This is a genomic window from Streptomyces sp. NBC_00353 (assembly GCF_036108815.1).
In the GTDB taxonomy this organism is placed as follows: Bacteria; Actinomycetota; Actinomycetes; order Streptomycetales; family Streptomycetaceae; genus Streptomyces.
The window spans coordinates 574,805-631,602 of the sequence record NZ_CP107985.1; the positions used below are offsets into that span (position 1 = coordinate 574,805).

A 56,798-nucleotide genomic window follows, 5' to 3' on the forward strand; every position below is an offset into this window, starting at 1 on the left:
TACCAAGGGCCGGATGTACTTCATGGTCTTCACCGAAAGCTTCACGGCCGAGGTTATGTGCCGCTTCCTGGACCGGCTCGCCGGCCACTTCGACCGCAAGGCTTGTCTCGGGGTCGACGGGCACTCCGCCCACCGCTCCAAGAAGGTCCGCGACTGGCTCGCCGCCCACCCCGACGACGTCGAGCTGCATTTCCTGCCGTCGTACTCGCCCGAGCTCAACCCCGACGAACTGGTCAACGCCGACCTCAAACACAGCCTGGCCAAGCAGCACCGGGCCCCGGCACCAGGCCGAACTCGCCGCCGAGACACGCAGGTTCTTCCGTAAACGCCAACGGCAACCGCACCTCGTCCGTGGCTACTTCGGCGGCCCACACGTCCGCTACGTCCTGGGCGAGGACCTCATGAGTTTCTGATCAATAGGACAGTCGACACCTACACGGTGATCCGGAAAGCGCGCCATCCATGCCGCACCGGAGGTCCCGAAACTGACGGCGAGGTTTTGTGGTGTGAAGAGGGTTTGTGGACGGAGGTCAAGCCCGCGCGCGGGCGGGTACCTCTCGGGCGAGGGCGATCGCGACGACGCCGAGAAGGCTCCCAGTGGTCCAGCGTTGCCACTTGGCCCATGCCGGGCGGCTCTTGAGCAGGCTGGCGATTGATCCAGCCGCGAGCACGATCAGCGCGTTCACGGTGAGGCCTACCGCGATCTGCACAGCGCCGAGAGTGAACCCTTGGGCCGTGGTATGGCCGCGTGCGGGATCGATGAACTGCGGGATGAGCGCGAGGTACAGGATGGCGACCTTCGGGTTGAGCAGGTTGGTGATCAGCCCCATCCGCAGCAGCCTCCAGTGCGAGTCGCGCTGGAGGCTGCGTGGCTCGAACAACCCGCGGCCTCCTTGCCTGAGCGCCTGCCAGGCCAGGAATGCGAGGTAGGCCGCACCGACAGCTTTAAAACCGATGTACAGCCACGGGACGGCAACGAAGACCACCGCCAACCCCACGTTGGCCAAAGTCATGTACACGAGGAAGCCCGCCGCAGTCCCGACCAGCGAGACAAGCCCAGCCACGCGGCCCTGGCTGACGCTCCGAGACACCAGGTACACCATGTTCGGGCCTGGCGTCAGTGCCATTCCTAGTTCGACCAGGGCCATGCCGCCGGCTGCCGCCGATGAGATCATCACACACGCCACCATGTCAGACGTGGCACAACAAGCGGCACCCGGCATCCGGTCGGCGGTGCTCCAGGTGATGGGGGCGCGCACCCACGGCGGCTGAGGTGGCCCGCACGTCCGCTACGTCCTGAACGAGAACCCCATGAGTTTCTGATCAATATGACGTCCAAGCCCCAATCTCGGCGTTCGACAAGGGAAGGACCACACCCATGGAACCACAGAGCTGGCGCGGCATCAGCGTCAAGTGGACGCGTCCCCACGCGTCCGACCTCGTTGTGGCGGCAGCCCTCTACTACCTGCTCTGCCTGCAGCCGGAGGAGCCCAAGCTCGCCGCCGCCGCCGCGATCGTGTCGCTCCGCTTCCGAGTCGGCCGCGCTGTCTGAAACTCACCCGGACGAGACAGGCCCCCTGCCGCACACACGGCAGGGGGCCTGTTTCGTCCGGCGGGGGACCGGTCAGACCTCGAAATACGCGACGATGACGATCGCTATCTCGGGTCCTGATTTGGCATCAGCTATGTGAGTATGAAGATCACCCTGACGCGTGACGGAGTAATATCCGCAGGTCGCGAGGCACGGATCGTAGCGTCCGATCATGATCTTTCATGCAGAACGAGCCGCCTCGCCGACCGGCCAGCGCGCATGGGCAGTGGTGGACTCGCAGTACCGCCTCCACCAGGAGGGCTGCCTCTTCCTGGCGAGCCTTCGAGCACTCGGGCGTTCGGTCAACACCGAGCGCGTCTATGCGACCCGCGTCGCGCTCTACCTGACCTGGTGCGACGCCGAAGGACTCGACTGGCGCCGGACCGGGATGCTGGACCTGGCCCGGTTCCTGCGCTGGCTGGTTGACGTCCCACTGCCTGCGCGAGGCGCTTCTTCGATCACGCCGAGCTTCCGCTCCCAGAAGACCGCGAACGCGGTGATGACCGCGGTCTGCGAGTTCTTCCGCTTCGCCGCCCGGGAGGAGTGGATCGACCCGGTCCTGGTCGAACGGATGTCGACCCCGAAGTACCTGCGCTGGCTCCCGCCCGGCTTCGAGACGGGAGAGAACGGTCAGAACCGACAGGTCAAAGCAAAGATGATCAAGTTTGCGGTTGGCGAGGAGCCGGTGGAGAGCCTGCGACCGCAGGACATCGAGACCCTTGTCAGCCTGGCGTCCCACGCGCGGGACAAGTTCTTGATCGCACTGCTGGGCTGCACGGGCATCCGCATCGGTGAGGCACTGGGCCTGCGCCGGGAGGACATGCACTTCCTGGCCGACTCCCAGGCCCTGGGCTGCAGCCAGCCCGGACCCCACATGCACGTCCGCCGCCGCAGTGACAACGCCAACGGGGCCCTGGCCAAGTCGCGCTACTCACGCGTCGTCCCGGTGGTCCCTAACGTGGTCGCCCACTACACCGAGTACCAGTACGAACGCGATGCCGTCCCCGAGGCGGCAAGCTGCGACATGGTGTTCGTGAACCTCTTCCAAGCCCCGCTGGGACACCCGATGAAGTACTCCTCGGCGAAGGAGCTGTTCGACCGCCTAGGGCGCACGGCCGGCCGCCCGCCCCCACATGGCCCGCCACGGAGCCGCCACCGCCTGGATTCGCGCAGGAGTGCCCGTCGACGTGGTCCGGGAACTACTGGGGCACGTCTCGCCGTCCTCGCTTGCCCCCTACCTCCACCCGATCGGCGAGGACCTGCGGGCGGCCGTCGAACTCGTGGGGGTGAGGGGCTGATGGCAGCTCAGAGGGCCCACCGGGCCGCTTATCCGGTTGTCGAGGACTTCCCCGCCATTCCTGCGGTCGACCTGACCAACTGGCGCCGCTGGCTGGCAGAGCACACGGACCCCGCCTGGCGGGCCGACGAGTGGGACGCGGGGGCCTGGTTCTTTAACGGCGACGCCAGCAACCCGCTTACCGGCTCCACCCAGTTCACCACCCACAGCTGCTGGACCCTGGTCACTGCCGGGACGGTGCTCTGCCGGCACTGCGTCGTCGCCCACGGCGCCAGCGGCCTGCCGCGCGACGAGTTCATCCAGACCTACCAGCGCCCGGTCCGCATCCGCACACTCTGGGGGACGAGCGCGACCCCTGCACAGTGGAACGGGACGGCCAGCACTGCGCTCGCCCGATCTACAGCCAAGCACTCTGCCGCACGCACTACAGCCGATGGCGGCGGACCGCCGGGCCAGAGACGGAGATGACCGAATGGATCGTCACCTCCGGGGCCGAGCCCCTCGAAGCCCGTCCCACCTGCGCTGTTCGCGGATGCACCATGCAGCGGAGCGTCGCCCTGCTCTGCGCCTCGCACCGACAGCTATGGGAACGCGACCGGCGGGCCGGGAACACGGCATTCGGACAGGCCGGGTGAATCGAATCAGCCGCGCCGTTCCAGCGCACGAACCAGTTCTCCCTGCTCAGCCTGGACGAGACGGTCCGCTGGGAGGTCCGCTACGGCCTGCAGAAACGAACCGAGCGCGGCGGCGTGATCGAACCCACCGCGGTCCGACACATGATCCGCGGCCTGGCCGGAAACACCAGCATGCTCACCCTCGACGCCACCGCCACGGCCGCCGAGAAGCACAAGCGCGGCAACAACTGCGTCGCCCACTTCCGCGAGATCCTCCGGGCCGTTCGCGCTGCCACGCTGGAGTTCCGCGGCGTCGCCCCCACCCAAGCGGATATCTGGGACCTGGCCACCGTGGGGCTGCGGTCCCGCACCCGCACCGGCCGGCGCGAGCAGAGCGCGACCGTCGACCTCACCGCGATCCGCCAGACCTGGCTCCGCGAGCTCTTGAAGCGCTGGGTCGAGGTCATGACACCCGAGAACAGCGACTTCGTGCGCATGTTGCGGGCCTGCCTGATCGCCTCCGACGCCTTGCACGCGCGGCCCGGCGGCGGCCAGACCCTGGCCGACCTGCGCTACGTCGACATGCAGGCCGTTTTCACGGCGATGTGCAACCTTCGCCGCGCCGACGGCGAACTGCTGAACCGCCACGGCCGGAGCACCTTCTTCAGCATCTTCAACTCGATCCTGGACTTCGGCCGCACCGCCGACCTGCTGCCCGAGCTGCCCGCCAGCTTCATGCGCCACCCCTCGATGACGGTCCCGCCCGACGAGACCACCGAGGACGCGGCCGGCCAGGCCATCCCCGAACCCGTCATCGCCCAGCTCGACGCCAACTTGGCCGACATCGGTGCGGGCGTCACCTACGGCGACCTCGCCGCCGAGGACATCCACTTGATGCTCACCACCGCCTACACCGTCCTGCGGGACACCGGCCGTCGACCGGTCGAGGTCACCAGCCTGCGACGGGACTGTCTGGAAGTCACCGACGACGGCGACGTGCTCATCTGGGACAACCACAAGAAACGCCGCTACGGCCGCAAACTGCCCGTCACCGGCGAGACAGCGGAGGCGATCCGCCGCTGGCAGGCCCGCCGCGACCTGATCCCGGTGCTGGCCACCAGCAAGGACTACCTGTTCCCCGCGATCACCCACCGCAGCGGCGTCCGGCACATGGAGCCCGGCTACCTGGGCACCTACCTGCGCGAGTGGGTCAAAGCCATCCCCGAACTCGTCAGCGACCAGCTCAACCACTCCGGGAACCGCCTCCCGTTCGACCGCGCACTGATCTTCCCCTACGCGTTCCGCCACTCCTACGCGCAACGGCACGCCAACGCCGGAATCCCCGTCGACGTCCTGAAAGAGCTGATGGACCACCGATCCATCGTCACCACCATGGGCTACTACGACGTCTCGATGAAGCGGAAACGCGAAGCCGTCCAGACCATGCGCCTGCACGCGGTGGACCGCGCCGGCCGCCCGGCGCCCTTCGCCACTGACCTGGCCTACGAAGCCCGCTCGGTCGCGGTCCCGTTCGGCAACTGCACCGAGCCGTCCAACATCAAGGCCGGCGGCAAGAGCTGCCCCCCTGCGGTTCCAGTGCGCCGGCTGCGGTTTCTACCGGCCCGACCCGTCCTACCTGCTCGCGATCGAGGAACACCTCAACGCGCTCCGCGCCGATCGCGAGACCGCCGAGGCCATGGACACGGACGACTTCGTGGTCCGCAACCTCACCGACCAGATCAGCGCCTTCACCGGAATCCTGGACAACATGCGTGAGCAACTCGGCAACATGACCGATGAGGAGCGGTCGGAAGTCGAGGACGCCAGCGCGGTCCTGCGCAAGGTCCGCGCGACCCAGGAGCACAAGCTCCTGCCCCTGACGGTGATCCGCCCCGCGAAGGACGACGATGCCCACTGACAGCCCCTCAACGGCCCCTGCAGACGTTCTGAGGGCTGCCCGGCAACGCGACAGCCTCGTCAAGCGCGGACGCGTCCTGAGCACCGTCGACACGATGCTTCGGGAGGGCGAGCCCGTCACGTTCGCCACCGTCGCCAAACGGGCCGAGGTGTCCACCTGGCTCGCCTACGCACCCGGCGTCCGCGAGCACATCGAACAGGCCCGCAAGCAGCAGGAGAAGGCATCGTCCCGGGACCTGGACTCCGGCCGGACCGTCAGCCCCTCCAGCACCCGCACCGACCTCCTACTGGCCCGCGAGGAGGTCCGCCGGCTCCGCGAAGAAGTCCGCGGCCTTCGCGAGGGCATGCGGCTCCAGCTCGGCCGCGAGCTAGACCACCTCGGCGGCCACGATCTGCGCGAGCGCCTCGACGAGCTCACCCAGGAGAACCACCGCCTGGCCGCCGAGGCTCGCGAAGCTCAGGGCGAGAACAGATCTCTCACCGACCGAGTCCGAGCGCTGGAAGACGATCTCGCCGGAGCCAGGACCAGCCTCAGGCGCATGATGCGCGAGCACAACTGATCACCCGTCCAAGTACCTGCAGCCGGCTCAGCACTGCCACAGGAACTTCGCACATCCGCACGGCTCGCAGGCGAACGCATAGGCGCCGCCGCAGCCACCGAAGTTCATGGCAGTGCTGTGATCCGGACCTTCCTCAAGCTGGACGATCAGAGACATTCGGGAAGCACACGAGGGACAGACAGGGGTCTCGTCGTTCTGGACCCAGGCGGGAGTCCCGCCGAGCTGACCGAGCACCGACGAAGCCGGGCGACCGCTTCTCGTCGCCCACTCCTCTCCGGCTAGGTCGTAGTCAGGCTCGCCCACCTGCACCAGGCTGACCGTTCGAACGGAGCCGAGCTGAAGCAGTGTCTCGTCAGCGTCAGCTGGCTGGGGCAGCGGGACAAGATCTTCAGCGGGGAAGAGGAATGCTCGGTTTCCACCGGAATCTGGCTCCCAGTCACCGCACATCCCCGGATCGTTCTGGCAGGCGAACAAGGCGAGGACTCCACGCCCCTCAACCTCGCCCGCGAGGTCATCCAAGACCACCTGGGCGAGGAACTGCATCGGCCTGCTGCACTCCGCGCAGCACGGCCACGCAGTGCCGGACGGAGCCAGAGGCACCCCGCCACTTCGGGTCACCTGAGCAGCGGGGTCAACTGGCCCTGCATCGATCATGAGAGTCGTCACGGCCAGGACTCTAGGTCACACCAGTGACACCCCCGCCGGAACCCTGGGCCTCGCCGCTCAGGGCCTCTGGAATCATTCGCGCATGGAATTCGAACTCATACCGCCCATCGGTCTCGGTGCCTTGGTCATCGGCATGCCGCGCGAGGCAGCTGACCAGGCACTCGCCTCGTTCCGCGACCCGTCAGCAATCTCGGAATCGGACCAGTCCGGCAGGTTCGTCTTCCGTCCCAGCGGTCTGATGGTCAGCATTCACTGCTCGCGCGGCGAGCTCGAAGCGATCGAGCTGGGCCGACCCGTCGACGGCCAGGACACCGTCCGATTCCGCGGTGTCGACGTCTTCGGCCTGCCCGCTGCCGAGGTGGTCACCCGGATGCGAGGGCTCACGACGATCACCAAGGCCGAGGACGACCCGGCCTCTTTCGTCGCACCTGACCTCCTCCTCAGCTTCTGGCGCCCCTTCGAGGCTGACGATGCACCCGACGAAGAGCAGGGCTACTACTTCAGCTCGGTCCTCCTGGCCCGCCCCGGCTACTACGACACCCCTGCGGAAGCCGCTGCCAGACTCCGCGCAGTTGGACACCAAGAGCCCTAATCTGACCTGTTCGGTTAATGACGGTCCCCCCGATGCCTGGGCAGATCAGAGTGGAATGGCCTCGTCCACCAGGGTTTTCAAGTCTGCTGGCAAATCAAGTGAGTTCCGCCAGTTCTGGGCGATCAACAGGAGTTCAACCCACGCTTCGCGCGCCTCGGCGTCCGACTCCCCGGAATACACCGCGTCCAGCACCCGCCTGCTGAGAACGTTGATGACCGCATACAGGGCACCCGAGACCTTGCTCACGTCGTCCAGGGGCGATCCCGCAGCATGAGGCGGTGCCCCGTCGAGCCGGACAGTGACGGAGGCAGCCGAGTACGTCCTTCCATGGAGGAAGTCACGAAGGCTGCCGAGCTGATGACGGGACGGAAGAAACGACTGGTCAGGACTCTGAGGCACACCGTCACCCTATTTGAAGCAGGACCGTCACTAACGTCCCTCACGCAACAGCAAACCCCTGACCTGCAACGGAGCCACGTGAACCTGAGATAACGAGGGCCCCGAGGACCGTGACGTGGTAGACCACGCGGGTCGTGCCTTCGGTGTACTCCCGCAGCGGCACATGCCCCTCGCGGGTGGGCCGCTCGGGCCCGATCTTCGGGTCCAGTGAGATCGTGACGATGGCCCGGTCCAGGCGCACCAGGTCCGACACCGTCAACTTCGCCAAGCCGGGTTCGCACTCCGGGGTGAACGTGACCTGTGCGCGTCTGCCGGGGGTGTGTTTAGGCGACACGGGCATCGCCGCCGGTCCCGGTCACGTCGATGCCGTGAGCGGCGAACAGCTCGATGCGCTTGGTCCCCCAGTCGCTGGACAGGTCGATGCCGTTCTCGGCGATGCCGCGCAGCGACGCCGCCAGCAGCGTCTTGCCCGCCTCGTCGGCCTCTGCGGCCTGCTCCAGGATGGGCGACTTCTCGTCGTTGTCGAACACCAGCCGCATGCCTATCCCCTTCATTGCCTCTTCTCCCCTCCGTAAGGTACGCCCGCATCGGTGCGGGCGTCTGTGGTTCAGCTCAGGCCCGCCCAGTAGTCGCACCACTCCCCCGCCAGGCGGGTCATGTGTTGCTTCCACGGTTCGGGGTCGTGCTCGGCGATGCTCTTCCACAGCCGCACGTTCGCGGCCGAGAACGACGCCACGTCCTCACGGTCGGCGCTCTGCCAGGCCGGCAGAACCCTGCATTCCGCGTCGGCCTGCGCCGCGGTATGCCCGGCCTCCATCAGCCGAAGAATCAGGACGACCGGGTCGACCCAGGCCGGGCCGGCCGTGGGCCACGCCCAGTCGATCAGCCACTCCCGCGTCTCGCCGAGCAGGACGTTGTGTGACGCGAAGTCGGTGTGCAGCAGGGCCTGTCCGCTGCGCCAGCGTTCGGCTGCGCCGGGGTCGGCGTGCGCCGACCAGCGTTGCTCGACGGTGCGGACCACCTGCGCCGGCGGGGTGTCGACCTGTGCCAGCTCGCCCGCCAGCCGCAGGACGCGCGGCAGGTCGGGCGAGCCGGGAGCGTAGTCGGCGTGACGACCGCTGACGTACTCGAACCCGAGGAGGTCCCACCCGCCGTCCTGGACGCGCCACAGGATCGTGGGCGTCAGGCGGGGGGCCACGTACGGGTTGATCGCAGCCTCGCGCTGCTGCGACGGGTGCTGCGGGTGATCGGACGGCATGCCTTTGACGAACAGGCGCTGCTCGGCCGTGAACACGCACGCGGCGATCTGGGAGTTCTTTCCGCCCGAGACGGTCTCGGCTTTGAGGAACGGCCCGGTATGGGCTTCCACAGCGTGGTGGACCTGCTCGGGTAGGTGCTCCCAGTCGATGCGCGACATGGACATGTGTGGCGCCGTTCCTATCTCGGGCGAATCGGGCGGGGCTGTCCCGGTCGGAAACTACCACCGGGCGACCGCGCGGGACTCCCAGTACGGGTTGTCGTCGCTGGCGCTGCAGTTGCACATCGTGGCCTCCAGGAACCCGTCCAGGTCGCCCACGATGATCACCTCGTCGTCACCGACGGTGCCGGGGAGCTCCGCCCCCAGCGGCGGCAGGCTCTCCGTGTCCGCGTCGGCCGTCGTCTCGGGCGGCCGCTTGCCGATCTCAACCATCGTGATGGTCATGTGTTGTCCCTCTCTGTGTGCTGGCAGTAGCTGACGAGTGGTGCCTTGGCCTCCTGGTAGAGCTTGGCCAAGGGCCTGCAGGTCCGGCAGGTGCCGGACAGGGCGCAGCCGGAGCAGCCTCCGGTGCGCAGCATGAGCGAGTCCGCGATGCCGCCAAGGCGTCGCAGACCCTCCACGCCTTCGGTCATGAGGTCGATCTGCGGATCACGGCCGATCTTGCAGATCGACGCCTGCCCGAATGGGTCGACGTGGAAGAGGGTGTGGCCCGCGTTGCAGCCCTTGAAGACCCGGCGGGCCTTCTCGTACCGGATGGACTGGGTGGCGAGCACCGAGCCGTCGCCGCCGATGGTCGGCGACATGTTGCCGTAGACGTTGTGCGGCCCGTACTTCTCGGCCAGCGCCTCCATCTCGGCGACCTCGTGCTGGTTCTCCTTGGCCACCACCACGTTCATCCGCATCGGCATCCCGGCCTCGCGGGCGGCGTCCAGGCCGCGCATGAACCGCTTGAAGCTGCCGCGGCAGCGGGTGATGGCGTCGTAGGTCGCCTCGGTGGCCCCGTACACGCTGATCGTGAGCCGGTACGGGGGACGTCCCCGGAACAGGTCCTGGATCATCTCGGAGTGCAGGCGGGACCCGTTGGTGGAGACCTGCATCATCATGCCGAGGTCGTAGGCGTAGGCGTACACCTGCGGGAACCGCCGGTCGATCAGCGGCTCTCCGCCGGTGATCTGCAGGTACACCACGCCGGCGTCGGCCATGATGCCGAGGAGCTGCTTCTGCTGCTCCCAGCTCATGCCCTCGAACCGCTTCTCGCCGAGGTAGCAGAACTCGCAGTCGTAGTGGCAGCCGAGGTTGATCTCGTAGGACGCGCGGACGTACCCGTACGGCGACGCCTTGCGGACCAGGATCGCCTGGCCGATTCTGCGGTCTGCCAGGTCCAGGCCCCACGCCTGGCGGACGGCGTCGGCGGTCCACTGCGGGACCGGGGTGTTCGGGTGGGCGTCGGCCAGCTCCTTGAAGCGGGCGGCGCCCAGGCGCAGCCCGTTGTGCTGGCCGGGGCGCAGTAACAGGTGCCCGTCCATGAACGGGCTGGCGATCAGAGCGTGCTGCATGTCCCCTCCTTTGCCGGTGAACCCGTCCGGCCGCGTCGGGGAGGCGACGCGGCCGGACGGGTGCTGGAAGGAAGAGGGGCGGTTCCCCTCTTCCTCAAGCCTTATTTGAGCTGCATTCGGGGTTGGGTATAAGATTTTTCCGGACAAAACTGCAGGTCAGAGCCCTGATGGGCCCACCGTGCGCGGGTCCGCCGGCGCCCCGGCCACCCGGAGGATCGAACCGATCGGCACCGCCGACGTCGGGTCCGACAGCGCGGCCACCGCAGCCTCCAGCCGCTGCGGGTCCGCCCCCAGGAACCGCGTGGTCGCCTCCGCGATCGCGTCCGCCAGGTGCGCCCGCATCCGCGCCTCGTGCCGGTTCAACGCGATCTGGACCGCCGCCGCCTCCGCGCTGGGGATCAGATCGCTGGTGACCCGCTGCCTCGGCTGCACACCGAACGTCATCATCAACACGAGCTGCCCGCGCTCCTGATCGAAGGTCACACGGAACGGCATCTCAGCTTCGGGGTTCACGGCACGGCTCACATTCGACGTCAACGGGTACAGGCCAAAACCGGCCCGGCGGCGCGACGGGGGGCGCACCACCGGACCGGCGCTCATGGGGTGGGCGTCCGGGGAATGGTCGCCCACACGGTCTTGCCGACCGGGTCACGGTGCCGGGCCCCGAAGTCGGAGGCGGCCGCACGGACCAGGAACAGCCCCCGGCCGCTCTCCGCGTGAGTCGGCGGGACCACCGGCCGGGGCGGGTTGCGGCTCGGGTCGGACACCTCCAGCAATAGCTCCGCACCGTCGTCAGTGACCTGCAGGTGCACCAGGTGCTGGTTGTCGCAGTGCCGGATGGCGTTGGTGACCAGCTCGCTGGTGATCAGGACGGCGGTGTCCACCGCCTCCTCGGGCACCTGCCAGCCGGTCAGGGCCGAACGGAGCTGCCGGCGGGCCTCACTCACCGTCTTCGGGAACGGCGTCAGCCACAGATCCCACGTCAGCGTGGTCAACCCGTCGCCCGTGGGCTCGTCATGCATGGTGATTGCGGGCACAGTGCTCCCCCTACGTGGGGGCGTCGCCCCCGTCGAGGTTTCCAAGAGGTCACACCGCCGAAGCGGTGTGTGTCGAGAGCGTCCCGCCGCAGTTGGATCTGCGTGAAGGCCCACGTGATTACCCAACGTGGGTAAGCTTGCGGGGCGTCAGATTCCTCTCACTGTGCGCGACTCGGGCGAGGAGGCGCCGATGCCGGCGGCGGAAGGGCCACGAGAGCTGCCACCCGCGCTTCTCACCGATCCCGAGATGATCCGGGCCTGCCGGACACGGGACTTCGCCACGATCTTCACCCTTGTGCGGCGCCGCGCCGGGATCTACCCGTCGCGCATCGCCGCCTTATGCGGCATGACCCCAAGCCGTGTCGGGGAGATCGCGGCCGGGCGACGCAAACTCGCACACATCGACGTAATCGAACGCGTGGCAGACGGGCTGCGCATCCCCGGCGCTATGCTCGGCCTCGCGCACCGCCCCTGGGAGATCCCGGCGCAAGCCACCCTCACCGAGCCCCAACCGGCGCCCCCACCACCGGCCACCCCGGTCGCCGATCTGGACAGCATCCTGAACCTGGTCGACGCCGCTCAAGTGACCCGCTCGACCCTCGCCGCCATCCAGTCATCGATCCAGGACTACTGGCGCCGCGACGACCAGCACGGCCCCGCCGCTCTGCGCCCCGCAGTCGTCGGCCAGCTGCGCCACACCCAACAGCTGATCGATAACACCCGTGAGAGCCCACTACGGCACGGCCTGCTCACGCTCGCCGCCGAGCTTGCCCGGCTCGCCGGATGGGCGTACTTCGACGCACGCCAGTTCAGCACGGCCCGCACCTACTTCACCCAGGCGCTGACGATGGCCCAAAGCGTCGGCGACCGACAGTTCATCGCCAACGTCCTTTCCTGCATGAGCCTGCAGGCCACCTACGAGGGCGATGCCAATGACGCCGCCGCGCTGGCGTGCGCGGCGCAGGACGCCGCCCGCGGCACCGACAGCCCGGACCTGGTGATGGCCATGCTGCACATGCGGGAGGCGTTCGCCCACGCCACGCTGCACGCCGGCAACGACTGCCACCGATCCATCGACAAAGCACGCGCGCACTTCGAACGGGCCGACCACGCCAGCGCCCCACAGTGGGTGCGGTACTTCGACGAGACCAAGCTGATCGTGGACACCGGCATCGCTCTCGCGCAGCTCGGCGAGCACCGGCAGGCCGAGCCGTTGATCGCCGAGGGCCTGCGCCGCGAACACCGCGACCAGCAGCGCGGGCGCGCCTTTCACGCCTTCTGGCTGGCCTCCACACAGCTGCGCAACGGCGCCTTAGACCAGGCGTGTTCCACTGCCTCGCTGGCCCTGGACCTGGCGACAAACGTGGACTCCCCGCGCATCGTCGGTCACGTGCGGGAGTTCCACACCCACCTGGCCGCGCACGCTCAGGAAGCCCCGGTGATCGCCTTCGAGGCGAAGATGCGTGAGGCGTTCTCCTAGGCCCTGTTCGCCTCGTCCAGCAGGAAGTACAGCAGGCCGATCAGGGAGCCGCTGGAGACGATCTCACGCCGGTCGATCATGCCCCGGATCTCCGTCATCGGGATCCACTCGATCCGGTCGGTCTCATTGACCTCTGTCGGCGGGCCCCCGTAAATGCCTGCCTCGGCGCGGAAGACGTAGTGCTCGGAGTCGGTGATGCCGTTCGCTGGCTGCCCGTAGATCAGTGGCTCCACGGCCTTGACCTGCCAGCCAGTCTCCTCTTCCACCTCGCGGATCGCGGCCTGCTCCGGTGTCTCCCCGGCCCCGTCCTCGATCAGGCCCATGGGAAGTTCCCATGCCCACGTGTCGGTGATGAACCGGTGCCGCCACATCATCAGCACCCGCTTTTGGTCGTCAACTACGACGGCGACGGCCAGGTGCCGAAGCTTGACAACGTGGTGCTCCCAGCGGCGGCCGTCCGGCTGCTGCACATCCGTCAGCCAGAGGCTGACCCACGGGTTCTCGTAGATCGGCCGTTCACCGTAGATCTGCCACTGCATGATGCTGCCCCTCTCGCGCCCTGTGATCGACCCCCAGCATGTCAGCCGAGCTTGACCGCTGCCTCAACTCCAGCATGCAGCAGCAGAGTCAGGTGGCAGAGCGCGAGGCGCCCGGTCGGGGCCGTCGTCATCCCGGGGGCCGATCCCCGACTGTCCACCATTTCACCGCAGTACGACTACGCTTCCGCCACAAGTGAATCCCCCGGGGGGACATCGATGCCACCACGCCGCACCAGACGCGGTTCGTCCTGCTCGTTCGCCGTCTTCGTCGCCATATGGGGCGTGGGCGTCCCGCTCGCCGTGCTCATCCAGGTCGTCGCGCACGTCCCGGCCGTCGGTATCCCGCTGCTCCTGGCCGCGGTCGCCGGCGGCGTGGTCTACGTAGTGCGCCGCACCCGCAAGGCCGAGCAGCGCCGGCTCGAGGCGGCCCGCCTGGCGCAGTTGCGCGAGGTGCAGTCACGTGAGATCGCCCGGTACCACGTCCTCGGGCCCAAGGAGTTCGAGCACGCCATCGCGTACCTGTGCCAGCGGGACGGTTGCACGGACGTTCTGGTGAGCGGCGGCGCCGGAGACCTCGGAGCCGACGTCACAGCGACGGCCCCGGACGGCCGGCGGATCGTCATCCAGTGCAAACGCTACGGGCCCACCAACAAGGTCGGCTCCCCGGATATGCAGCGGTTCGGCGGTACCTGCTACTCCGTGCACCGCGCCCACATCCCGGTCATGGTCACGACGAGCACCTTCACCCGGCAGGCCGTCGGCTACGCGGCCGCGCAGAGGATCCTCCTGTACGGCGAGCAGGAACTTGCCGGCTGGGCGTCGCGGACCGGCCCGGCCCCGTGGCACGACCACCAGCCAGCCGCATAACGCCTGCGCCGACGACGGGGCCCGACCATCACGGCCGGGGCCCGTGGTCGTTCCGGGGGTCAGTTGTCGAGGTCGCGCCACGGCCCGACGTACTGCGCGTCGTCATCCTGCCCGTGTGGCGTCCGGCCTGGGCCCGAACGCCCGCCCGCACCGCGGGTGGGCGATCGGCCACGCCGCGGCGTCCTCCACGGTGCGCAGCGTGCCTGTGGCCTTGTCGGGGCCCTTGTGGCTGGTCCAGCCGCACCCGATGCCGTCGAAGACCTCCATGTTCTGCACGCCGGCCTCCCGCGCCCTGTTCAGGGTCCCTGAGTTGTAGGCCACTGCCGACTTGGCGAGGGTCGCCGACTCCGCCCAGGCCTGCACCGGCACCCGTGCCCCGTTGCGGTAGATCACGTACTGCAGTTGGTGCTCGGCGGCCAGCCGGTCGGCCAGCGACCTGGCGGCCTGCAGCGCCGTGGTGTTCCCTGCCGCGAGCAGCGGCACCTCACGGCGCGCGGCCTCGCGTACGGCCCGGTAGAACGCGGCCGCCATGCGCTGCTCCTCCTGTGAGCGGCGCAGGAAGTCGGCGTACGAGTCGGACGCCAGCGACTGCACGCCTCGGCGTGGATCAGGGTCCACGTGAACCGGCCACCCAGGGCTTCGGCGGCCTGCTGCGCCCCCTGCTCTCCCTCCCGACCTGCTTCGCCTCCGCACCCTGCGGACCTGGCACGCCATGTGGGTGGTGCGCATCAACGAAGCCATCGCGGCAGCCGAGCAGCGGGAACGGGAGAAGCGGCAGGGCGAGGAGCGACGGCCGCCGACCCCGGACTGGATCATGGAGTTCGGCATCGGCGTCGGCCAGCGCCCCATCGAGGTGCACGTCGGCGGGTGCTACGCAGCCAGAAAGCGGCAGCGACCGATCACCCGCGAGCAGGCTGTAGCCGCCCTCAATGAAGGGATCCGAGCCTGCATCCACTGTCGGCCCGACACCGAACTGGGCGTGCTGTGAGCGGAGAGCTGTCACAGGCTGGACGTGTGGAGTTTCCGATCAAGGTGGCGCTGGCGCAGGCTGTCCCGACCCTGCCTGACGGGCTGGGTTGGTGGTTCGAGCCGAAGTTCGACGGGCACCGCGCGGCGCTGCGCCGCACCGACGACACGGTGATCTTGTATGCCCGGTCTGGGCGGGTCGTCACCCCGCAGTGGATGGACCTTGCCGTGGCTGGCATGGAGCTGCGCCCGGGCACCGTCCTGGACGGGGTTATGTGACCTGTGGGGGTGTCTCAGCCCCAAGGTATCTCAGGCGGCGCAGCTCCCATAGACGAGACGTGACGGGCGTCGCGGCCACGTGCCGCAGCGGCCGCTCAGAGGTGGCCGTCCAGGAACTTCCGTACCTCGGCGATGGTCATAGGCCCCGTGCCGTGCGCCACAGCCTCTCCCTCCTTCAGCAGGACGTAGGACGGGGCTCCGGTGATCCCGTATCGCTCGGTTGCGGCCGGACAACGCGTGATGTCGGCGCGGACGGCCGTCAGGCGGCCCGTGTATTCGTCGGCGATGCCACCCACGACGAGGTCCATCACCCGGCAGGGCTCGATTGCCTTGGGCCATGTCCCGGTGAAGTATGCGAGGACCGGAACTCCGCTCATCCCGAGGATGAAATTGAACTCCGCGTCCTCACGGGGTCGGTGAACCCGCTTCGTCATGGAAGCTCCTGACCTCACAATCCGTCATTCCACCCCCATTATCCCTCGCGCGGTGTGCCAGGCCGGCCCAATCGGTCGTCCGGTTGACTGTCGGAAGGGAGCCACGGGGCCGTCGCAGAACCACGGTGGTCCCCGGCGCGAGCGGCCCGGCCCCCGCCCCTGGTGACCCGGCCTGGCCGCCCCGCCTGTCACCCAGCTGCAGCCCGCCGCGCGCCTGTGGGTCAGCTCGTGCCAGGACAGCGCCCTCCACGACGACATGAAAGCCGTTTTCCAGGGCGTAGCGGCCCAGCTCATCGACCAGATGCTCGATGAGCGCGTCGACGAGCGGGCCGGTGCGCATCGTCCACCGGATCCAGTCGAGCCGTATCCGTCACCGCGCTTCTCAGAGACAGCGCCCCCGACGGGCTTCCCGAGGCCTTGTCTGATCTTCACATCAACCCCCGGTCTCAGCTGGCTAATACCTCTCTTCCCCGGGCCGCATGAGCCAGCTGATGGCACCGAGAACGAGGCACGATTCCTGGACTGCTCGCAGACGCGGGCGTGGACGGTCGAAGGGCGCGTCAGCTGACCCGAAGACCGACCGCCAGCGTCAGTTCAAGGACCCGCTGTGGCGATGCGAGATCCGGAAATAGCTCCCGCAGCTGCGACATCCGGTACCGGACTGTCTGGGGATGGACGAACAACGCCGCCGCCACCTCGTCCCGCCTGCCCTGGTGCAGCAGCCACGCCCGCAACGTCTCCTCCAGCCGCCGTGCGGTCGCGACAGGCAAGGTCCGCAACGGTGCGAGGGCTCGGGCACGCAGGTCTGCGAACGCGTCCGCGTCAGCGCTCAGCACCAGCTCGGGCAGGTGGTCCTCGGTGTCGCGAATATCAGAGGAGAGGGAGCGCGCGCGTACGGCTCGTGCGTACGAGGCGGACGCACGAGTCCATGGCCGGGCCGGGCCGACCACGGCGGTGCGGTCGGTCAGCTGCCGCAAGAGATGTGATCGGTCGGCATCGGGGACGAGCAGCACACCGGTGGCGTCCGGCAGATCGTCGAGGACGAGGGTGCTCGGGTCGAGCGCGCGGTAGGCAGGCCGGGCCTGGGCGGCGGGCAGCAGGACCGAGGTCAGTGAAACCGGAGGCTGCCACCCGGCCTGCTGAGCAGAGGCCAGCAGCACGTCCGGGCTCGCGCCGGCGAGGAGGTCGCGGGCCAGGTGTTCCAGGTGGCGCTCGTGGGCCCGGCCCCGGGCGGCCAGTTCGTCGGCGTGGCCTGCGGCGCTCGCGGCGGAGAGCTCGTCGATGTAGGCGAAGGTCAGCTCGGCGAACTTGGCGACCTCGGCGGCGGGCAGACCTGCGGGTACGGCACCCGCTGCCAGGCATCGCCAGGCCACGCGGGCGCCGACGCGGTAGGCGCTGAGCAGGGCGTCCATCGAACGGCCGTCGCGCACCTCGCCGCGGCCCAGCTCGTAGGCTGCGTCACCGGCGTCGCCGCCTGTGGCGTTCCCGCTCGCGAGGTCCAGGTAGTGCCCCAGGGCGGTGCGGACGGCTCGGCGGATGGTGGCGCCCATGCGGCCCGAAAGGGCGTTGGCGTAGGGAGGGACCTTGTCGATGATCGCCTGGACGACCTCGTCGGCGGTGGTCTTCAGCGCGGCCCGAAGTGCGGTGACCGTCGTCTCATCCAGGGCCAGTTCGCTGGTCCTCCGGATTGCATGGCTCACGTTTTTGTTCCCTGCGAACAATTCAGCCGACCAGATTTACGTCCTGCGGTCAGGACTTTACGCCTTGAGGCGCAGCAAGCTGTGGTCATGACGAGTACAGCCCTCCGCAGCAGGGCGTGGAAACTGCTGGAGATGGTCACGACGCCGCTGCTGCCGTCGGACTACCTCGACCTGGTCAGCCCGCTGCGTGCGGGCGCTGACCTGCGTGGGCGCATCGAGGCCGTGCACCCCGAGACGGGTGACGCCGCGACCATCGTGATCAGGCCGGGACGGGGCTGGCGCGGCCACACGGCCGGTCAGTACGTGCGGATCGGGGTCGACGTCGACGGGGTGCGCCTGTGGCGCGCCTACTCCCTCACCTCGCCGACAAACCGCCAGGACGGCCGCGTCACGATCACCGTGAAGGCGATCCCGGACGGCAAGGTCAGCAACCACCTGGTCCGCAGGGCAAAACCGGGCACGCTGATCCAGCTCGACCAGCCGAACGGGGACTTCGTGCTGCCGCAGGCCAAGCCCGCCAAGGTGCTCTACCTGACGGCCGGCAGCGGCATCACGCCCGTGATGGGCATGCTGCGCGACATCGAGTTCGACGACGTCGTCATGGTCCACTGCGCGCCACAGCCGCAAGACGTGATCTTCCGCAACGAACTGCACGACCTGGTCGCGGACAAGAAGCTGCGGCTCACCGAGGTGCACACCGACACAGACGGCATGCTCGACATCGCCCGTCTCAACGAACTCGTGCCCGACTGGGCCGAGCGCGAGACCTGGGCCTGCGGGCCCGCGGGCCTGCTCGACGCCGCCGAAGAGCACTGGACCGAGCACGGCGTACAAGAGCGCCTGCACACCGAACGCTTCCGCCCCAGCATCGCCGTCGCCGGCGACGGTGGCGAGGTCACGTTCAGCGCCACCGGCAAGACCGTCGACGCGGACGGCGCCACGCCGTTGCTGGACATCGGCGAGGAGGCCGGCGTGCTCATGCCCTCCGGGTGCCGCATGGGCATCTGCTTCGGCTGCGTCACGCCGCTCAAGGCGGGCGCCGTCCGCGACCTGCGCACCGGCGAGATCACCGAGGCCGAGCCGGGCGTCCTCATCCAGACCTGCGTGTCCGCCGCGGCGGGCCCCTGCGACATCGAACGGTAGGAGCACCTTGACCGCCATCGACCCCACCGCCCACCTGACCGCGGAGCAGATCGAGGAGCTCGGCCGCGAGCTGGACGCGATCCGCGACGAGGTGATCGCCAGCCGCGGCGAGAAAGACGCCGCCTACATCCGCAAGGTCATCTCGGCGCAGCGCAAGCTCGAGCTGGTCAGCAGGGGCGTGCTGCTGTTCTCGATCTTCCCGCCCGCGTGGCTGCTCGGCACCGCCGGTCTGTCCGTGGCGAAGATCATGGACAACATGGAGATCGGCCACAACGTCCTGCACGGCCAGTGGGACTGGATGCGAGACCCGAAGATTCACTCCACCACCTGGGAGTGGGATCACGTCTCGCCGTCCGAGCAGTGGAAGCACTCGCACAACGAGCTGCACCACACGTACACCAACGTGATCGGCAAAGACAACGACCTCGGCTACGGCATCATGCGCGTCGACGAAGACCAGAAGTGGCAGCCGCTCCACCTCGGCCAGCCGCTGTGGAACTTCATCAACGCCTGCTTCTTCGAGTACGGCATCGCAGCGTACGACCTCGAGCTCGGCAAGAACCTGCACAAGCGCCGCCGCAAGAACCCGGAGTTCCGCGCGCGGGCCAAGGCCGTGGGCCGCAAGATCCGCAAGCAGGTGCTCAAGGACTACGTGATCCACCCGCTGCTGTCGGGCCCATCGTTCCTCACCACGCTCGCCGCCACGTTCACCGCGAACCTGGTCCGCAACATCTGGTCCCACTCGGTGATCATGTGCGGGCACTTCCCCGAGGGCGTGCAGGTCTTCGAGCGCCGGTCGATCAAGGGCGAGACGCGCGGCCAGTGGTACCTGCGCCAGATGATGGGCTCGGCGAACATCAGCGGCAGCAGGGCCTTGCACTTCATGACCGGCAACCTGTCGCACCAGATCGAGCACCACCTGTTCCCGGACCTGCCGAGCAACCGGTACGCCGAGGTCGCGGTGAAGGTGCGCGCGCTGTTCGAGAAGTACGAGCTGGAGTACGTCACCGGGCCGCTGCCCAAGCAGGTGTTCTCCGCGTGGCGCAAGGTCTTCCGGCTCTCGCTGCCGAACAAGAAGCCCAAGGTCAAGACGCCGGACCGCGAGCAGGAGCTCGTCGCGGCCTGATTCCCGGTATTGGTTCAGATCTTTCGGCCGTCGTACCGGCGGCACCGCCAGGTTCGGTGAGATCCGTTGCGGACGGTGGGCGGCCGCGACATCAGACCGTACGACACGGGATCCGGGCAGCCCGGTGTCCGGCTGCGCTGCCTGGACGTGCGCCAGGAGCTCAGCACACAGCCCCCGGCGAGGTGTTGTAGTGCGCTGACCTGCCGTGGTCGGGCCGGTAGTCGGGTGCGTACGCGCACTCGGTTTGCCGACGGGCGGGCTGGGTGGAAGGCATGGGCTGTGCCGTGGGCACTGCTAGAACCGATGCTCGCCTCCCCTGTGTCCGACCCTGCGCTGCTGCCGGGGCGGTGAGCCGAAGTGGGACGGGTGGCGGGCCCTGGTCTCCGTCGACGTGGGCCGGGTAGTGCTGCACTCACGGCGGGGCACGAGCCTGGCGGCTTCGTTCCCGGAGATCGAATCCGGGAGCATCCAGCTGCCGGACGCGACGGCACTGGACGGTGTTATGTCGTGTGGGAGAACGACCGGCTCGCCTTCGAACGGCTTTAGCAACGCCAGCACCGCAGGTCAGCAGCCGCAGGCCGGGCGGCCACGCAGTGGCCAAGCGCGGCGTCCGCGTCGTTGGGGCGGGCTCAGCCGTTTGTTCAGGATGACGGCAGAGAGCGCGGCGAACCCGAAAAGGCTGATCAGCAGCGGCAGGCGGGACTCCGCGCCGCCGAGACCGATCATCCCGCCTGGCCGCCATGTCCCTGACCGCCGCACTCGTCACACCGTGGACAGCCGCCGGCACAGTACGCCACCGAGCCCAGCAAAGCTGAAAACACCGCGGGTGTCGACGAACCGGTCGCGGTCCCCGGCTCAAACGGCGACCAACGTGCATGTTCAGCGGTTGAGGCCAACAGGAATCCGCGAACTCGCGCGCTTCCTGCTGGGACGTCCTACACCACCCCGACCCAGCGATCGGGGACTGCCGGAGCCGCCCCTCCGTTGAGCGCTGCACCTTGCTGCTGGACCTGCTCGCCGATGTGGGGCCACCGATCCAGCCCACCCCCGCCACTGACGACCGCGCTGTGGCCATGCACTGGTACGAGGCACTCCAGGATCAGGGCATCGAGGGGATCATCGCGAAACGCGGCAGCGCCAGCTATCCGGCCGGGCGCCGCGGGTGGATGAAAATCCGAAACAGGATGAATTGCATTGGTTGCAACAGTTCGTAGGGCCTCGCCATGAACGTCCTGGCTGATCAGAGACCCTGATGCGGGAAACGCCCGGAGCTCCCTTACTCAACTGACCAGCGCCGCTCGGTATAGACGCAACAATGATGCGTTTGATACAACGGCGGGCATGGTCGCTGAGGCACCGGGCTCGGTGCGTCTTGCCCTGGCCCCGAACGTTGTCCTTCTGAACCCGGAGCCAGCGGTTTCCTCTGCAATGAAGGAGGGATGGGCTCGGCAGCAGTCCGCGCGGTTTCTCCAGGCTTCGACGATCCAGCCCCGGCTGCGTCTGATCCAACGGTTCGAGGAGTTCACGGGGTTGTACCCGTGGCAGTGGACTCCCGCCGATGGCGAGGCGTTCATCGTCCACCTTCGCAGCGGGGCCAAGCCGATCCAGTTGTCTACGGCTCGGTCGTACGAGGTGGTGATCGAGGACCGCGCGGTCGGTGTCGGTGAACCTGGGCTGGCCGAGCTGGCGTGCAGGACCAGCAGTTGGTGCCGCAGCGCGAGGATCTCGATGTCTTTGTCCCGATCGCTCATCGGCAACAGGCGCAGGAGCGCGCAGGTGTTGGTCACGGCGAGGTAGGTCAGGCGCAGCAGCACGACAGATCATGATGCCGCCCGGCACCTGTCCCGTGAAGATCGAGGGACGAACAGCGGGTGCCGCCCAGAAATCGGCGCTCAAGGCTGCCACCTGCACGGATGATTTATCGGCACCCGCAGCGCAGTCCTGAGATTTCTCTCGGGAAGTTGACCCCGCGGGGTCGGCTTCTCCTCCCTTCAGGCCGGAAATGACGAACCGTCAGTACTTATCTCATCTTCTGGCCAAATTCAAAGAGGGGATTGACGGATCGCCCTGACCGTCCATACCCATCCCTTGGGCGGGTTCAAATAATGCTCGTCCGTAAGAGTTCCTGCCATTCGGAATAGGGTCATCGCTGACTCTTCGGCGGGTGGGCGGCAGAAGAATTCGGATCAATCTTTTTTTCATCCCCGGCAAGGGGCTCAGCCCGTCGGTCCGGTCAGGCCGGGTGCACCGACCGGCCAGCCCGGTCCCGGACCGATTGGGATCGAGCCGCCGCAGCCACCCGACCAGACTCTTTCGCCACAATTGCCCCCTCTCTCCCCACTTGCACGCGCACAGCTTCTTTCGCAGGCCTGGAAGCGCCGTCATCGGTGCGCCGGACCGTGCGTCAGGTGGGGAGGGAGGCGAGCCAGCCTGTCAGGAGTGGGTTGGTCCCTTGGGCGTTCTTGCTGGATGAAGTGGCCGCAGCCGTCGAGGACGTGCGAGGCGGCAAGGCCGGGCAGGGTGGTGAGCGGTCGAGGCTCGGGTCCTCGTCCCGTTCATAGGCCCACTCGTCCTCCGCTGTCCTCTTCCGCACCTCGCGTGTGCGGGCGGCCTGCCGGAGAGCGGCCTCCGCCCAGCGCTGAACAAACTCCTGAGCCGCGTGCGTTGCGTTGATCTGAGGGTCGACGAAGAAGGCCATGCGGCGAGGTTAGTGAGCTTCACCTGCTGGTGGGGCGAAATCGAGAGTCGGTCCGGTCCGGCCAGGGAGCGCAAACTGGAACATATGTACGATCTGCCACCCGACCTGCTTCGCCTTCGTACCCTGCGGACCTGGCATGCCATGTGGGTGGCCCGGCTCGACGAAGCCATTGCCGCGGCCGAGCAGCAGGAGCGAGAGAAACAGCGGGGCGAGGAAGCTCGTCCACCGACCCCGGACTGGATCATCGAGCTGGGCATCGGTGTCGGCTCCCGACCGATCGAGGTCCACGTCGGCGGGTGCTACGCAGCAGGGAAGCGGCGCCGCGCCCTCACCCGCGAGCAGGCACTCGCCGCGCTCGCCGACGGGATCCGGGCGTGCATCCACTGCCGGCCAGACACCGAGCTCGAGGTCCTCGGATAGTCAGGCGCTGCGCGGCTTCCGGCTGGAAGTCTTCTTCGCCGTGGTCTTCTTCGCTGCGGCCTTCTTGGCTGGCGCCTTCTTCGCCGTCTTCTTCGCGGCCGCCCTCTTGCGGGACTTCATCTCGTGGACCGTGGCGTGCTCGCCCGTCTCACCGCGGGACTCGCGGGCCCTCTGTACGGACGCATTCAGAGCCGCCATCAGGTCGAGGACCTGACTGGGCTGCGGCGCCTCCCCCTCGGTCGGCTGGGCCGGTTCCTTGCCTTCACTCTTTGCCTCGATGAGCTCTTCCAGGGCGTCGCGATACACGTCGCGGAACCCCGAGATGTCGTCGATGGTCATGCTCTCGGCAAGCTGCACGGCTTGCTCGATCTCGTCCTCGTCCAACTCGGATTCGCGCATACCAGCCACGCGGCGCGAGTGGCGAGCCGCGGCCCGTAACTGGGCCCGGCCGCGCGCCCACGCGGGAATGTCGCCCACGGTGGTGCTACCGCAGCGCGCGCAGGTCTTCGCTGCGATCCGGTACTCGGTCACGTGCGGGCGCGGCGGCGGGGCGGCACGTCAAACACCTGATGCCGTCGCTCGTCGAAGACGAGGGCGTGCGCGAGGTCGGCGCCACAGCCGCAGCAGGCGGCGGGCTCGCGCCGCACGATTTCGTCGGGATCCTCGACCAGTCGCAGCGTGGTCCCCGGCGCCCCGTTCTGCTTGCCCCGGCGCTTCCCGGACAACGTGCGGGAGGACCGCTTCGGTGCGGGCTTGGCGAACGCCGGGTCCGACGACGGCGGCCTGGACGAGTTCGAGGAGTCCTTGCCGAGCCGCCGCTCCAACTCCTCCACCCGCGCGGCCAACTGCTCGATCAGGGTGGCCTGCGCGATGATCGTGGCGTCCTTCGCCGCGAGCAGGAGCGTCAACTCCTCAGACGAGGGCCCGCTCCCGGACTCCATGACCCGTAGCTTATCGATCTTGGGACCCGCACCGGTGAGCTGGCCCACGCCTGGGAACTCACACCCCCCGAAGTCTCCCGCCACCTCGCAGTGCTGCACCGCGCGGGCCTGCTCACGACCCGGCACCAGGGGCGCTACGTCCGTTACACCCTCAACCTGCCCGATCTGGCGGCGCTGGGCGGCGATCTGCTGGCAGCCGTACTGCGCTGAGCTGTGTCCCCGAATTCGGGGGATGCACTCCGGCCGGGACCTCGCGGACCATGGGCGTGAGTACGTGTCCAGACAAGCCCTCTACCTCGCCAACCAGGCAGGGATCGGACGGTCGACCGGTGCGAAGGTTCACGGTGCTCTGCGGGGGCTACATCGCCAGCATGACGGGCACGGCGCTGACCGCGTTCGCGCTCACCGTCTGGATCTATCTGGAGACCGGCTCGACGATCCAGTTCGCCATCGGGTTCATCCTGTCGCTGCTGCCCGCGATCGCGCTCTCTCCTTTCGCCGGAGCGCTGGTCGACCGCTGGAACCGGCGCACGGTGATGCTCGCCAGCGACATGGTGGGGGTGTGCACGAGCCTGTCCCTGGCCGTGCTGTCCGGCCTGGGTGTTCTTCAGCCGTGGCACATCTTCATCACCATCACCGTCCGCTCGGCGCTGGGGGCGTTCCTGGTGCCTGCCTTGAATGCGAGCGTGACGCAGCTCGCCCCGCGCAATCAACTGGGGCGCGCCAACGGGATGGTGATGACGGCGACCGCGGTGAGTCAGACCGTGGCTCCGGCTCTCGGCGGGCTGCTCATCGTCGCGATCGGTCTGCCCGGGATCCTCACCATCGACTGTCTGACGTTCTTGCTGAACATCGCCATTCTTCTGCGGATCCGCATTCCCCGGCCCGCTGCGCCGGAGCACAGGCCGGCCGGCATTTTCGGGGAGATCCGCGAGGGCTGGCGCCACCTCACCACCAGGCGTGGTCTGGTCCCGCTGCTCTGCTTCTATGCCGCTCTGAATCTGGCGGTCGGCTTCGTCGACGTTCTCTTCACGCCGCTGGTGATCGGGATGGCTTCGGTGACGGCGCTCGGTGCAGTGCTGTCGGCGGGTGGGGTCGGCATGTTCCTCGGCGGTGCCACCATGGCCGCGTGGGGTGGGCCGCCGAAGCGGATCCACGGCATCGCGGGGCTGGCCGTGCCGCTCGGTTTCTTCCTCTGTCTGGGTGCCCTGCGTCCGAACATCGTCCTGGTCGCCATCGCGGCCTTCGGCTTCCAGTTCTCCACGATGATCATCGACGGCACCAGCCGGAGTGTTCTGCAGACCGAGGTGGAGCCCGGGATGCAAGGCCGCGCCTTCGCCACCTTCAACATGATCACCAACACGGTGCTGTTCGCGGGCTACATGCTCGCCGGTCCCGTTTCCGAGCGGATCTTCGAACCGTTGCTGCGTCCGGACGGTGCCCTGGCCGACACGGTCGGCAAGGTGATCGGCGTCGGTACCGGTCGCGGCTCGGCCTTCCTCATCCTGCTGCTCGGGGTGGCCGTCCTGATCGTCGCGCGGCTCGGCTACCTCTCACGCGATCTGTGCGCGCTGCGCGACGACGTACCGCTGACCGCACCGGCAGCCGCGGACGCGGCACCGAAGCCGCGGACGGACGCCGCGGGCTCCCCCTCGGACCGTGAGCCGGTCGCCCGCTCTTGAGGTCGCCCGTCCTCGACCACCACCGACCAGGAGGAACCCGGCATGGACCACGCCCCGGTCGCCGACGGCGCATCGGACGCCCCCGCCTCTGCGTTCCCGAACGGCTACGACCCCTTCGATTTCCGGATCCACGAGGATCCGTATCCGTTCTACGCCTGGATGCGGGAGCACGCTCCCGTGTACCGCAACGAGGAACGGGACTTCTGGGCCCTGTCCCGCCACGCCGACGTCGTGGACGCGCTGCGCAGGCCGCAGCGGTTCTCCAACCGGTTCGGCATCTCGCTGGAGCCGGAACTGTGGGGTCCGCACGCCGCGAAGACCAGCTTCTTCCTCGCCATGGACCCACCCGACCACGGCGTCTACCGTGCGCTGATCTCCAGTGCGTTCACCCCGCGTCACGTAGCCGCGATGGAGGAGCGGATCCGCGAGATCACCCGCGAGCGGCTCGAGGCCCTGCGCGGTCAGCAGCGCTTCGACTTCGCCACCGACTACGCCGCCGCCCTGCCCAACGACGTCCTGTGCGAGATGCTCGGCATCCCCGAGTGGGACTGGGACCTGATCCGCGCGGACACGGACGCGCTCAACGTACGTGAAGACATGTCAGACCAGCGCGGACCGACGGCCACGGCAGCAGCCCTGCGCATGGCCCAGTACTTCGTCGGACTCGTCACCGACCTGCGCAAAAGCCCCGGCCAGGACCTGACCTCGACGCTGATCGTGGCAGAGGTCGACGGACGACGCCTGACCGATTCGGAGATCGTCGGTTTCCTGTTCGTCATGGTCGGCGCGGGCAACGAGTCCACCGGCAAGACCATCGGCAACGCCTGGTACCACGGGCATCTCGAGCGTGAGATACAGCAGGCCGGGCTGAACGGACGAGCCGACAAGTGGGCGAACGAGACGCTGCGCTACGACTCGGCGAGCCAGATGGTTGCCCGCCGCCTCACCGAGGACACCGTTCTCCACGGTGTCCGGCTGCGCGCGGGTGCCCGTATCGCCGTCCTGCCCGCGTGCGCCAACCGCGACCCCCGGGTCTTCCCCGACCCGGAGCGCTTCGACCTGGATCGCGACACCAGCAAAATGATCAGCTTCGGGCACGGGCCGCATCACTGCCTGGGCTCGGTGCTCGCCAAACTCGAGATGCGTGTCGCGCTGGAGGAGATCGGCGCTGTCGCGTCCGCGTACGAGATCGATGTCGACCGCGCTCGCCGCGTCCACACCCCTCACCAGCGTGGCTTCGCCGCTCTCCCGTGCGAGGTCACCTGGCGCACCGCACGGGCCCACTGACCGCGTCCGCTGCGGGCGGCCGGCCGGTTCAGCCGGCTTTAGTCCCCGCCCCGCAGCGGCCGCAGTGAGCGTCCAGCGACTTCTCGATCACGCCGGCCAGCGCCTCGGCCTGGTCCTGGAGGAAGTAGTGGCTCCCCGCTGGAATCACAGCGAGGTCGACGCTGCTGCTGAACCGGTCCCACAGCCGGACTCCGCGACCGTATCCGGCGGTCATCGGGTCGGCGGTGCCCGCGATGAACGTGATCGGTGTCGAGAGCGGAGTGGGTGGTTCTGCGGGCTCGCTCAGCCATGGCTCGGTCCCGCGCGTCCACACGTCGGCGAAGTAGCGGCCGCCCTCGGTCACATCGTGGCGGAAGGCACGCATCACGAACGCGATGGTCTCGTCGTCGACCTCTGTGCCGAACCCGCCGATGGATCGCAGGTAGCGCACCTCCGCCTCGTCGGCATCGGGCATGCTCCCCCGGGTCGTCCCCACTGTCCGCGCACCGACCCGGAGCCACCCGCGCTGCACCAGCGCCGCCAGCACCCGCTGCATTGCACGGCCGATGCGGCGTGGCTCGTAGAACGGGTACGAGGCCCCCAGGAACAGCCGCTCGACCGGTCGTCCCGCGGCTTCGACCTGGCGGACGACCTCGACGGCCAGCGCCACTCCCACGCAGTGCCCGTAGACCGCGACCGGGCCGGGCGGCAGCGCCAGCACGGCCGCGGCGCACTCACCGGCGATGGCGTCCACGGAGCGCAACTGGGGATCGCTTCCCGGCTCGTGTCCCGGCAGCGTCACCGCCTGGAGCGAGACATCAGAGGACAGTTGGCCGGCGAGGGCACGGTAGGCGATGGCGCTGCCGCCGCCGAACGGCACGCACACCAGGTTCGTTCCGGGCTGCGTCCGCGGCGGCGCCAGGCTCAGGAGCATGCTCGAGGCGGAGGCCGGCGACTCCAGCGCAGCGGCCAGCCCTCGCACGGTCGGGTGCGTGGTGATCAGCGGGACCGTCGCCCCGTCGATCTGACGGATCGCGCGGACCGCGTCGAAGGATGTCCCGCCGAGCTGGAAGAAGTCGCTGTCACGCTCGATCGACTGCACCCCGAGCACGGACTCGAAGGCGGCGGCAACCGCCTTCTCGCCCGCGGTCTCCGGTCCGCTCCACGGGCGACCGCCCGACAGCTGCACCTCTCGGCGCGGATCGGGCAGCTTCGAGCGGTCGAGCTTTCCGTTGCGGTTCAACGGCATCGCATCGAGGACGGTCACCGTCGCCGGCACCATGAAGCGCGGCAGCCGGTCGGCGAGGTGCTCCCTCAGCCGCGCAGACAGCTCCGCACGGTCGGCCTCGCCGTCGACGGCGGTCACGTACGCCGCGAGCTCGCGGTGCTCACCGCGCGCATGCACCGTGACCGCACTCTCGCGCACGGCGCGGTGCTCGGCCAGGGTGTGCTCCACCTCGCCGAGTTCGATCCGATAGCCGTTGATCTTCACCTGGTGGTCGATGCGGCCGAGGAACTCCAGGGAGCCGTCGGCCAGCCTCCTTACCTTGTCGCCCGTGCGGTACAGCCGTTCGCCGGAGCCCGCCAGCGGATGCGCGACGAACGTGGCCGCGGTGAGTCCGGGCCGTCCCACGTAACCGGTCGCGAGCTGGACTCCCCCCAGATACAGCTCTCCCGGCACCGACCGCGGCGCCTCCGCGAGCCGACCGTCCAGGACATGGGCCCGCACGTTCGCCACCGGCCGGCCGATGGGGACCACACCCGGAGGGGCTGTTCCGGCACAGTCCCACCACGTCACATCCACCGCGGCCTCGGTCGGCCCGTACAGGTTGTGCAGCTCCACCTGCGGCAGGGTCTGTGCGAACCGGCGGGTGAGGCCGTGAGGCAGGGCCTCACCGCTGCAGAGCACCCGGCGCAGGTCCGGCAGCTCAACGGCGCCGGGGTCGTCGACGAACAGTTCCAGCATCGACGGCACGAAGTGGGCTGTCGTCACTCGTTCGTCGGCAAGGATCCTGGCCAGGTAGGCGGCGTCCTGGTGCCCTCCGGGGCGGGCCAGCACCATGACCGCACCGGTGGTCAGGGGCCAGAACAGCTCCCACACCGAGACGTCGAAGCCGAAGGGAGTCTTCTGCAGCACACGGTCATCCGGTGTCAGACCGAAGGTGTCCTGCGCCCACAGCAGTCGGTTGAGGATCGCTTCATGCGTGACCGCAACGCCCTTCGGACGTCCGGTGGATCCGGATGTGTAGATGACGTACGCCAGGTCAGAGCCCTGCACCGGCACCGGTGTCCGGCTCGTGCCAGGCTCCTGCGGCCGCAGGGGGCTGACGACCCGAGTCGCGCCGAGGCGGCGTGCGAGCGTCGCCAGGTCAGGCTGTGCGATCACCACCCCGGCCCCGGCGTCGGCGACCATGAACGACAAGCGTGCCTCGGGAAGCGACGGCTCCAGCGGCAGGTACGCCGCGCCCGCCAACTGTGCGCCGAGGACCGCGACCACGAGGTCGCGAGAGCGTTCGAGACAGACCCCGACCGTCGATCCGTGACGTACCCCTGCGTCGGTCAGCGCCGCGGCCACGGCGCATGACCGGTCCCACAGCTCGGCGTAGCTGAGCACGCCCTCCTCCGCCACCACCGCGGGCGCGTCAGGCGTCTGCTCCACCCACCGCTGCACCAGTGCGGGCAGGCACGTCCCGCCGTCGCCGTAGCGGGCGAAGCTCCCGGACGCCGCTGGGTCTGCCTGCCCGTGTCGCGCGAGGCCGGAGGCGACAGCGCCGATCCTCGCCTCTCGCGTCAGCCCCGTCAGGGCCGTCCGGAACGCGCCGAGGATCTCCTCCACGTCGCGGGAGCCGATACGGTCGCGGTGATACAGCGCACGCAAGGTGGATGCCGCGGTGACGAAGACGGTCAAGGGCTCGCTGGTCTTCTCGAAATCCGTCAGCCCGCGCAGCGACAGCTGCTGTGCGTCGGTGCTGTCGCCGAAGTCAACGGGGTAGTTCTCCAGGACCAGCAGGCTGTCGAACAGCGGCTCGGTCGCCGTCACCCCCGTCCAGGACTTGATCTGGGCGAGCGGACTGAACTCGAAGCGGCGCGCCGCCGCGTGCAGCGCCTGGACCTCTCGCAGCCACTCCCCCACATCACGGTCCATGGGGACCGTCAGCTGCAGCGGGAGGCTGTTGACGAAGCTGCCGACCATCCGCTCCACCTGCGGCAGCAGCGCGGGCCGGCCCGAGCAGGCAACCCCGAACCGTACGTCGGATCCTCCGCTGAAGCACTCCACCACGAGAGCCCAGGCCGCCAGCATCAGCGTGCCCGGCGTGACACCGTGTCGAGCGGCGGTCCGGCGCAGCGCAGCGCTCAGCTCCTCGCCCAGCACGAGGTTGTGCTCGTCGATGACCGAGGGCGGACCGTCCGGCGCACTCGGCTGCAGAGGACCCAGCCTGTCGAATGCGCCGGCGTCGCCGAGGGTCTCGGTCCAGAACTCCCGTGCCGCGTCCAGGTCCTGCTGATGGAGCCATGCGATGTAGTCGCGGTAGGGCGGAGCGGGCGCCGGCGGCGGCGCCCCTGTGGTGAGGCTGAGGTAGCGGCCGACGACCTCCCCGATGACCAGCGGCACCGACCAGCCGTCGACCGGCAGCATGTGGTGGGTCCACACCACGAGGTGCCGCTCGGCGCCCAGGCACACCAGGTCAAGGCGGAGCAGGGGTGCCTGCGCGGGGTCGAACCCTGCCGCCCGCTCAGCCGCGAGCAGCTGCTCCGCCTTCTCGTCCTGCAGGGCCGTGTCCAGACCGGACCAGTCGTGGCGGCGCAGCTCAACGGGCACCTGGCGGTGCACGACCTGCAGGGGCGTGTCCATGCCCTCCCAATGGAAGGAAGTGCGCAGGGCCGGGTGCGCGCGCACGGTCTGCTGCCAGGCGGTCTCCAGCGCCTGTGCATCGAGCGGCCCGTCGACGGCGAAACTGTGCTGCGCCAGGTACGTGTCGGAGTCTCCGTCATAGAGGCAGTGCAGCAGCATGCCCTGCTGCAGCGGTGACAGCTCGTAGACGTCCTCCACTTGCTCCGCGCTCACTCGGCCTGCCTCTCGGCGAGCCTGCCCAGCAGGCCGTCGAGCTGGGCCCGGTCGACGCGTGCGAGCGGGAAGTCCGCCGTCGCGCCTTCCGGGTCCACCGCGCCAATCAGCGAGCGGAGGTGAGCGGCGTGGCGCAGGCACAGGCGCTCCATGGTCGCGGCGTCGTGCCGCAGCTCGCCGTACTCCCAGGCGACGGCGAGTTCACCGTTACGCACGCCGGCGCGCACCTCGAGCGGATAGGGCCGCAGCTCGGAGGGGCTGCGATCGCCGCCGATGGTCTCCGCGGCAACGGCGAAGGTACCGGACGCAGGTTCCACGGCCTTGCCCGTGTAGGCGAACGAGATTTCGACCGGCGCCGCCTGCAGCGGCTCGCGCCCCTGGCGCAGCAGCTGCCAGCCGGTTCCGCCCGCGGGCACGGCGCGCAGCGTCTCCTTGACGGTGCGGAGCGTTTCCTCTCCGGCAGCATGCAGGAGCAGCGGGTGTGCGGGGCTGAACCAGCCGATGGTGCGCGTCACGTCGACGTCGTCGAACAGCTGCGCCCGGTCGTGGCGGACGACATCGACGAGGTGGCGCTCGGCGCCGGTCCACTCCTCGAGTGTGCGGGCCAGCGCCGCGAGCAGCAGTTCCTCGACTGTGCAGGCCAGCCGATCGGGCGCCGCGAGCAGGGTCGCGGTCGCGGCCGGATCGAGGCGCGCGGTGGCGGTCCGGGAGCCGGCTTCGGTGTCGGGACCGCGCTGATCCGGGTGGTCCTCAGACAGCCGTCTGCGCTGCTTCTCCCCGGGATCTCCGGTCACCACCTCGCACCAGTACGGGCGTTGGCCCTGTACGGACTCCGATGACGCATAGGAGGCGAGCCTGCGTGCCCAGGACTGCCATGACGTGGTCTTCGGCAGGAACCGCAGCGGCTCACCGGCCGACAACTGCACCACCGCGGTCTCCAGGTCCTCGAGGAGGATCCGCATGGACGCCGTGTCGGCCACCAGCCGGTGGACCACCACGGCCAGCTGGTCCGCGCGCCCCTGACCGGGTCGCAGCAGCGCGACCCTGATCATCGGCCCGACCGCGGGATCGAGGCTGCGCTGCAACTCCGCACAGACCTCGGCGGTCCGCAGATCCGGGTCCCGGTCGGAGGAGAGGTCGTAGTACGCGAACGGAGTCTCGTCACCGCGCGGGGCGATGCGCGACCGGGTCCGGGCCCCCGCGAGCAGCAGCCGCTGACGCAGCCCGTCATGGTGCCCGAGCACCGCTTCGGCGGCCGCGCGCAGCACCTCCGGATCGACCTCGACCGCCAGGTCCAGCAGCACCGAGAGGTTCCACTGTGCGGGCTGTGCCAACTCAGCCGTACAGAACGCGTGCTGGGTCGGTGCAAGGGGTGCGGGGCCCGTGACGTCCGCCTGCTCGGCGTCGACGGTGCGGCCGGCCTCGACGACCACGGCGAGCTGGGCGACCGACGGGTTCGCGAAGAGGTCGTACGGGGTCAGCCGCAGTCCCGCCTGCTGCGCCTGGGCAACCACCTGGATGGCGAGGATCGAGTCTCCGCCGACCTCGAAGAAGTTGTCGTCGACACCGATCTGTGCGATGCCCACGACACCGGCGACGATCCCGGCCAGCGCCTGTTCCGTCGCCGACTCCGCTGCGCGGAAGCCTGCTGCGCTCACCGCGTCCTCGCGGCTCGGGGCGGGCAGGCGCGCGCGGTCGATCTTGCCGTTCGCGTTGAGCGGCAGCTCCTCTATCTCGACGAACGCCGAGGGGACGAGGTAGGAGGGAAGCCGTTCGAGGAGAAAGTCCCGCAGCCCGGCGGCGACACCGGCCATGCCGGCCGACGGCACCACATGGGCAAGCAGCCGGCGGTCTCCCGGGGCAGGCTCATGGGCCGTCACCACGGCCTCTGCGACCCCGGGATGGTCAGTGAGGGCCGATTCGACCTCGGTGGGCTCGACGCGGAAGCCGCGGATCTTGACCTGCGTGTCCACCCGGGAGTGGAATTCGAGGTTGCCGTCCGTGCGGCGGCGCACCAGGTCGCCCGTGCGGTAGACCCGCTCGCCCGGCCGGGCCGGGTCCGCGACGAAGCGCTGTGCGGTGAGGCCCGGGCGCCCCAGGTAGCCGCGGGCAAGGCTGACACCACCGATATAGAGTTCGCCCACGCCGCCGTCCGGGACCGGCCGCATCCGCCGATCGAGGATGCGCAGGTCGGCCGACGGGAGCGGTGTGCCGATCGGCAGGTTCGGCCACTCCGTCTCCGGGTCGTCCGGGTCGAGCCTGAAGAAGGTGGAGCTGACCGTCGTCTCGGTGAGGCCGTACACGTGGGCGAGTGGCACGCCGGTGCGCCGCCACATGGCGAGGCGCTCGGGCAGGACCCGCTCACCCCCGATGATCACCAGGCGCAAGTGTCTCGGGAGCTGCAGGCCGAGCCGGTCGATCTCGCGCGTCCACTCGTGCCAGTAGGCCGTCGGCAGCTCCATGACCGTCAGGTGCTCCCGCTCGATCAGCGCGGCAAGGTCGTCCTCCCCGCTGATCAGGTGTTTCGTCGGCATCACCACGGCGCCGCCAGCGAGCCAGGTCGGGAACAGCTCTTCGGCAAGGACGTCGAAGCCCGGGGAGGCGAACTGCAGGAACCGGTCGCCGCTGCCCAGGCCGAGCCGATCCACCACGTCGCGCGCGAACACCGCGAGCGACCGGTGTTCGATCACGGCGCCCTTGGGACGGCCGGTCGATCCCGACGTGTAGACGACGTACGCCGCCGATGCCGGATCCGGCAGGTCGAGGTCGCCCTCGTCGCCCACCGGTGCGTAGCCCCCGTCCATGAGGACGGTGGTCCACTCGCCAGCCCCTGGCCTGTCCGCCAGCGGCTCCTCGGTGACCAGTACCCGAACGTCGGCGTCGGCGAGCTGGAACGCCATGCGTTCCGGCGGGTATGTCGGGTCGATGGGCACGTACGCCCCGTGCGCCTTGAGTACGGCCAGGATCGCCACGGCCAGTGCCGGCGAACGGTCGACCAGGACGCCGACGCGCGCGTCCCGCCGAACTCCTGCGGCCCGCAGCCGGTGGGCGAGCCGGTTCGCACGGCGGTTGAGCTCGGTGTAACTGGTCGCGACTCCGTCCCAGATGACCGCCGGGGCGTAGGGGGCAAGCCGCACCCTGCGCTGGAACTGCTCGATGAATCCGCTCACGTCGGACGAAACCGTCGGTTCGCTCTCCGCGGCGCCGGCCCTGAGCTCGACAGCCCAGACGGGTGTGTCAGGTGCGGTGACGAGGTGGTGGAGCACCCGCTGGAACTGCTCGGCCAGCAGCGCGACCGTCGCGGAGTCGAAGAGTTCGGACATGAAGTGCCACTGGATCTGCAGCGTCCCGGCGTTGGGCGTGACGTTGAGGGTGAGGTCGACCGAGGTCTTGGCCGGGGCTATCGACACGGGTGTGATGCGCAGTCCCGGCAGGTCCAATGTCATGTCGGGCACGGTGAGTACGTTGATCCAGACCCGGCTGAACGAGGTGCGGGTCGACTCACGACCGAGATCGAGGCCCTCGGCTACCCGCTCGAAGGGGAGATCCTGGTGGTCGAGCGCGCTCGCCAGCGTCGCGTGTGCCTCACGTACGACTTGACGTAGCGTCAGGCCGTCGTGCATCCGCACCCGCAGCGGCAGCGGATTGGCGAAGCTGCCGATGAGCCGCTGGGTCTCCCCGCGGGTACGTCCCGACACGAGCGAGCCGACGACGACGTCGTCCTCACCCGAATAGCGGTTGAGCAGTACCGAGCACGCGGCGAGCAGCACGCCGAACAGCGAGGCGCCCTCCTGCTCGCCGAACCGCTGGACGTCGGCCGCCAGCTCCTGCGGCAGGTGCGTGTCATACACGCCGCCCGCGTACGTCGGGCGCGCCGGACCGGGACGGTCGGCCGGCAGCGCCGGCTCGGCAGACATCCCCTTCAACTGCTTGTGCCAGTGCTGGACTTCGAGCTCCTCCCGCTCCTCGTCGCGCTCCTCGCGCTGCCACGCCGCGAAGTCCCCGAACTGGATGTCGAGCGGAGGAAGGTCCGCTGGGACGTCGCCGAGGCGGCTGCGGAACATCGCAGCCAGCTCCTCGACGATGATCGCCAGCGACCAGGCGTCCGAGGCCGCATGGTCGGCCGCGAACAGTGCGACATACACCTCCGCCTCCAGCCTGAGCAGCGTCACCCGCAGGCGCTGCGGATCGGCAGGGTCGAAAGGACGGGTCATGTCACGTCGAGCGAGCCGCGTGACCTCGTCGATCTGCCGGGCCGGCGCCATGTGTGTCAGGTCCACCACGGGCGTCGGCACCGGCGTCACCGCCTGGACGGCCTGAACCGGTGTCCCGTTCCCGGCTAGGTCGATCGTCGTCCGCAGCACCTCGTGGCGCTCGATGATGTCGGTGAGAACACTGCTCAGCAGGATCAGATCGAGGCTGCCTTCCAACCTCAGGGCGCCGGTGATGTTGTTGACCGACCGGATCTGTCCGACCGCCCACTCCCGGTGCTGAGAGACACCCAGCGGGGTGGGGACGGAGCGGTCGCGTGGCACGATCCGGCCCCCTGCGCTCTCCCCGCGAGCGGCCGCACGGTCGGCCAGCCGAGCCTCGAGCACGGCCCGCTGCTCCGGCGGCAGTGCGGCGATCCGCGATTCCAAGTCGCTCATGTCGCCACTCCTTCGTTGATCGACCGTGACCCCGTTCCCTCCGGGGGAACCGAGGGCCATGTGTGCGCCGGCGGTCCGTCGAGCGTTCTGCCGATGGAGTCGATCACCTTTGCCTCGGATGCGGAGTCGAAGAAGTGTCCGCACGGCAGAACCTCCATCGAGAAGGCCGCCGTCGTCTCGTCCCGCCACGCCTGCATGCGATCCGGCCCCGACTCCGGGTCGTGCTCCCCGGCGAAGGCGTGAATCGGTATGTCGAGCAGCACTTCCGGGTGGAAGTCATGCGTACTCAGCACCGTCAAGTCCGCCTCCAGGACCGGCAGCAGAGCGGCCAGCAGACTCGCTTCCGCCAGCACGGACGGCGGGGTTCCACCCATCTCCCGCACATAGCCCTCCAGCCCGTCGTCGCGGTCCTCCCAGAGCCAGTTCCCGTCGTCGAGAGCCGGCCCGCCGCTCGCGGACACGAACAGGGCACGGGGCCCCGGCAGTTCACGATCGCGCAGGGCATGCGCCAGCGCCCACGCCACGCGAGCGCCCATGCTGGATCCGTAGCAGGCGAACGGCTGCTCCGGAGACGGCGCCAGCACGTCGATCAGCTCCTCCACCAGCGGATCCATCCGGGCATGGCGTTCTTCGAGAAACCGATCCGCGCGCCCGGGAAGCTGAACGCCGATGACCTCCACCGACGGAAGCAGCGCGGGCCAATGGCGGAAGATCCCCGCACTCCCCCCGGCGTAGTGGAAGCAGAGGAGTTTGGTCGCCCCGGCGGGCAGGGGCGCGGCGAACCGCTTCAGCCAGAGCCGTTCCCGCTCCGTCGACGTACGCGCGGTGCCGCTCATGACGCGACCCCGAGTGCGGCGCCCATCAGGTCGAGCAGGTCGGACGGCGCCTCGATGAACCGATGGTGACTGCCCTCGAGCAGCACCGACTTCGTCTCCCCGCATATCGGCCAGCCACCCATGGTGGAGTACGGGATCTCCTCGTCCCCGGTCCAGCCGATGGCCACGATCGGGCACGGCAGCCGGAGGGGTTCGGGCACGACGTAGCGCTTGTTGGTCTCCACATCGGCGCGCAGTACCTCGAGGTACAGCTCGATCAGTTCGGCGGACGGCGTGCCGCCCAGTTCGCGGATCAGCTTCTCCAGCTCGGCGCCCAGCTCGTGGTCGTCCATCTCGAGGAACCTTCCGGCGGGGCCGTCCTGCGGGGCCACCTCGGACGAGACGAACAGCGCCGCCGGAGTCGCCACGTCCCTCGTGACGAGCTGCACCGAGGTCTCGTACGCCGCCAGCGCCGAACCGCAGTGGCCGAAGAAGCCGAAGGGCACATCGAGGTAGGGCGCCAGCCCCTCGACCATCTGCTCGGCGAGCTCATCGTAGGAGGTGAAGTTGGGCTCGGCGAACCGCGACTCGTGCCCTGGAAGCTCGACCGGCAGGAACTCCACACCGTCCCGCTCCGCGGGCCACTGCCGGTACATGCTCGCGCCGCAACCCGAATAGGGAATGAGGAAGACCCGTGCGCGCGCGGTCCGCGACGGTTCACGGGTCAGCCAGCGCTTGCGGAGGGGAGGTCGGGACAAGGACATGGGGAACCCTTCCGACGTTCGGACTCAGCCTGCGTGGGCAGGCGACGCGGTGATCGGCAGCTTCCGGTAACCGGAGACGAAGTTGGAGCGCAGTCGCTGTGGCTCCCCAGCAGGCTCGAACGCCGTGAACCGCGTCAGCAGCTCGTTGAACAGGGTGCGCAGCGTGACCCGCGCGACGGTGTGCCCCACGCAGTAGTGGGGGCCGATTCCGAAGGCCAGATGCTTGTTCGGGCGCCGGCGGATGTCGAAGTGCTCCGGATCCGGGAACACCGCACTGTCCCTGTTCGCCGCGCCGAGCCAGCTGACCACTGCTTCGCCCGCCCGTATGCGCGTCCCGCGAATCACCACGTCGTCGACCGCGTACCGCATGAAGTGGCTGACGGGTGAGCCCAGTCGCAACGCTTCCTCCACGGCCGTCGGGGTGGCGGTGAGGTCCTCGGCCCACCGGCTGAGGGTTCCGTCGGCGAGGCCCTCGGTCATCATGTAGTTGGGGGCGTGCGGCGTCGTGACGACCGCTCCGAGCAGCACGCTGTAGCAGTTGGACATGACCTCACCGGGGGTCATGGTGCGTCCATCCACCTCGGTGGTGATCAGCACGCTGATGAGGTCGTCTCCGAGGTTGTGGCGCCGCTCGCGGTAGATGTCCTGGAAGTACGCGAACAGTTCACGATGGGCGGCGTCCAGTGTCGCCTGGGTGCCCGCCTCGTTCTGGTACGCAGGATCGTCGGCGGCGATCGAGGCGACCAGGAGCTCGCCCAGCCGCGGCCAGTCCGCACGCGGCAGCCCCATGGACTCGCCGCCGATGGCCACCGGCAGGGCCAGCATCGCCTCCGCGAAGTCGAAGCCGCCGTCGGCGGCCAGCGGTGCCAGCGCCTCGTCGACCAGGCGGCTGATCATGCTCTGCTGCTTCTCGATGGACTTGATGGCGAGCGCCTTCTGCAGGCGCGCCCGCATGACGGTGTGACGCGGCGGATCCGTCGCGGCGATCTGCCGCCCGCCCGCCGGGTCCTCGACCCCGAGAATATTGATCATCGTGCCGCGCTCGGAGGTGAAGGCGGCAGCGTCACGCAGCACCCTCTCCACATCGGCGTACGTCACGACCGACCAGAAGCCGTTGTGGTCATCCACTTGGGTCCACTCCAGGTGGTCCTCCTCGCGCATCCGCGCCCAGACTCCACGGAAACCCAGCTCGGTGAAGGCCGCGGAGTGCGCCAGACCGGCGGCGGCCGCACCGACGGGACAGCCCGTGGCCGGGCCGGCGGACGAGTCGACCTCGTTCCTACTGAGCCGATGCATCCGTGGTCCTCTCAGGGTTCGACTCCCCCGCGCTGCCGCGGAGCTCTTTCGCAAGTTCGGCGATCGTCGGTCGCAAATACAGCGTGCGTGCGGGCAGTGTCGAGTCGAACTCCGCCGGCAGAGCGGCCAGCAACTCGGCGGCCAGCAGGGAATGTCCGCCCAGGTCGAAGAAGTTGTCCTCGACCCCGACCTGCTCGATGTCCAGCGCCTCGCTCCAGACCTCCGCCAACCGCGCCTCGACGGAGTCTCTGGGCGCGACGTACTCATTCCACACATTCCGCGGGATCTTTGCCGACGGCAGCGCCGACCGGTCCACCTTCCCGTTCGGGTTGAGCGCCAGCTCGGGGTGCACGACGATCGCCCACGGGACCAGATGAGCCGGCAGTACCGCCTGCAACCGCTCCCGCAATGAGGCACTGAACGCAGCCCAGGTCGACGGGTCGCGGCCCCCGGCCGCCACGTACGCGATCAGACGCGTGTCGCTCGCCCCGTAGGTCCGGGGCACCACCGCGGCCTGCGCGACACCGGGGAGGCGCAGGATCTCCGACTCCACCATGCTCGGCTCCACGCGGTAGCCGCGTATCTTCAGCTGCCGGTCCACCCGGCCGAGGAACTCGAGGGTGCCGTCGGCCTGCCACCGCGCCAGGTCGCCGGTGCGGTACATCCGGCTGCCCGGTGCCGCTTCCGGGTCGAGATCGGCGACGAAGCGCACCGCGGTCTCCGCCCCGCGGTGCAGGTACCCGTTCGCCACCCCGCTGCCGCCCACCCACAGTTCGCCGATCTCCCCGTCGGCCACGGGCCGCAGGTCGTCACCGCGGACCACGGCGGAACTGCCGTCGATCGGAACGCCGATCGGCACCGTGGGCGCCGAACCCGGATCGCGTGTGGTCCAGCAGGTGCTGAAGGTGGTGTTCTCGGTCGGTCCGTAGCCATTGGTGAAGACCAGGTCGGGGTAGGCGGTCATCACCCGGCTGACATGGGCCGGGGACAGGACGTCTCCGCCGGCGAGCAGATGCCGGATCCCGGCCAGGCCCTCCAGGTGGTGCATCACCATCTTGTGGAACAGACCCGCCGTCAGCCACAGCACGGTGACGCCCTCGGCGCGCATGGTTCCGGCCAGGTCGGCGAGATCGAGGTTGGCGTGCAGCGGTGGCCCCAGGGCCAGCCTCAGCCCTCGTACGAGGGGCATCCAGATCTCGAAGGTGGACACATCGAAACCGACGCGGGTGAGCTGGAAGAACACGTCATTGTCGCGGACATCGATCCACGACGGGTCGTCGACGAGCCGGAAGACCGCCCGATGCGAGACGACCACGCCCTTGGGGTCGCCGGTGGATCCCGACGTGTAGCAGACGTACGCCGGGCTGTCCACGGGAGTTCCGCCGTCCTCGACGGCCGGTACGGACGGGGATGCCTCGGGCTCGACGTCGTCGATGTTCACCACGACCGGCAGGTCGATCTGGTGGCCGGAATCGCTGTTGACGATGGCGTGTCCGGCGCGGGTGTCGGCCAGGATCCGCTCCCGCTGACCGGGGGGCTCGGCCGGGTCCAGATAGAGATAGGCCGCGCCGGCCCGCAGCACGGCCGTCAGTGCCACGATCAGGTCGATCGACCGGTCGAGCAGCACCACGACGGTGTCGCCACGCACCACCCCGGCGCTCCGCAGGCGCCGCGCCAGTGCCGCCGAGCGCATGTCGAGTTCGCCGTACGTGAGTCGCAGATCCCCGTGGCTGACGGCAATCGCGTCCGGTGTGCGGCGGGCCTGCTCGCCGACCATCTCGTGGATGCAGCGCGGCTCGTGCGCACGGGCCCTGAGTTCAGCGGACATGATGGACCCAGCCCTCCGGGTCGGGCGCCGAACCGTGCTGGATCCCCAGCAACTCCCGGCGCAGCCGAAGTGTGACCGGACCCGGCTCGCCGTCGGCGACCGTCCATTGCCCGCTCTCCGACTTCACGGTGCCGACGGGTGCGATCACCGCGGCCGTTCCGCAGGCGAACACCTCGGTGAGCTCACGGGACGCGCATTCCTCGCGCCATTGATCGATGGAGATCGGGCTCTCGGCCGCGTCATAGCCCAGTTTCGGCGCCAGGGTGAGGAGCGAGTCCCGCGTGATGCCCGGCAGCAACGTGCCCGTCAGAGGCGGGGTCGTCAACCGCGGTGGTCCGTCGCGATGTGTATGGACGAAGAACAGGTTCATTCCCCCCATCTCCTCGGCCCAGCGGTGTTCCATGGCATCCAGCCAGACCACCTGGTCGCACCCGTGGGCCGTTGCCTCCAGACCGGCGGCGAAGGCGCCCGCGTAGTTGCCGCCCGTCTTGGCGTAGCCCGTTCCGCCGCGGACTGCGCGCGTGAAGTTCGTCGACAGCCAGACCGCCAGCGGCTTGGGCGGCCCTCCCCCGAAGTACGCGGTGGCGGGCGAGGCGACCACGCAGAACAGGAAGGTCCGCGACGGGTGGGTGAAACCCAGCGAGGGATCTGTCGCGATCATGAAGGGGCGCAGGTAGAGGCTCCTGCCGGCCCCTTCCGGCACCCAGTCGCGATCGTGGGACACCAGCAGTTCGACGGCCCTGACGAAGATCTCCGGCGGCAGTTCGGGCATCGCCATGCGCCGCGCCGACGCGTTGAACCGTGCCGCGTTCGCTTCCGGACGGAACAGCGCGACCGCCCCGCCGGGATGCCGGTATGCCTTCATCCCCTCGAACAGCGCCTGCCCGTAGTGGAAGACCGAGGTCGCCGGCTCCAGCGTGAACGCCCCGTAGGGTTCCAGGCGTCCGTCGTACCAACCGCGCTCGGCGGACCAGCGCAACGTCACCATGTGATCCGTGAACGTCTGCCCGAACCCCGGCTCCTCCAGCACCGCGTCCCGTTCAGCAGCGGGCAGGGGCCGGCGCGTGGGGCATATCTCGAAGTCCATCGTCGCGGCGGTCACCGCTCACCTCCGGGACGAGTAGGCGTCGGCCAGAGCCGCGGCTGCGGTGTGGACGACCTCGTACGGCCGCGCAAGCGACATACGTATGCTGCGCAGGCCGCTCGCGGGATCGGCCCAGTAGAAGGGGGCACAGGGCAACACGTGTGCCCCGCGCACCATCAGGTCGTGGTAGAGCTGCGAGGAGTCGGGGCCGCCCTCCGGCAGCGCGACGCGCGCCACACTGATCTGGGAGTCGGGGTCGGCGAGCCCGGTGCCGACGGCCTCGATCGCCTCGCGCACCGCGCTGCGGTTCCGCTCGACGAGAGCGCGGGCGCGCTCGTATCCGCCGTCGGCCCAGTCCTCTGCCAGTGCCTCGACCAGCTGCAGCACCACCGGTGACGCGGCCAGCATCGATTCGGAGAAGGCACGCCTGATCGGGAGTGTGGTGCGTTCGTTGTAGGCGAGCATCCCGAGCTTCAACTCGTGCATCGGCCACAACTTGCCGGTGTCCTCGATGATGATCCAGTCCGCGCCTGCGGCATCGAGGACGGCGTAGGTGTCGTACTGCGCATCGCGCACCTGGCCGCGGAAGCTGGCATCGACGATCACCGTCTGGCCGTGCCGCGCGGCGTGCTCGGCCAGCGAGCGCAGATGGCCCTCCGGAGTGACCAGACCCGTCGGATTGTTCGGCATGGTGATGACGACGGCGCTCACGGGCGATCCCGGCCAGTCCTGGTTGAGCAGCGCCTCTTCCTGCAGCGGGACCAGTTTCAGACCTCGGGTCTGGAAGAGGTCGGCGATGTTGTCGAACGTCGGATGCAGGACGGCGACCGTCGCTCCCGCCGGCAGCGCCCGCGCCACGATGTCCGTGGCGAGGGTCGAGGAGTAGCAGCTCAGGATGCGACCGGTCCCGATCGGTGCCGAGCGCTGTCCGATCGCACCGAGGAAGGCGATGTGCGCCGCTTCCTCGATGGACGGAAAGGCGCGACGGGTGGCGATCGCGAACATCTCCGGGATGCGGGCGACGATGGCCGCCTGCTCTGGCGTTAACGCCAGACGCGCATGCCCGTCCGTCAGATTGAGGCGACCATCGGGGTCGGTCAGAGCGTCGACTTCCATCAAGGTCAGGTTCGCGGTCACGGATTCCCTCGTCTGCCGATATCACGGATTCCGAATCGGGATCAACGCTGGAGACACTATTTTGGGAGGGCGCCGATTACTTGTCCCTTGTATTGGGCACCTCCACCGTCGCCTTGTGTGCTCATACGCTCGTTCCTGCTCTGCGTGTTCATGAACTCGCCGCGAACGGCCGCGGAAGAAGGAAGGGCGATGAACAAGCTCACGCTGACGGCGCACGACCGTACAGCAGTTGCCCCGCTGCTCAGCGACATCGCTGCCCGGTGCACCACCATCGAGGACCCGGATCTCCTGCGCCAGGCTCCGCTGCTCGCCCGGCGGTTGCCCGCGCGTCTTCTGGAGTTCCTCGAGGACCACCGGTTGCGCGAGCCGGCAGCACTCTGCCTGGTCTCCGGTTTCGAGGTGGACGAGGAGGAGATCGGGCCGACGCCGGGGCACTGGCGTGGCAGCCACGTCGGCTCGCCCACACTGCGCTACGAGGTCTTCTTCCTGCTGTGCGCCTCGGTGCTGGGCGACGTGTTCGGCTGGGCGACCCAGCAGGACGGCCGGATCATGCACGATGTCCTGCCCATCAAGGGCCACGAACACTACGAGCTCGGCTCGAACAGCCTCCAGCACCTGTCCTGGCACACCGAGGACGCGTTCCACCCCTGCCGCGGCGACTACGTCGCCCTGATGTGCCTGAAGAACCCCGATGCCGTCGAGACGACGGTCTGCGACGCGGGCGATCTCGACTGGTCCGGACTCGACGTCGACGCGCTCTTCGAACCCGCCTTCACTCAGATGCCCGACAACTCCCACCTGCCCGTGCATTCGACATCAACGGGCGATCCCACGATCCGGCGGCTGCGCGAGGACAGCTTCAAGACCATCGAGGCGTGGAACGCGAATCCCGTCAAGCGGCCCATCCTTTTCGGTGACCGGGCCAATCCCTATATGGTCCTCGACCCGTACCACATGAAAACCGCGGGCTGGACCGAACGCTCGCTGACGGCTTATACCGGGCTGTGCGACGAGATCGAATCCAAGATGAAGGGCGTCGCCCTGGAGCCGGGCGACTGCGCTTTCATCGACAATTTTCGGGCGGTACACGGCCGTAACTCCTTCCGGGCCCGCTACGACGGCAGCGATCGCTGGCTCAAGCGCCTGAACATCACGCGCAACCTCCGCGGTTCGCGGGCCTGGCGCCCTGCCGCGGACCACCGGGTCATCTACTAGCTCCGTACTTCGCGGGTGGCTGGTTCGGATGGAGTTGCTGCCTGGCCGTGTCCGGTCCGGGGGTGGTCGTGTTGACCGGGTGTGACGAAGTCTTCCCGGTCCCCGCGGCTGCGGACGGTGCGCCCGCTCATGGAATGTGTGGTCACCGCCGACGGCGGCATCCCGCTGCTGTCCCGCGTCATCGACGGCGGAGCCGCGGAGATCTCCCACACCGGCACGATGAACAGTCTGCGCGCAATGGCCGGGCCGAAGGAGTTCTTGCTGATCGCCGACTCCAAGCTGATCTCCTACGGCAACGTCACCGCCCTCATCAAGGCCGGGACCGATTTCATCGCACCGGCCCCCGCTTCCAAGGTCGACGATGCGGTCTGCGCCGCCCTCGACCTTGAGGCGGCCACCGTCGTGGACTACACCCCGGCCCGCGACGAGGACACCCCCGCCGGACAGCGCTAGACCTATCGGGTCCTGAAAGACACCCACCTACTGGCCGGACCCCGCAAGAGCGATCCCCCGCTCGAGGTGCGCCGGATCCTGGTGCACTCCACCGGCAACGCCAAGGGCCAGCGGCGAGCGCGTGAAAGACGCCTGGCCAAGGCCCGCGAGGACCTCGTCAAGCTCCAGCGTTCCGCCGGCGGCCGCTACTACAACACCGCCGAGAAGATCGCCGCACGCATCGGCGTGATCACCAAGACCCGCCGGGTCTCCGGCTGCCTGCGCACCGCGATCACCACGGACAAAACCGGACGGCCCGCCCTGTCCTGGCACTTCGATGAGGACGTGCTCCAGGCCGAGGCCGCCGTCGACGGCTGGTACGCGCTGCTGACCACCCTCACCCCCGAACAGGCGGGTGCCAGCGAGGTCTTACGCCGGCACAAGGGCCAGGGCACGGTCGAGCGCAGATACGGCGACTTCAAGGGCCCGCTGGCCGTCACCCCCATCTTCGTGCAGGTCAACAAACGCGTCGCCGCACTGATCACGGTGATCTGCCTGGCCCTGCTGCTGTTCTGCCTGATCGAACGGCAGGTCCGCCGGGCACTCGGGGGCGACCAGAAGATGCAGGGACTGTATCCGGGCAACCAGAAGGTGCGGCCCGCCGGCCGCATGATCCTCTACCACCTGTCCGACCTGCGGCTACGGGTCACCAACGCCACCGACCCGCCCGTCATCGCCATCACCCGGGGCATCCAGCTCCACCTGCTCGACCTCCTCGGTCTGGCAACCCGCACTACCCTGCTGGCCACAGACCTGAACGAGGTACCCGCGAAGTACGGAACTAGCCCCCGGAGTCGTAGGTCCGGCAGGGAGCCGCCGCCGGACCTACGACTTCAGAAGCAGATCCAGGTTGGCCAGTCCCGCCGTGAGCTCGGCACGGGTGCCTCCGAAGCCCAGCCGGACGTGGTTGCGGTAGGTGTCCCCGAAACACTCCCCGGGAATAAGCAGCGTGCGGAACTCCTCGGCGAGCCTGCGGCACACCTCGGTCACGTCCTGGACGCCGCGCAGTTCGACGAGCGCGCTGACGCCGCCGGCGGGAGGTGTCAGCCGGACACGGTCGGGGCGCTCGCGCGCCCATGCGAGCAGAAGTTCCCGGTTCTCCCCGGCATGTGCGCGCTGCATGGCGACGATGCGGTCCGCGTTGCGGACGGCCCGTTCCGCGAAGAACTCCAGCACCGGTGAGACATAGAGCGCCACGTAGTCGCGCAGGTACGCCATCTCCGTCAGCAGCTCGGGCGGCGCCAGGCACCATCCGGTGCGGATGCCGGCCAGGCCGTAACTCTTCGAGAACGTACCGAAGGACAGGCTGCGCGGGTAACGGTCGTGCGGCAGGGGCAGTTTGCCGTCTTCGTAGGTGATCTCGCCGAAGGCGTTGTCCCATACGAGCCATGCGCCGGCAGCGGCCGCGATCTCGATCAGCTCGTCCTGCTGCTCGCGGGTGATGGATATGCCCGTCGGGTTGTGCGGGAAGTTGACCACGATCATGCGTGGCCGCTCCGCGGCCACCAGCTTCCGGAGCCGGTCCGTGTCGACGGCGAAGCCGTCGCCGCTGGAGAGGTCCCACCTTCTCAGGCGGCAGCCGCGGGCCACCGCGATGTCGTGGAGCTGCTGGTAGGCCGGATCCACCACGATGACATCGTCGCCGGGGCGCACCAGGGTCTGCATGACGAGCCAGATCGCCTCGCTGGACCCATGGGTGACCATCACGCGCTCGCTGTCGCCGCCGGTCCAGCGGTCGGCCAGCGCGGCGCGCAGATTCCGCCCTCCCAGGGGCTCACTGTCGTGGAACGGAAGTTCCGCCAGTTCGGCCAGGTCGAAGTCGGCGATGTCACACAGCTCGCCGACGGTCAGGTCCCGGACTCCGCTGCTGCCGATGTCGTGGTCGACCGCGTGATAGTAGCGCCGCATCCATTCTTCGAGCTTCGCGAGTGGCAGTTCCACTGCTCCCCCAATCACTGGACTGACGACGCGACATCGTCAAGATCGTCAAGGCTCTCGAGCACCAGCTCCGGGTCGATGCCGAAGTCGACCAGGCAGGCGATCTCGGTGACGCCGACGTCACCGAAGCGGCGGATGCGCTCCGCGCAGGCGGCCTTGTCGCCAACGAGGCCACCGCCGCCCCGCAGCCGGCCCTTGGCCGTGGCCACCATGTCGTCCAGATCAGCCGCCGAGACGTCGGCAGCCTCGTTCTGGAGCTGCAGGTCGAGGTGGCGGCGGATGTAGGCGTCATAGGACGAGTCGAGTGCGTCCGCGACGGCACGCGGGTCATCATGGATGTACGTGTGCAGCATTAGCCCGACCCGCGGGCTCGGGGTGTGGCTGGACGGCACGAACTCGGAACGGTAGAGGGCGATTCTCCGTTCGAGGTCGTCGAGGCGTCTGCCCGTGAAGTTCGTGACGATCCCCATGCCGCGCCGCGCCGCGTGCACGAACGTCGTGTCGGACTGGCCCGACATCCACAAGGGAATATCGGCTCGGTGCGGGCGCGGATACGTCGTGACCGATATCTGGTCGCCGTTGCCGTCGGTCCGCTTCTCGGCGCCCCCGTGCCACAGTCGCATGAATCGGTCCATGGCATCGTCCAGGGATTCGAGTCGCCCGGCGTAGGCCTGCGGAGCCAGGACGAAGTCGTTGGCGTGCCATCCACTGGAGAAGGCGATTTCCGCGCGTCCCGCCGACAGGTTGTCGACCACCGACCACTCCTCGGCGACACGCACGGGATCGTGCAGGGGCAGCACCACGCTGCCGGCCCTGATCGCCACCCTGCTGGTCGACACAGCGAGGGCAGCACCCAGCACCGAGGGATTGGGGTACAGACCGCCGAAGACGTTGAAGTGCCGTTCGGGCGTCCACAGCCCGCACATCGCGCTGTCGTCGATGCGAGCGGCGACCGCCTTCACCAACGCGTATGGATCCGCGTCCCCTCCCGCTTCCGCGTCCGCAGAGAAGAAGAAGATGCTGGTGTCCACTAAACGCCTCCGCCGCGCTGCGCCGGTTCCTTGTCGGCTCCGACGCCGTCACGGCGGGCGCTGCGCGGCCGAAGATCCGTCCAGGTCACCTCGATGTAGTCGAGACACCCCTGGCGTGTGTCCGCTTCGTGGCTGATGCTCCATCCAGGCGGAACCTCGAGAGCCGTCGGCCACAGAGAGTATTGCTCCTCGTCGTTCACGAGCACATGAAAGGTGCCGTCGGGATCGTCGAACGGATTCATGGTGCCTCACCAGTCGGATTCGACAGCTTCGGACAAGAGGCAAGCTACCGCCGCGCCCCCCTCGTTGCACTGTCACGTGAAGCCAGGACACTGACGCCTGGGTCTACGCCTGTCGGGGTTTAGCGGCCCCCATATCCCGCAGGCGGACCACGAGTTCAGAAATGGCCGCCGGATCGGCGTTGCTGACGCTCACCCGCAGGTTCTGGCGGTCCTCCGGCAGGAAGGCGGTTCCTGGGACCACCAGCACGCCGTGGTCGCGGACAAGACCACCCACGACATCCTCCGTCGAACGATCCGCGAAGGGATGCCTGAGCCAGCCGAAGAACCCACCGCACGACAGCAGTTCGAACCCGCCCGGGCGCTCGGCCATCGCCTCGCCCAGCCACGCCCTCTGGCGTGCGAGTTCCTGCGAACGGTCGGTCCGCCACCGACCGGCCTTCGTCAGCCCCGCCCACGCCGCTTCCTGACCGATCCGCGGGGCGCAGACTGCCACACAGTCAAGGAGTTTGCACACCTCACGATTGAGCTCGGCCGACGCCACCACTGCCCCGACCCGATAGCCGGGAAGGGCGAGGTCCTTCGAGAACGAGTGCAGGCTCACCACGGTCCGCGTCCAAGCCGGGTCGGCGAAGAGGTCGTGCGCCGGCTGGTCGGTGCTCCGGAACGAGCGGTAGGTCTCGTCCACCACCAGGGCGATGCCGTGCCGTGCCGCCAGCGTCGCGAACGCGGCGATCTCCTCCGGCGGCATCGTCACCCCCGTCGGGTTCCCCGGGGTGATCAGCACGATCGCGCGCGTCCGCCCGGTGATCAGCGGTTCAGCCTGCACCGCGCGGGGCACCAGGTCCTCGTCGGGCTCCAGGTACACCGGCGTGATGCCGTTCATACGGAGCCACATGTCGTGGTTGAAGTAGTACGGCAGCGCCAGCACGACCTCGTCACCCGGGCCGGCCAGCGCTGAGGCGACCAGCGAGAACGCCTGGTTGCACCCCGCGGTGACGACGACGTTCTCCGAGGCCACCCGCCCTGCGTACGCCTCGCTCAGGTCAGCGGCCATCGCGGCCCGCAGCCGCGGGAGTCCGGGCACCTCCGTGTACTCACTGCCGCCTCCGCGACGGACAAGGTCGGCCACGTACTCGCTCACGACCGGAGCCGGCGGATACTGCGGTGCCGCCTGCGCGAGATCGAGCAGCTTTCCCTCCCACTCATGCCCTTCGAGCAGATCGTAGGCAGCGCTGATGGGCGAGTCGCCCTGCTCGACCGTCTGACTCCGCAGCCGCATGGGCCCCTCTCCACTGTGGTCGCTCGCGGTTGTCGGCCGGCGACCGCGCGCCGGCGAGAAGCGTGATCTCACCGTAGCGGTGTCCGTGCGGCCCGGGCTGTCCCCCTTTCACAGCACAGCCGCCGGCCGGGCCGGGTGAGGGCGCCCTGCTCAGGAGTCCCTGAAACCGGGGAGTGCTCGCGCCCGCGACGGCTGCCGGATCATTGGCCCCGGACAGGACCGCGCTCTCTGATGACAGGTCAGCAACGCCTATGACGATCCAGCAGCAGACACCGCCGCCCCCAGCCGCGCAGGACAGCACCTCGCCCACCACCATGTGGCACCGGCGCGCGGTGTCCCTCGCGGTCGCGCTCGTGCTGCTGCTGATCGGCGCGGCGAGCGTCTGGTCCCTGCGGACTCCTCAGCCGAAGCCGGCCTCCGCATCCCAAACAGAGTTCTCCGCGAAGCGGGCCCTCGCGCGGCTCGATGACATCGCTGCGGTTCCGCACCCCGCCGGTTCCGCGGCCGCGGCCGAGGTGCGCGCCTACCTCGTCCGTGAGCTGCGCCGCCTCGGCGTCCGGCCCACCGTGCAGACGCGGGTCGCATCCCGCACACCATCGGGCGGCTATCCGACGCTCGCCCGGGTGAACAACATCCACGCCCACATACCGGGCTCGAAACCGACCGGCCGGGTCCTTCTGGTCGCCCACTTCGACTCCGTGCCCAACGGCCCCGGCGCCAGTGACAACGGCGCCAATGTCGCCGCCGTCCTGGAGATCGTCCGTGCGCTCGGCTCCATGCCGCAGTCGCGCAACGACATCGACGTGCTGTTCACCGACGCCGAGGAACCCGGTCTGCTCGGCGCCCAGGCGTTCGTCCAGTCGAAAGTCGCCGGCGACCCCCGTCGAGTCGCCGTCGTGAACCTGGAAGCCCGCGGAGTCTCGGGCCCTGCCCTGATGTTCCAGATGGAGGGCGGTCTGACCTCTGCGGTCGCCGACTCCCACGCGGTGACCACGTCGTTCGCGGGCGCCTTGTACAGCCTGCTCCCCAACGACACCGACCTCACCGTCCTGGCGGCCGACGGCATGCGCGGGATCAACCTCGCCTTCATGGGCGGCGTCGCCCGCTACCACACCATCCACGATGACGTCGCCCACGTCAACGCCGGAAGCGTGCAGGACATGGGCGACACCGCCCTCGCCGCCGTGCGCTCGCTGGGCGCCGCCGACCTCGCCGAGGACGAGCCCGAGGCCACCTATTTCTCCCTGTTCGGCACTGTCGTCTCCTACCCGGGCTCGCTCACCCTGCCACTGGCCCTCGTCGCACTCGGGGCCCTCGTCCTGGTCCTGATCCGCGGCCGGCGTCACGGACTGCGTCCCTCCAGAGCCGGGCTCGCCGCAGGCTCGCTCACCGCTGTACTCCTCGCGGCCGTGGGGGTCGGCTTCGGCGGATGGTGGCTGCTGAGCGCGCTCCAGCCCGCGTTCACCTTCGGCATCGGTGCCGTCTACCACCCGGGGCCCTACCTTCTGGCGGCATCGTTCCTGATGGTGGCGGTCCTCTTCCTCTGGTACCGGTGGGCGCAACGCCGTATGTCGTGCGCCGAGGCAAGCACCGGCGTACTCGGCTGGTTCGTGGCGCTCGCCCTGGTCAGCGCCGTGCTCCTCCCCGGGGGCGCCTATCTGTTCACCTGGCCGGCCCTGATCGGTCTGGGTGCTCTGGCCGCGACGCTGCATGCCGAACCGCGTTCGCCGCTGCACGTGCTGGCGACCGCCGCTTCGGCTCTCCCTGCCACCGTGCTCCTGATCCCCGTCTCGGTGCTGGTGACGACCGCGGTCGGGCTCGGCCTGAGCGCTGCTCCCCTGCTCTTGGTGACGCTGCTCGCCGCGACGGCACTCCCCCTCGTCGAGCCTTCGCCGAGCCGCCGCGTCTCCGCGGCGCTCGGGGCGGGCCTGCTCCTCAGCGCGACGGCAGCGGCGACCGTCGCCGCTGCCTTGAACGGGTACACCGACAGCAACCCGCGCCCGGTCAGCCTCGCGTATGCCTGGGAGTCGGACACCGGAACGGCCAGCTGGCTCAGCCGCGGCGGGCGGGAGCAGCCGGCCGTGGGGCGGCTGCTCGACGAAGGACCCGAGCGGCTGGACGACCGGATACCGTCCCTCGCGGGGGCGCCGCTCTACCACGGCCGAGCGCTCAAAGCCCCCGATGTCCCCGAACCCCGCATCAGGCGCACCGCCCCCGACGCCATCGACCCCGCCACCGGCCGGCGCACCGTACACCTTCACCTCACTGTTCCCGACGACACCTACCTGGTGGACGTATTCGCGAACACCACCGAACACACGGTGCGGGGCGCCACGGTCGACGGCGTGGACCTCAATGCGGGCAAGACCGCGTTGACCGAACCCTGGGGCTGGGGATTCCGCTACGCCGCACCCCCGGACAAGGGCATGGACCTCACGATCCGGGCCGAAGGCAGCGGCCCCCTGCGCATCCGCGCCGTGTCCCTCACCTCCGGTCTACCGGACGGTGTCCACGCCCCTCGGCTCCCGTCGAACACCAGTTGGGCCGGCTGGCCGGTGTTGTCGGGGCAGACCCTTGCCGTACGGACATTCACGTTCTGACCTTCACGTTTGACCGGGGTCCGGCAGGCGCCGCCCCGGTCGCGTGTCTAACGACCTCGTGCATGGTTAGCCGTGACGATGGTCGTAAGGCCAGCTCATGGGTCCTGCCGCGGCCCTCAGGCGTGGCGGGATGCCTCGGACTCCAGATCGCTCAGCAGGGCCTCGACATCCTCCACCGGCTCCTGTTCGGCCTGCCGGAACGCGATGCGCTGCGCCAGCATCTCGACCGTCGACGAGGCAAAGATGTCGCGCAGGGTGAGGTCCGCCTGGACGGTGTCCCGGATCTGGATGTTCAGCTGAGTCGCTAGCAGGGAGAATCCGCCCAGTTCGAAGAAGCTGTCATGGATACCGACGCGGTCGACCTTGAGGAGCGCCGCCAGGATGTCGACAAGCTGCCGCTCCAGGGGGGTTCGCGGGGCGACGTACCGGTCGGCTGTCTCGCTCGACTCCGGGCGCGGCAGGGCAGCCAGGTCGTACTCGCCGTCCGCGTCCAACGGCAGCCGCTCGAGCACCACGAGATGCCGCGGGAGCAGTGCGTCGGGCAGCCGTGCCGCAAGTCGCGGCTGCGCCGCGGCCAGGTCGAACTCTCCGTCCTCGGTGACGACATAGGCGACGAGCTCGGTGCCTGCTCCGGCTTGCGTCGAGTCCACGACGAGGGCGTCGACGACACCCGGGAGTTCCCGCAGCGCACAGGTGACCTGGAGGGGGTCGGTCGACGGATCGCTGCCGGCCATGGCGACAATCTCGATCGTGCCGTCAGCCCAGCGCCGTCCGAACTCCCCACTCCGGCTGTCCCCGATGCAGAGTTCGGCGACTTCGCCGACCGCGGCTTCCTGCCCGCCTCGCCGCACGAACCGAATGGGGCCGTGGGCGGCATGGCCAAGAGGAACACGTAGTGGCGCCGTCTCCACAGCCCACTCTTCCGGGATGTCGTAGAGCGCCGCGGGTCGACCGTCGGGCCCGATGCCGTAGAGGCCTGTGCATAGGGCGTCCGGGGCCGTCCGGCGTACTGCGACGACATCCCGCGACACGAACGATCCCGCGTTCTCGACCACGACGTGGCGCAGGGCCGACAGGGAGCAACCCGCCAGGGTCCGCAGCACCGCGGGCCCCGCATAGAGCACGCTGACGCCGGCTTCGTCCAACTCGGCAGCCAGCGCCCCTGCTCCGACGGCAGGCGAGTGGTCGACCAGCACCACGGTCCCTCCGGCTGCAAAGGCGGTCAGGAAAGCCGAGATCACATGGTCGGTGGAGCCGGAGAGTACGGCGAACCGGTCGTGGGAGCCGAACCCGTACCGTGCCACCGCCCAGTCGGGGCGGCAACCGGGCACCACGGTGTCGGTGCCCGGCTCCGTCCCGCCGCTCGGCGGCTTGCCAGGGTCGATGACGTGGATCTCGTCCGCCCCGAGCCGCAGCGTGATGCCGGCGCCGTCGGATCGTATGGTCAAGCTGCCGGGGGCTTGCGGGGCGTCGCCCGAGCGATCCAGCGTCACCTGGGCTCCGGCCCGGAGACACCCCAGGAGTGCGGCCACGCAGAGACCCGTCGGCCGCCACTCGAGGACGACCTGACGGTCGAGGTCATCAGGCCGACGGTTCCGGGCGCGGATGGGGAAGAGCCGGATCAACGCCCGTGCGACTTCGTCCGCCGCCGCATCGATGCGGCAATAGGTCCACTCGCCGTCGCGGTCGACGACCGCCACCGCACCCGGGTCAGCGGCTGACAGCAGCCCACGGGGCGGTGCGGAGTCCGTGGTGGTCGTGTCCTCCACCGGCCCGGGCATCAATGTGACGGGCGGCTCACCGGACGAGGTCAGCCGGTACTCACCCAGGGGTCGGTCAGGAGCGCGCGTCGCGGTGCGGAGGATCGCCATCAGCTGTTCCAGAAGCTGCTCGATCATGACCCGCTCGTAGCGGTTCGCATCGAATTCCAGATCGAAGCGGAGGACTCCATCCCATTCGCGCGCGCTCAGGGTGAGCTCGAACTTGCTGGGCCGGGCCGGCGTGTCCAGCAACTCCCCCGTGGTGCCTGCGAGCGGATGGACCTCAGGGGTGTCGACCCCGTTCAGGATGACCTGGAACAACGGTGTCCGGGACGGGACACGTGTGGCGGGGAGCTCACCGACCAGCAGGTCCAGTGGTGCTTCCGCATGGGCGTAGCCGCCGAGCGCTGCCTTGCGGGCCCGGGCGAGAAGCTCGGCGAACGTCGGGTCGCCGCTGAGGTCCAGGCGGAACGGAAGCGTGTTGACGAAGAAGCCGATGAGGTTCTGCAGGCGGGCGTCGGACCGCCCCGTGATCGGCACCCCGATCACCACGTCCTCCTGGCCCGACCAGCGGCTGAGAACCGTCCCGAACCCGGCGAGGAGCGCCATGAACGCGGTCGCGTCCGCCTTCCGGCACAGCTCGCCGAGCGCACTCGTATCGGCTTCCGAGAGCGCGGCGGACACCCGTCCGCCCGTCGGTACATCGTCCGGTGTGCTGCGCCGCCTGCTGGGGAGCGCCAGCGCGGCCGGGGCGCCGGCGAGGTGTTCGCGCCAGTAGTCCACCTGCCGCTGCAGGTACTCGCCGGTCAGCCAGCGCCGCTGCCACACGGCGAAGTCTCGGTACTGGACCTCCAGCCCGGGCAGATCCGTTTGCTCCGGATCGCCGCCGGCCGCGTACAGGGCGGACAGCTCCTTCACGAAGACACCGACCGACCAGTCGTCGCACACGATGTGGTGTGCGGTGATGCTCAGCACATGTTCGGACTCGCCCACCCGGATCACCAGGCAGCGCACCAGGGGGCCGGTTTCGAGGCTGAAGGGTGCGGCGGCATCAGCGTCCATCAGCTCGCGCGCCCTGGCCTCACCGTCGGGTTCGGCACTCACGTCCTCGAACCGGAGATGCCAGTCGTCCGCGAGCGCGTCGACGATCTGTACCGTCCGGCCGTCCTGTACGGGAAACCGGGAGCGCAGTGCCTCGTGCCGGTCCATGATGGCGCGCAGCGAGGCGTCCAGGGCCGCCACGTCCAGGTCGCCGCTGAGCCGCTGCCTGCCGTGCACATGATAGGCGGCGCTCGGCAGGAGTTGGTCCTCGAGCCAGAGCCGCTGCTGGTCGTAGGACAGCACGGGATCGGCTCCCGCGGGCCGCCGGCTCACCTGTGGCCACTGGGCGGGCGCGGCGTCCATCACGTGCTGCGTCAGGGTGGCCACCACGGGGGACTCGAAGAAGTCCATGGCCCGGACTCGCACGCCGTAGCGCTCGTGGATCTGCCCGAGCGCCCGCACCGCCATGAGCGAGCTTCCCCCGAGATCGAAGAAGTCGTCGAACACGCCTACGTCGTCACGCCGGAGGATGTCGCGGAAGATCCCGCCGATGCCCTCCTCGACAGCGGATCGGGAAGGCGCAGGACCGTCACCGGCGACGTACGCGCCGTCCGCAGGGGGCACGTCTGTCCGATCGGATGCATGGAGCGAAGGATGAGAGGCCACGGCGTTCACGTTAAGGGCGGGCCCGGCCCTCGGTGACGTCGCAGAAAACGGGTACCGGCTCTCGTACGTCGCAGGTGAGCCTGTCACTCGAACACCGGACAGGAGCCCTGCGCACAGGCCGGGTTGACTGTGCGTACCCGGATGCCGCTCGCAGAGGGAGCACTGATGTCACCCATCGACAAGCTGTTTCCCTATCGGAGGGAAACCGACGGATTCGAGCTGTTCGCCTTTCCGCACATCGCAGCGGGACCCACGCTGTTCCACTCGCTCCGCGAGGCGGCAGAGGCGGAGGGCATCGCCGTGACCGGGGCGCTGCTGCCGGGGCGCGGACGCAGGGTCCGCGAGGCGCCGCACCGCACGATCGATGCGCTGCTAACCGAGATCGAAGAGGCGGCGAAGTGCGATGGCTTCGCCGCCTTCTCCGGGGACTACGGTCTGCTGGGGCACTGCTCCGGATCCCTTGTCGCCTTCGAGATCGCGCGTCTGCTCGTGCGGCTGCCGTGTGCGAATCCGCGGCTGCTCGTGGTCTGCAGCTGCCGACCGCCGGAACTCATTCCGGACACCGGCACCAGCAGGCTCTCCCGCGAGGACATGTTCGCGCGTACCGCCGCGCTGGGAGGGATGCCGGACGCGCTCATGGCCGACGACGACCTCCTCGACGTACTGGAACGGCCGATGCGTGCGGACTGGGAGATCTTCGACCGCTACGTTCACACCGCCTCCCCGGCACTCCCCGTCCCGATTCTGACGGCACGCGGTGCGGACGACCCGACGGTGCCCGCAGCGGAGCAGCCCCGCTGGAGGGCGCAGACTCAGCGGCTCTTCCGCAGTGTTGAGCTGAAGACCGACCACTGGATGCTCTCCGACGAGGGATCCCGGGCCCTGACCCACGAGATCTCGACAACGCTCTCGGCGATCCGCAGCTGACTACGCCACTGCGTCGCCGAGGCCGGCGAGCGTCACGTCCGGGTCGGCGGCGACCCGATCGAGAACCGCCAGGTAGTCCTGCACCATGCGGCCGGCCACGGCCGCGTCGACTGAGCCTGCGCGGAATCGCAGCAGACCGTGCGCGGCGCCGGACACCTCGGCGATCACGATCTCGACGGGGACCGCACCACCGCCGACGGGCAGCGGGAACCTCTCGACCGGCAGGGACCCCAACCGGCTGCGGACCGCCGCGGGGCCCACCTGGGCCAGCGCGGCGAGCTCGTCGGTGTGGTGCGCCGTGCTCGGCGGCTGCGGTGCCTCCGGTCCCTGATCCCCAGGGGTGCCGGTCGGGCGTGGGGGTGCCTGGTTGACGGTGAACAGCACATCCACGAGATGGCCGCGTCCGCCGACGCCGTGGCGCTCGCGGAGCAGGGACATCGGATAGTCCTGGTGCTCCAGCGCACCGATGACCTGCTGTCTGACCCGAGCGAGCAGCGCGGAGAACGGCATGTCGCCGACCACTCGGCAGCGGATCAGCGAGGTGCCGGCGCAGCATCCGACCACGTCCGCGAATTCGGGACGGGTGCGGCCCGCCATGGGCGTCCCCACGACCAGGTCGTGCTGCGCTGTGGTCCGGTACAGGACCGCCATGAACGAAGCCAACAGCAGTACGTACACCGTCACGTTCTCGGCGGCCGCACGGGTGCGCAGCGACTTTGTCAGCTCTGCCGAGAGCGCGAACTCGATCGCACCGCCGTCGGCTCCGGACCCGTCACCCGCCGGAAAGGTGAGCCGTGGCCATGCGGCGCCCGCGTCGACCGACAGCTGGTCGAGCCAGTGGCGCTCCATGCGGCCTACGCGTGCGTGGTCGGACAGGACGGCGTTCCGCCAGGCGGACACGTCGAGATAGGTAGCTCGTGGCAGCGTCAGGGACAGCTCC

General features: G+C 69.0%; 52 protein-coding genes and 3 pseudogenes (2 of these 55 running past the window's edge). 23 read left to right on the forward strand and 32 right to left on the reverse strand.

Annotated features, from left to right (window positions below; translation table 11 throughout):
• Positions 1-325: the 3' portion of an IS630 family transposase gene (locus tag OHA88_RS02660; protein WP_443044157.1), read on the forward strand. 134 nt of this gene lie to the left of the window's left edge; 325 of the gene's 459 nt are visible here — the last part of the coding sequence; its start codon lies off the left edge, out of view; it ends in the stop codon at positions 323-325.
• A gap of 205 nt (positions 326-530) precedes the next feature.
• Here the strand turns inward: OHA88_RS02660 and OHA88_RS02665 are convergent, their stop codons facing one another.
• On the reverse strand, positions 531-1,175 hold the full coding sequence (locus OHA88_RS02665; RefSeq protein ID WP_328629566.1) for a LysE family translocator: 645 nt from the start codon (positions 1,173-1,175) through the stop codon (positions 531-533).
• Positions 1,176-1,378: 203 nt separating this feature from the next.
• Between OHA88_RS02665 and OHA88_RS02670 the strand changes: the two genes are divergently transcribed.
• The 5 genes from OHA88_RS02670 to OHA88_RS02695 all read left to right on the forward strand — a co-directional run bounded on the left by OHA88_RS02670 (position 1,379) and on the right by OHA88_RS02695 (position 5,979).
• Entirely contained in the window at positions 1,379-1,552 is a 174-nt protein-coding gene (locus OHA88_RS02670; RefSeq protein WP_328624034.1) for a hypothetical protein, read from the forward strand.
• A 211-nt stretch (positions 1,553-1,763) separates the two neighbouring features.
• Positions 1,764-3,356, forward strand: a complete 1,593-nt coding sequence (locus OHA88_RS44450) for a tyrosine-type recombinase/integrase (protein ID WP_443044158.1) — start codon at positions 1,764-1,766, stop codon at positions 3,354-3,356.
• A gap of 281 nt (positions 3,357-3,637) precedes the next feature.
• Positions 3,638-5,278, forward strand: a complete 1,641-nt coding sequence (locus OHA88_RS02685) for a tyrosine-type recombinase/integrase (RefSeq protein ID WP_328624035.1) — start codon at positions 3,638-3,640, stop codon at positions 5,276-5,278.
• Positions 5,271-5,420, forward strand: coding sequence for a hypothetical protein (locus OHA88_RS02690; RefSeq protein ID WP_328624036.1), 150 nt, complete (start codon positions 5,271-5,273; stop codon positions 5,418-5,420). Before OHA88_RS02685 ends, OHA88_RS02690 begins: the two co-directional genes overlap by 8 nt.
• Complete coding sequence (locus OHA88_RS02695) at positions 5,410-5,979, forward strand: DUF6262 family protein (protein ID WP_328624037.1); 570 nt, start codon at positions 5,410-5,412, stop codon at positions 5,977-5,979. The genes OHA88_RS02690 and OHA88_RS02695 overlap by 11 nt, the downstream gene beginning before the upstream one ends.
• A gap of 27 nt (positions 5,980-6,006) precedes the next feature.
• Here OHA88_RS02695 and OHA88_RS02700 read toward each other — a convergent pair whose 3' ends face one another.
• Entirely contained in the window at positions 6,007-6,633 is a 627-nt protein-coding gene (locus OHA88_RS02700; RefSeq protein ID WP_328629568.1) for a DUF1963 domain-containing protein, read from the reverse strand.
• Between the two features lie 94 nt (positions 6,634-6,727).
• On the opposite strand from OHA88_RS02700, the gene OHA88_RS02705 reads away from it, so the two are divergent.
• A complete protein-coding gene (locus OHA88_RS02705) occupies positions 6,728-7,237 on the forward strand; it encodes a hypothetical protein (protein WP_328624038.1) in 510 nt (169 codons plus the stop codon).
• A gap of 45 nt (positions 7,238-7,282) precedes the next feature.
• Here the strand turns inward: OHA88_RS02705 and OHA88_RS02710 are convergent, their stop codons facing one another.
• From OHA88_RS02710 to OHA88_RS02745, 8 genes are all read right to left on the reverse strand, one after another.
• Positions 7,283-7,483 (reverse strand): hypothetical protein, encoded by a 201-nt coding sequence (locus OHA88_RS02710; RefSeq protein WP_328624039.1) that lies wholly within the window; start codon positions 7,481-7,483, stop codon positions 7,283-7,285.
• A 193-nt stretch (positions 7,484-7,676) separates the two neighbouring features.
• Complete coding sequence (locus OHA88_RS02715) at positions 7,677-7,904, reverse strand: hypothetical protein (RefSeq protein ID WP_328624040.1); 228 nt, start codon at positions 7,902-7,904, stop codon at positions 7,677-7,679.
• Positions 7,905-7,959: 55 nt separating this feature from the next.
• On the reverse strand, positions 7,960-8,190 hold the full coding sequence (locus tag OHA88_RS02720; RefSeq protein ID WP_328624041.1) for a hypothetical protein: 231 nt from the start codon (positions 8,188-8,190) through the stop codon (positions 7,960-7,962).
• Positions 8,191-8,243: 53 nt separating this feature from the next.
• A complete protein-coding gene (locus tag OHA88_RS02725; protein ID WP_328624042.1) occupies positions 8,244-9,059 on the reverse strand; it encodes a phosphotransferase family protein in 816 nt (271 codons plus the stop codon).
• Between the two features lie 54 nt (positions 9,060-9,113).
• On the reverse strand, positions 9,114-9,338 hold the full coding sequence (locus OHA88_RS02730) for a hypothetical protein (protein WP_328624043.1): 225 nt from the start codon (positions 9,336-9,338) through the stop codon (positions 9,114-9,116).
• Positions 9,335-10,450, reverse strand: coding sequence for a radical SAM protein (locus tag OHA88_RS02735; RefSeq protein WP_328624044.1), 1,116 nt, complete (start codon positions 10,448-10,450; stop codon positions 9,335-9,337). The genes OHA88_RS02730 and OHA88_RS02735 overlap by 4 nt, the downstream gene beginning before the upstream one ends.
• 156 nt (positions 10,451-10,606) lie before the next feature.
• Complete coding sequence (locus OHA88_RS02740) at positions 10,607-10,963, reverse strand: hypothetical protein (protein ID WP_328624045.1); 357 nt, start codon at positions 10,961-10,963, stop codon at positions 10,607-10,609.
• 83 nt (positions 10,964-11,046) lie between these two features.
• Entirely contained in the window at positions 11,047-11,472 is a 426-nt protein-coding gene (locus OHA88_RS02745; RefSeq protein ID WP_328624046.1) for an ATP-binding protein, read from the reverse strand.
• 205 nt (positions 11,473-11,677) lie between these two features.
• Here OHA88_RS02745 and OHA88_RS02750 point away from each other — a divergent pair, with 205 nt between their 5' ends.
• Complete coding sequence (locus OHA88_RS02750) at positions 11,678-12,967, forward strand: helix-turn-helix domain-containing protein (RefSeq protein WP_328624047.1); 1,290 nt, start codon at positions 11,678-11,680, stop codon at positions 12,965-12,967.
• Here OHA88_RS02750 and OHA88_RS02755 read toward each other — a convergent pair.
• Entirely contained in the window at positions 12,964-13,506 is a 543-nt protein-coding gene (locus OHA88_RS02755) for an NUDIX hydrolase (protein ID WP_328624048.1), read from the reverse strand. The two genes, OHA88_RS02750 and OHA88_RS02755, sit on opposite strands and share 4 nt — an antisense overlap.
• 216 nt (positions 13,507-13,722) lie before the next feature.
• On the opposite strand from OHA88_RS02755, the gene OHA88_RS02760 reads away from it, so the two are divergent.
• The gene (locus OHA88_RS02760) at positions 13,723-14,373 is read left to right on the forward strand and encodes a restriction endonuclease (protein WP_328624049.1); all 651 of its coding nucleotides are present in this window, start codon (positions 13,723-13,725) and stop codon (positions 14,371-14,373) included.
• Between the two features lie 102 nt (positions 14,374-14,475).
• On the opposite strand, the gene OHA88_RS02765 is transcribed toward OHA88_RS02760, so the two are convergent.
• On the reverse strand, positions 14,476-14,991 hold the full coding sequence (locus tag OHA88_RS02765; protein ID WP_328624050.1) for a hypothetical protein: 516 nt from the start codon (positions 14,989-14,991) through the stop codon (positions 14,476-14,478).
• Positions 14,992-15,085: 94 nt separating this feature from the next.
• Here OHA88_RS02765 and OHA88_RS02770 point away from each other — a divergent pair, with 94 nt between their 5' ends.
• On the forward strand, positions 15,086-15,361 hold the full coding sequence (locus OHA88_RS02770) for a DUF6233 domain-containing protein (protein WP_328624051.1): 276 nt from the start codon (positions 15,086-15,088) through the stop codon (positions 15,359-15,361).
• Between the two features lie 26 nt (positions 15,362-15,387).
• Positions 15,388-15,618, forward strand: a complete 231-nt coding sequence (locus OHA88_RS02775; RefSeq protein WP_328624052.1) for a hypothetical protein — start codon at positions 15,388-15,390, stop codon at positions 15,616-15,618.
• A gap of 95 nt (positions 15,619-15,713) precedes the next feature.
• Here the strand turns inward: OHA88_RS02775 and OHA88_RS02780 are convergent, their stop codons facing one another.
• Together OHA88_RS02780 and OHA88_RS02785 are read right to left on the reverse strand one after the other, a co-directional pair.
• A complete protein-coding gene (locus tag OHA88_RS02780) occupies positions 15,714-16,052 on the reverse strand; it encodes a thioredoxin family protein (RefSeq protein WP_328624053.1) in 339 nt (112 codons plus the stop codon).
• A gap of 560 nt (positions 16,053-16,612) precedes the next feature.
• Positions 16,613-17,752 carry a PucR family transcriptional regulator gene (locus OHA88_RS02785; RefSeq protein WP_328624054.1) on the reverse strand — a complete coding sequence of 380 codons (1,140 nt, stop codon included), beginning with the start codon at positions 17,750-17,752 and terminating at the stop codon, positions 16,613-16,615.
• A gap of 87 nt (positions 17,753-17,839) precedes the next feature.
• Between OHA88_RS02785 and OHA88_RS02790 the strand changes: the two genes are divergently transcribed.
• The 3 genes from OHA88_RS02790 (at position 17,840) to OHA88_RS02800 (ending at position 21,235) form a co-directional block, all read left to right on the forward strand.
• Positions 17,840-18,895 carry a ferredoxin reductase gene (locus tag OHA88_RS02790; RefSeq protein WP_328624055.1) on the forward strand — a complete coding sequence of 352 codons (1,056 nt, stop codon included), beginning with the start codon at positions 17,840-17,842 and terminating at the stop codon, positions 18,893-18,895.
• A gap of 7 nt (positions 18,896-18,902) precedes the next feature.
• A complete protein-coding gene (locus tag OHA88_RS02795) occupies positions 18,903-20,021 on the forward strand; it encodes a fatty acid desaturase family protein (RefSeq protein ID WP_328624056.1) in 1,119 nt (372 codons plus the stop codon).
• 956 nt (positions 20,022-20,977) lie between these two features.
• Positions 20,978-21,235, forward strand: a complete 258-nt coding sequence (locus OHA88_RS02800; protein WP_328629569.1) for an ATP-dependent DNA ligase — start codon at positions 20,978-20,980, stop codon at positions 21,233-21,235.
• 66 nt (positions 21,236-21,301) lie between these two features.
• Here OHA88_RS02800 and OHA88_RS44455 read toward each other — a convergent pair whose 3' ends face one another.
• Complete coding sequence (locus tag OHA88_RS44455; RefSeq protein WP_443044159.1) at positions 21,302-21,835, reverse strand: hypothetical protein; 534 nt, start codon at positions 21,833-21,835, stop codon at positions 21,302-21,304.
• A 590-nt stretch (positions 21,836-22,425) separates the two neighbouring features.
• Positions 22,426-22,546 (reverse strand): annotated as a pseudogene (locus OHA88_RS02810) (alpha/beta fold hydrolase); the annotation flags it as partial.
• A gap of 257 nt (positions 22,547-22,803) precedes the next feature.
• Here OHA88_RS02810 and OHA88_RS02815 point away from each other — a divergent pair.
• A complete protein-coding gene (locus tag OHA88_RS02815) occupies positions 22,804-23,139 on the forward strand; it encodes a DUF6233 domain-containing protein (RefSeq protein ID WP_328624057.1) in 336 nt (111 codons plus the stop codon).
• Here OHA88_RS02815 and OHA88_RS02820 read toward each other — a convergent pair whose 3' ends face one another.
• Together OHA88_RS02820 and OHA88_RS02825 are read right to left on the reverse strand one after the other, a co-directional pair.
• Entirely contained in the window at positions 23,140-23,538 is a 399-nt protein-coding gene (locus tag OHA88_RS02820) for a hypothetical protein (protein WP_443044160.1), read from the reverse strand.
• A 128-nt stretch (positions 23,539-23,666) separates the two neighbouring features.
• Positions 23,667-24,080, reverse strand: coding sequence for a DUF6444 domain-containing protein (locus OHA88_RS02825; RefSeq protein ID WP_328624058.1), 414 nt, complete (start codon positions 24,078-24,080; stop codon positions 23,667-23,669).
• A 36-nt stretch (positions 24,081-24,116) separates the two neighbouring features.
• Here OHA88_RS02825 and OHA88_RS02830 point away from each other — a divergent pair.
• The 3 genes and pseudogenes from OHA88_RS02830 to OHA88_RS02840 all read left to right on the forward strand — a co-directional run.
• A pseudogene (locus OHA88_RS02830) lies at positions 24,117-24,290 on the forward strand (ArsR/SmtB family transcription factor); the annotation flags it as partial.
• Between the two features lie 119 nt (positions 24,291-24,409).
• On the forward strand, positions 24,410-25,762 hold the full coding sequence (locus OHA88_RS02835) for an MFS transporter (RefSeq protein WP_328624059.1): 1,353 nt from the start codon (positions 24,410-24,412) through the stop codon (positions 25,760-25,762).
• A gap of 42 nt (positions 25,763-25,804) precedes the next feature.
• Positions 25,805-27,049, forward strand: coding sequence for a cytochrome P450 (locus tag OHA88_RS02840; RefSeq protein ID WP_328624060.1), 1,245 nt, complete (start codon positions 25,805-25,807; stop codon positions 27,047-27,049).
• A 28-nt stretch (positions 27,050-27,077) separates the two neighbouring features.
• Here the strand turns inward: OHA88_RS02840 and OHA88_RS02845 are convergent, their stop codons facing one another.
• Genes OHA88_RS02845 through OHA88_RS02880 form a run of 8 tightly spaced genes read right to left on the reverse strand, consistent with a single transcriptional unit; the run spans position 27,078 to position 42,667 of the window.
• Positions 27,078-31,094 carry an amino acid adenylation domain-containing protein gene (locus tag OHA88_RS02845; RefSeq protein ID WP_328624061.1) on the reverse strand — a complete coding sequence of 1,339 codons (4,017 nt, stop codon included), beginning with the start codon at positions 31,092-31,094 and terminating at the stop codon, positions 27,078-27,080.
• Positions 31,091-35,743, reverse strand: coding sequence for a non-ribosomal peptide synthetase (locus tag OHA88_RS02850; protein WP_328624062.1), 4,653 nt, complete (start codon positions 35,741-35,743; stop codon positions 31,091-31,093). The genes OHA88_RS02845 and OHA88_RS02850 overlap by 4 nt, the downstream gene beginning before the upstream one ends.
• A complete protein-coding gene (locus OHA88_RS02855) occupies positions 35,740-36,579 on the reverse strand; it encodes a thioesterase II family protein (RefSeq protein WP_328624063.1) in 840 nt (279 codons plus the stop codon). Before OHA88_RS02855 ends, OHA88_RS02850 begins: the two co-directional genes overlap by 4 nt.
• Positions 36,576-37,322 carry a thioesterase II family protein gene (locus tag OHA88_RS02860; protein WP_328624064.1) on the reverse strand — a complete coding sequence of 249 codons (747 nt, stop codon included), beginning with the start codon at positions 37,320-37,322 and terminating at the stop codon, positions 36,576-36,578. Before OHA88_RS02860 ends, OHA88_RS02855 begins: the two co-directional genes overlap by 4 nt.
• 24 nt (positions 37,323-37,346) lie before the next feature.
• Positions 37,347-38,618, reverse strand: a complete 1,272-nt coding sequence (locus OHA88_RS02865) for a cytochrome P450 (protein ID WP_328624065.1) — start codon at positions 38,616-38,618, stop codon at positions 37,347-37,349.
• Positions 38,602-40,446 carry a non-ribosomal peptide synthetase gene (locus tag OHA88_RS02870; protein WP_328624066.1) on the reverse strand — a complete coding sequence of 615 codons (1,845 nt, stop codon included), beginning with the start codon at positions 40,444-40,446 and terminating at the stop codon, positions 38,602-38,604. Before OHA88_RS02870 ends, OHA88_RS02865 begins: the two co-directional genes overlap by 17 nt.
• A complete protein-coding gene (locus tag OHA88_RS02875) occupies positions 40,436-41,533 on the reverse strand; it encodes a branched-chain amino acid aminotransferase (RefSeq protein ID WP_328629570.1) in 1,098 nt (365 codons plus the stop codon). Before OHA88_RS02875 ends, OHA88_RS02870 begins: the two co-directional genes overlap by 11 nt.
• An 18-nt stretch (positions 41,534-41,551) precedes the next feature.
• Positions 41,552-42,667: an aminotransferase class I/II-fold pyridoxal phosphate-dependent enzyme gene (locus OHA88_RS02880; RefSeq protein ID WP_328624067.1), complete on the reverse strand. Its 1,116-nt coding sequence runs from the start codon at positions 42,665-42,667 to the stop codon at positions 41,552-41,554.
• A 189-nt stretch (positions 42,668-42,856) separates the two neighbouring features.
• Here OHA88_RS02880 and vioC point away from each other — a divergent pair, with 189 nt between their 5' ends.
• The 3 genes and pseudogenes from vioC to OHA88_RS44460 all read left to right on the forward strand — a co-directional run.
• Positions 42,857-43,882, forward strand: coding sequence for an arginine beta-hydroxylase, Fe(II)/alpha-ketoglutarate-dependent (gene vioC / locus OHA88_RS02885; protein WP_328624068.1), 1,026 nt, complete (start codon positions 42,857-42,859; stop codon positions 43,880-43,882).
• A gap of 129 nt (positions 43,883-44,011) precedes the next feature.
• On the forward strand, positions 44,012-44,335 hold the full coding sequence (locus OHA88_RS02890; RefSeq protein ID WP_328624069.1) for a hypothetical protein: 324 nt from the start codon (positions 44,012-44,014) through the stop codon (positions 44,333-44,335).
• 81 nt (positions 44,336-44,416) lie between these two features.
• Positions 44,417-45,037 (forward strand): annotated as a pseudogene (locus tag OHA88_RS44460) (hypothetical protein); the annotation flags it as partial.
• A gap of 162 nt (positions 45,038-45,199) precedes the next feature.
• On the opposite strand, the gene vioD reads toward OHA88_RS44460, so the two are convergent.
• The 4 genes from vioD to OHA88_RS02910 form a co-directional block, all read right to left on the reverse strand.
• A complete protein-coding gene (gene vioD, locus OHA88_RS02895; RefSeq protein ID WP_328624070.1) occupies positions 45,200-46,315 on the reverse strand; it encodes a capreomycidine synthase in 1,116 nt (371 codons plus the stop codon).
• Positions 46,316-46,326: 11 nt separating this feature from the next.
• Positions 46,327-47,343 (reverse strand): MupA/Atu3671 family FMN-dependent luciferase-like monooxygenase, encoded by a 1,017-nt coding sequence (locus tag OHA88_RS02900; RefSeq protein ID WP_328624071.1) that lies wholly within the window; start codon positions 47,341-47,343, stop codon positions 46,327-46,329.
• Positions 47,343-47,585, reverse strand: a complete 243-nt coding sequence (locus OHA88_RS02905) for an MbtH family protein (RefSeq protein ID WP_328624072.1) — start codon at positions 47,583-47,585, stop codon at positions 47,343-47,345. The genes OHA88_RS02900 and OHA88_RS02905 overlap by 1 nt, the downstream gene beginning before the upstream one ends.
• Positions 47,586-47,688: 103 nt before the next feature.
• Entirely contained in the window at positions 47,689-48,864 is a 1,176-nt protein-coding gene (locus tag OHA88_RS02910; protein WP_328624073.1) for an aminotransferase, read from the reverse strand.
• Positions 48,865-49,115: 251 nt separating this feature from the next.
• Between OHA88_RS02910 and OHA88_RS02915 the strand changes: the two genes are divergently transcribed.
• Positions 49,116-51,464, forward strand: coding sequence for a M20/M25/M40 family metallo-hydrolase (locus OHA88_RS02915; protein ID WP_328624074.1), 2,349 nt, complete (start codon positions 49,116-49,118; stop codon positions 51,462-51,464).
• Positions 51,465-51,580: 116 nt separating this feature from the next.
• Here OHA88_RS02915 and OHA88_RS02920 read toward each other — a convergent pair whose 3' ends face one another.
• Positions 51,581-54,889 (reverse strand): condensation domain-containing protein, encoded by a 3,309-nt coding sequence (locus tag OHA88_RS02920; RefSeq protein WP_328624075.1) that lies wholly within the window; start codon positions 54,887-54,889, stop codon positions 51,581-51,583.
• Positions 54,890-55,096: 207 nt separating this feature from the next.
• On the opposite strand from OHA88_RS02920, the gene OHA88_RS02925 reads away from it, so the two are divergent.
• Positions 55,097-55,858, forward strand: coding sequence for a thioesterase II family protein (locus OHA88_RS02925; RefSeq protein ID WP_328624076.1), 762 nt, complete (start codon positions 55,097-55,099; stop codon positions 55,856-55,858).
• On the opposite strand, the gene OHA88_RS02930 is transcribed toward OHA88_RS02925, so the two are convergent.
• Positions 55,859-56,798: the 3' end of an AMP-binding protein gene (locus OHA88_RS02930; protein WP_328624077.1), read on the reverse strand. 2,525 nt of this gene lie beyond the right edge of the window; only the last 940 of its 3,465 coding nucleotides appear in the window; its start codon lies beyond the right edge, outside the window; it ends in the stop codon at positions 55,859-55,861. It lies immediately after the preceding gene.

Bases quoted from the DNA above. Each gene is read 5' to 3' on its own strand.
- OHA88_RS02925 (WP_328624076.1), top strand. From the start codon at position 55,097: ATGTCACCCATCGACAAGCTGTTTCCCTATCGGAGGGAAACCGACGGA.
- OHA88_RS02755 (WP_328624048.1), bottom strand. From the start codon at position 13,506: ATGCAGTGGCAGATCTACGGTGAACGGCCGATCTACGAGAACCCGTGG.
- OHA88_RS02770 (WP_328624051.1), top strand. From the start codon at position 15,086: ATGTGGGTGGTGCGCATCAACGAAGCCATCGCGGCAGCCGAGCAGCGG.
- OHA88_RS02815 (WP_328624057.1), top strand. From the start codon at position 22,804: ATGTACGATCTGCCACCCGACCTGCTTCGCCTTCGTACCCTGCGGACC.
- OHA88_RS02910 (WP_328624073.1), bottom strand. From the start codon at position 48,864: ATGCGGCTGCGGAGTCAGACGGTCGAGCAGGGCGACTCGCCCATCAGC.
- OHA88_RS44450 (WP_443044158.1), top strand. From the start codon at position 1,764: ATGATCTTTCATGCAGAACGAGCCGCCTCGCCGACCGGCCAGCGCGCA.
- vioC (WP_328624068.1), top strand. From the start codon at position 42,857: ATGAACAAGCTCACGCTGACGGCGCACGACCGTACAGCAGTTGCCCCG.
- OHA88_RS02745 (WP_328624046.1), bottom strand. From the start codon at position 11,472: ATGCATGACGAGCCCACGGGCGACGGGTTGACCACGCTGACGTGGGAT.
- OHA88_RS02750 (WP_328624047.1), top strand. From the start codon at position 11,678: ATGCCGGCGGCGGAAGGGCCACGAGAGCTGCCACCCGCGCTTCTCACC.
- OHA88_RS02665 (WP_328629566.1), bottom strand. From the start codon at position 1,175: ATGATCTCATCGGCGGCAGCCGGCGGCATGGCCCTGGTCGAACTAGGA.
- OHA88_RS02825 (WP_328624058.1), bottom strand. From the start codon at position 24,080: ATGGAGTCCGGGAGCGGGCCCTCGTCTGAGGAGTTGACGCTCCTGCTC.
- OHA88_RS02875 (WP_328629570.1), bottom strand. From the start codon at position 41,533: ATGGACTTCGAGATATGCCCCACGCGCCGGCCCCTGCCCGCTGCTGAA.
- OHA88_RS02855 (WP_328624063.1), bottom strand. From the start codon at position 36,579: ATGAGCGGCACCGCGCGTACGTCGACGGAGCGGGAACGGCTCTGGCTG.
- OHA88_RS02760 (WP_328624049.1), top strand. From the start codon at position 13,723: ATGCCACCACGCCGCACCAGACGCGGTTCGTCCTGCTCGTTCGCCGTC.
- OHA88_RS02705 (WP_328624038.1), top strand. From the start codon at position 6,728: ATGGAATTCGAACTCATACCGCCCATCGGTCTCGGTGCCTTGGTCATC.
- OHA88_RS02820 (WP_443044160.1), bottom strand. From the start codon at position 23,538: ATGCGCGAATCCGAGTTGGACGAGGACGAGATCGAGCAAGCCGTGCAG.
- OHA88_RS02730 (WP_328624043.1), bottom strand. From the start codon at position 9,338: ATGACCATCACGATGGTTGAGATCGGCAAGCGGCCGCCCGAGACGACG.
- OHA88_RS02870 (WP_328624066.1), bottom strand. From the start codon at position 40,446: ATGTCCGCTGAACTCAGGGCCCGTGCGCACGAGCCGCGCTGCATCCAC.
- OHA88_RS02780 (WP_328624053.1), bottom strand. From the start codon at position 16,052: ATGACGAAGCGGGTTCACCGACCCCGTGAGGACGCGGAGTTCAATTTC.
- OHA88_RS02915 (WP_328624074.1), top strand. From the start codon at position 49,116: ATGACGATCCAGCAGCAGACACCGCCGCCCCCAGCCGCGCAGGACAGC.
- OHA88_RS02905 (WP_328624072.1), bottom strand. From the start codon at position 47,585: ATGAATCCGTTCGACGATCCCGACGGCACCTTTCATGTGCTCGTGAAC.
- OHA88_RS02865 (WP_328624065.1), bottom strand. From the start codon at position 38,618: ATGCATCGGCTCAGTAGGAACGAGGTCGACTCGTCCGCCGGCCCGGCC.
- OHA88_RS02720 (WP_328624041.1), bottom strand. From the start codon at position 8,190: ATGAAGGGGATAGGCATGCGGCTGGTGTTCGACAACGACGAGAAGTCG.
- OHA88_RS02840 (WP_328624060.1), top strand. From the start codon at position 25,805: ATGGACCACGCCCCGGTCGCCGACGGCGCATCGGACGCCCCCGCCTCT.
- OHA88_RS02860 (WP_328624064.1), bottom strand. From the start codon at position 37,322: ATGTCCTTGTCCCGACCTCCCCTCCGCAAGCGCTGGCTGACCCGTGAA.
- OHA88_RS02890 (WP_328624069.1), top strand. From the start codon at position 44,012: ATGGAATGTGTGGTCACCGCCGACGGCGGCATCCCGCTGCTGTCCCGC.
- OHA88_RS02690 (WP_328624036.1), top strand. From the start codon at position 5,271: ATGCGTGAGCAACTCGGCAACATGACCGATGAGGAGCGGTCGGAAGTC.
- OHA88_RS02725 (WP_328624042.1), bottom strand. From the start codon at position 9,059: ATGTCCATGTCGCGCATCGACTGGGAGCACCTACCCGAGCAGGTCCAC.
- OHA88_RS02670 (WP_328624034.1), top strand. From the start codon at position 1,379: ATGGAACCACAGAGCTGGCGCGGCATCAGCGTCAAGTGGACGCGTCCC.
- OHA88_RS02695 (WP_328624037.1), top strand. From the start codon at position 5,410: ATGCCCACTGACAGCCCCTCAACGGCCCCTGCAGACGTTCTGAGGGCT.
- OHA88_RS02790 (WP_328624055.1), top strand. From the start codon at position 17,840: ATGACGAGTACAGCCCTCCGCAGCAGGGCGTGGAAACTGCTGGAGATG.
- OHA88_RS02850 (WP_328624062.1), bottom strand. From the start codon at position 35,743: ATGAGCGACTTGGAATCGCGGATCGCCGCACTGCCGCCGGAGCAGCGG.
- OHA88_RS02700 (WP_328629568.1), bottom strand. From the start codon at position 6,633: ATGATCGATGCAGGGCCAGTTGACCCCGCTGCTCAGGTGACCCGAAGT.
- OHA88_RS02735 (WP_328624044.1), bottom strand. From the start codon at position 10,450: ATGCAGCACGCTCTGATCGCCAGCCCGTTCATGGACGGGCACCTGTTA.